30 protein-coding genes are annotated in these 45,774 nt (G+C 49.5%); 18 read left to right on the top strand and 12 right to left on the bottom strand.

Going from position 1 to position 45,774, the window contains the following annotated elements; all coding sequences use genetic code 11:
• Positions 1 to 537 precede the first annotated feature (537 nt).
• A complete protein-coding gene (locus FP815_11265; GenBank protein MBA3015512.1) occupies positions 538 to 1,998 on the top strand; it encodes a hypothetical protein in 1,461 nt (486 codons plus the stop codon).
• Positions 1,995 to 2,792, top strand: a complete 798-nt coding sequence (locus FP815_11260; GenBank protein MBA3015511.1) for a septal ring lytic transglycosylase RlpA family protein — start codon at positions 1,995 to 1,997, stop codon at positions 2,790 to 2,792. Before FP815_11265 ends, FP815_11260 begins: the two co-directional genes overlap by 4 nt.
• A 39-nt stretch (positions 2,793 to 2,831) precedes the next feature.
• On the opposite strand, the gene FP815_11255 is transcribed toward FP815_11260, so the two are convergent.
• Together FP815_11255 and nifJ are read right to left on the bottom strand one after the other, a co-directional pair.
• Entirely contained in the window at positions 2,832 to 4,238 is a 1,407-nt protein-coding gene (locus FP815_11255) for a diguanylate cyclase (GenBank protein MBA3015510.1), read from the bottom strand.
• A 432-nt stretch (positions 4,239 to 4,670) separates the two neighbouring features.
• Positions 4,671 to 8,213 carry a pyruvate:ferredoxin (flavodoxin) oxidoreductase gene (gene nifJ, locus FP815_11250; protein MBA3015509.1) on the bottom strand — a complete coding sequence of 1,181 codons (3,543 nt, stop codon included), beginning with the start codon at positions 8,211 to 8,213 and terminating at the stop codon, positions 4,671 to 4,673.
• Positions 8,214 to 9,229: 1,016 nt separating this feature from the next.
• Here nifJ and FP815_11245 point away from each other — a divergent pair.
• Together FP815_11245 and pyk are read left to right on the top strand one after the other, a co-directional pair.
• Positions 9,230 to 10,648, top strand: coding sequence for a hypothetical protein (locus tag FP815_11245; GenBank protein MBA3015508.1), 1,419 nt, complete (start codon positions 9,230 to 9,232; stop codon positions 10,646 to 10,648).
• A gap of 109 nt (positions 10,649 to 10,757) precedes the next feature.
• Entirely contained in the window at positions 10,758 to 12,173 is a 1,416-nt protein-coding gene (gene pyk / locus FP815_11240) for a pyruvate kinase (GenBank protein ID MBA3015507.1), read from the top strand.
• A 30-nt stretch (positions 12,174 to 12,203) separates the two neighbouring features.
• On the opposite strand, the gene FP815_11235 is transcribed toward pyk, so the two are convergent.
• Entirely contained in the window at positions 12,204 to 14,426 is a 2,223-nt protein-coding gene (locus tag FP815_11235; GenBank protein ID MBA3015506.1) for an LTA synthase family protein, read from the bottom strand.
• Here FP815_11235 and FP815_11230 point away from each other — a divergent pair.
• Positions 14,400 to 14,672 carry a hypothetical protein gene (locus FP815_11230; GenBank protein ID MBA3015505.1) on the top strand — a complete coding sequence of 91 codons (273 nt, stop codon included), beginning with the start codon at positions 14,400 to 14,402 and terminating at the stop codon, positions 14,670 to 14,672. The genes FP815_11235 and FP815_11230 overlap by 27 nt on opposite strands.
• A gap of 293 nt (positions 14,673 to 14,965) precedes the next feature.
• Here FP815_11230 and FP815_11225 read toward each other — a convergent pair whose 3' ends face one another.
• Positions 14,966 to 15,880 (bottom strand): manganese-dependent inorganic pyrophosphatase, encoded by a 915-nt coding sequence (locus FP815_11225; GenBank protein ID MBA3015504.1) that lies wholly within the window; start codon positions 15,878 to 15,880, stop codon positions 14,966 to 14,968.
• Between the two features lie 387 nt (positions 15,881 to 16,267).
• Here FP815_11225 and FP815_11220 point away from each other — a divergent pair, with 387 nt between their 5' ends.
• Positions 16,268 to 16,981: an HAD family hydrolase gene (locus FP815_11220; protein ID MBA3015503.1), complete on the top strand. Its 714-nt coding sequence runs from the start codon at positions 16,268 to 16,270 to the stop codon at positions 16,979 to 16,981.
• A 227-nt stretch (positions 16,982 to 17,208) separates the two neighbouring features.
• On the opposite strand, the gene FP815_11215 is transcribed toward FP815_11220, so the two are convergent.
• Positions 17,209 to 19,845 (bottom strand): response regulator, encoded by a 2,637-nt coding sequence (locus FP815_11215; GenBank protein ID MBA3015502.1) that lies wholly within the window; start codon positions 19,843 to 19,845, stop codon positions 17,209 to 17,211.
• A gap of 631 nt (positions 19,846 to 20,476) precedes the next feature.
• Between FP815_11215 and mazG the strand changes: the two genes are divergently transcribed.
• The 12 genes from mazG to FP815_11155 all read left to right on the top strand — a co-directional run bounded on the left by mazG (position 20,477) and on the right by FP815_11155 (position 35,277).
• Positions 20,477 to 21,268, top strand: coding sequence for a nucleoside triphosphate pyrophosphohydrolase (gene mazG, locus FP815_11210; GenBank protein ID MBA3015501.1), 792 nt, complete (start codon positions 20,477 to 20,479; stop codon positions 21,266 to 21,268).
• A 126-nt stretch (positions 21,269 to 21,394) separates the two neighbouring features.
• Positions 21,395 to 21,760 carry a 30S ribosomal protein S6 gene (rpsF, locus tag FP815_11205; GenBank protein MBA3015500.1) on the top strand — a complete coding sequence of 122 codons (366 nt, stop codon included), beginning with the start codon at positions 21,395 to 21,397 and terminating at the stop codon, positions 21,758 to 21,760.
• 130 nt (positions 21,761 to 21,890) lie between these two features.
• Positions 21,891 to 22,238, top strand: a complete 348-nt coding sequence (gene rpsR, locus FP815_11200) for a 30S ribosomal protein S18 (protein MBA3015499.1) — start codon at positions 21,891 to 21,893, stop codon at positions 22,236 to 22,238.
• Positions 22,239 to 22,248: 10 nt separating this feature from the next.
• Positions 22,249 to 23,178, top strand: a complete 930-nt coding sequence (locus tag FP815_11195) for a DUF2232 domain-containing protein (GenBank protein MBA3015498.1) — start codon at positions 22,249 to 22,251, stop codon at positions 23,176 to 23,178.
• A 19-nt stretch (positions 23,179 to 23,197) separates the two neighbouring features.
• Positions 23,198 to 23,647: a 50S ribosomal protein L9 gene (locus FP815_11190; protein MBA3015497.1), complete on the top strand. Its 450-nt coding sequence runs from the start codon at positions 23,198 to 23,200 to the stop codon at positions 23,645 to 23,647.
• A 127-nt stretch (positions 23,648 to 23,774) separates the two neighbouring features.
• On the top strand, positions 23,775 to 25,148 hold the full coding sequence (gene dnaB / locus FP815_11185; GenBank protein MBA3015496.1) for a replicative DNA helicase: 1,374 nt from the start codon (positions 23,775 to 23,777) through the stop codon (positions 25,146 to 25,148).
• A gap of 85 nt (positions 25,149 to 25,233) precedes the next feature.
• Positions 25,234 to 27,711, top strand: a complete 2,478-nt coding sequence (locus FP815_11180) for a leucine--tRNA ligase (protein ID MBA3015495.1) — start codon at positions 25,234 to 25,236, stop codon at positions 27,709 to 27,711.
• A 45-nt stretch (positions 27,712 to 27,756) separates the two neighbouring features.
• A complete protein-coding gene (locus FP815_11175) occupies positions 27,757 to 28,335 on the top strand; it encodes a hypothetical protein (GenBank protein MBA3015494.1) in 579 nt (192 codons plus the stop codon).
• 263 nt (positions 28,336 to 28,598) lie between these two features.
• A complete protein-coding gene (gene tkt / locus FP815_11170) occupies positions 28,599 to 30,590 on the top strand; it encodes a transketolase (GenBank protein ID MBA3015493.1) in 1,992 nt (663 codons plus the stop codon).
• A 103-nt stretch (positions 30,591 to 30,693) separates the two neighbouring features.
• A complete protein-coding gene (gene dusB, locus FP815_11165; protein MBA3015492.1) occupies positions 30,694 to 31,647 on the top strand; it encodes a tRNA dihydrouridine synthase DusB in 954 nt (317 codons plus the stop codon).
• The gene (locus FP815_11160) at positions 31,647 to 33,455 is read left to right on the top strand and encodes an ABC transporter ATP-binding protein (GenBank protein MBA3015491.1); all 1,809 of its coding nucleotides are present in this window, start codon (positions 31,647 to 31,649) and stop codon (positions 33,453 to 33,455) included. The genes dusB and FP815_11160 overlap by 1 nt, the downstream gene beginning before the upstream one ends.
• The gene (locus tag FP815_11155; protein MBA3015490.1) at positions 33,445 to 35,277 is read left to right on the top strand and encodes an ABC transporter ATP-binding protein; all 1,833 of its coding nucleotides are present in this window, start codon (positions 33,445 to 33,447) and stop codon (positions 35,275 to 35,277) included. The genes FP815_11160 and FP815_11155 overlap by 11 nt, the downstream gene beginning before the upstream one ends.
• Here the strand turns inward: FP815_11155 and FP815_11150 are convergent.
• From FP815_11150 to hflB, 7 genes are all read right to left on the bottom strand, one after another.
• Positions 35,274 to 36,902, bottom strand: coding sequence for a response regulator (locus FP815_11150; GenBank protein MBA3015489.1), 1,629 nt, complete (start codon positions 36,900 to 36,902; stop codon positions 35,274 to 35,276). The two genes, FP815_11155 and FP815_11150, sit on opposite strands and share 4 nt — an antisense overlap.
• A gap of 850 nt (positions 36,903 to 37,752) precedes the next feature.
• Positions 37,753 to 40,020, bottom strand: coding sequence for a carbamoyltransferase HypF (gene hypF / locus FP815_11145; protein MBA3015488.1), 2,268 nt, complete (start codon positions 40,018 to 40,020; stop codon positions 37,753 to 37,755).
• Positions 40,007 to 40,771 (bottom strand): hydrogenase nickel incorporation protein HypB, encoded by a 765-nt coding sequence (gene hypB / locus FP815_11140; protein MBA3015487.1) that lies wholly within the window; start codon positions 40,769 to 40,771, stop codon positions 40,007 to 40,009. The genes hypF and hypB overlap by 14 nt, the downstream gene beginning before the upstream one ends.
• Positions 40,764 to 41,132, bottom strand: a complete 369-nt coding sequence (hypA, locus tag FP815_11135) for a hydrogenase maturation nickel metallochaperone HypA (GenBank protein MBA3015486.1) — start codon at positions 41,130 to 41,132, stop codon at positions 40,764 to 40,766. The genes hypB and hypA overlap by 8 nt, the downstream gene beginning before the upstream one ends.
• 254 nt (positions 41,133 to 41,386) lie before the next feature.
• Positions 41,387 to 43,345 carry an adenylate cyclase gene (locus tag FP815_11130; GenBank protein ID MBA3015485.1) on the bottom strand — a complete coding sequence of 653 codons (1,959 nt, stop codon included), beginning with the start codon at positions 43,343 to 43,345 and terminating at the stop codon, positions 41,387 to 41,389.
• A gap of 27 nt (positions 43,346 to 43,372) precedes the next feature.
• Complete coding sequence (folP, locus tag FP815_11125; GenBank protein MBA3015484.1) at positions 43,373 to 44,152, bottom strand: dihydropteroate synthase; 780 nt, start codon at positions 44,150 to 44,152, stop codon at positions 43,373 to 43,375.
• Positions 44,153 to 44,237: 85 nt separating this feature from the next.
• Positions 44,238 to 45,774: ATP-dependent zinc metalloprotease FtsH (gene hflB / locus FP815_11120; protein MBA3015483.1), on the bottom strand; the 1,537-nt coding region annotated here is incomplete at its 5' end.

The following is a 45,774-nucleotide window of genomic DNA, read 5'->3' as shown; positions in this document are numbered from 1 at the left end:
GATTTATGACTAATCATGATTCTTTTAACCGTAAATCGATAACTGATTACCGTTACCCTGTGTAGTTACAGGATAAGTTGACTATAATAAACCGCTCAACGTTGGCCATATAAGCTCTCATTTGCATAAAGTGGCGGTCAAAATCGCCACTAAAAGGGACCAGGACTTCCTCGAAGCTTTTCAACTCACGGATTTAGAATTATGTATCTGGAAAAGTCTTGCCAGATCACTATGAAAAAATTAAATTTTATCTCGATTCCGTCAGTAACTAAATCCTTTGATTTTGGCACCACAGGAATTACCCGAAGAGGGGCGGATGAGGAATAAAAAAATATCTGAATTACTTCTCTGCCCCCTCTTTGTTGCTTATTAAATGTGTAGGCCTGCGTTGATAATAACGCAAGGGAATGTTTTTTATTTCACCACTGTGCGCATTATCGTGGTTGCCTCTTCTTCTATTCCTCTGGCTTTAGGCTGTAAAATGAACAATTATAAGCTGTTCTGGTGGGAAGACTGTTGTTCTCGGAAGGACTCTTTGTGCGTAAAGTAATAATGGGTATGGGCGTAATTCTCATGATGTGGGGGTGCACTGGGAATGAACCAGCATCATCCGGTAGTGCAGGTGATCCGGTTGCTCTGGATGCAACCGGGAAACCTCAGCCATCAGAGAAGGGATGTCGTGGCTGCCATCCGGTATCTCTGGGAGAGAATCATGATTTTTTTTGTGAGGACTGTCATCTTGGTGATGCTCATGGATCCGACAAAAATGCCGCACATCAGGGATTGATCGAACAACCAGCCCATCCGGTCAGCATGACTCGTTTTTGCGGAAGGTGCCATGGGGAAATTGTCGAACAGGTGGCGGGAACGGTGCACTTCACTGTTGCTAATGAAATCAATATGGTCCGTCAGGCCTTTGGTAGCACAGAAACTCTTGTTTCACTCGTCGATATCCCGCGTGGAGACTCTTCTCCGGCAACTCCTTTGCAGCTCGTTGATGACCTCTTGCGTCGGCGTTGCCTGCGCTGTCACGTCTATTCAGCCGGGGAGGCATATCCGGCGACTGTCCACGGTACTGGCTGTGCCGCCTGCCATCTTGCCTTTGCCAGCGGTTCACTGGTTAAGCATGATTTTCTGGCAAAACCAAGTGATCAGCAGTGTTTGAGCTGTCATTATGGGAATCGGGTTGGAGCTGATTACTACGGCCGCTTCGATCATGATGTCAATTGGGATTATCGCACCCCTTTCGCTGCAGGTGAAGAACAGCGTGAGCCCTTTGGTCTTGGTTATCATCAGTTAGTCCCTGATGTTCACCAGAAGGCTGGGATGCAGTGCATCGACTGTCATGGTGCGAGCGAATTGATGGCCGGAAAGGAGTCGCTTTCCTGTGTGTCCTGCCATGGAGATTCGCTTGATCAACGGGTGATATCGGTGACTGACCGTGGTGGTCGCAGGGATTTGGTTCTGGCAAATGGGAAAACGGTGATTATCCCAGTGATGGTTGATTCCGCCCATGACCGTTATGGCAAGAAGGTGGGATGTCAGGTTTGTCATAGTCAATGGACTTTTGGCGATTACGGCAATCATCTCATTCGGATGGACGACCCGGATTACGAAATGTGGGAGGGAGTGACCCGGCAGGGGAGCGCCGAGCTTGAATCCAGACTCGAAACGGCGCTTTATCTTGACGGAGGGGAAGACGAGGTGACTATGGCCGATGGCATTACCGGCAAAGCATTGCCTGGTTTGTGGTTACAGGCCTATGAACTCAGGCGGTGGGAGGATGTTAACACCTGCTTTGATCTTCAAGGAATGCTTCAGGTTTGTCGTCCACTACTTGACCTTTATCTCTCTTTCACTAATAATGAAGGTGAGACAGTATTTGACCGAATTGTTCCACAGAAAGGGACAGTGGTTATGACCCCATATACGCCGCACACCACGGGGAAAGCAGGACAATTTTATCAACAACGGCTTATGCCCTTACATTTACCATGAGAAAATATACTGTAATCATTACGTTGTTTGTTGTTGCTGTCATGCTTCATGGCTGCGCGAGCAAGGTGCCTTACAGTTATACGCCTCAGCCGAAGTCGTTGCCAGTTCCTTCGCGAAAGGAGTCTGCTGTCCGTTATGTTCCTCCTACTCAGCGGCCTTATACAATTGACGGCAAGACCTATTATCCGATTCCTTCTGCCTATGGATATGAGGAGATTGGGGTGGCCTCCTGGTACGGACCGCAATTTCATGGAAGAAAGACCTCTAATGGCGAAACATATGATATGAGGGGCCTTACCGCCGCTCATAAGATTTTACCGATGAACACCAGGGTCCTGGTTAAAAATTTGACCAATGGCAAGGAGATCGTGCTGCGGGTTAACGACAGGGGACCTTTTGCTAAGGAACGTGTTATTGACTTGAGCCTGGGTGGAGCGAGAGCGCTTGGAGTTGATGGTCCGGGTACTGCCAAGGTCAGAGTGACTGCCTTGGGCGAGGCGGAACGAACTTTGGTGAGAGGTCAGGTCAGGAATCGTTTTGTGTCGTCGCGGGATTTCAACGAGGGAGAATTTTACGTTCAGATCGGCGCCTTCACCAGCAGGGATAATGCGAATCGTTTGAAGGAGGTCATGGTAAGCCAAGGGAGTAAGGCCATTGCCCAGGTATATGATCAAGCAGACGGTACCCGCTACTACAGGGTGCAGGTGTGGGTTGGGTGCAGTCTTGATGTTGCGAAGTCTGAAGAGCTAGATTGGCAGCGACGCTATCCCGGGTCATTTGTTATTGCGAGATAGTTCAGGGAAGAGATGTGGGCTTGACGCCTCATCCTCAGGTTATGTCAGCACGTAGCAATTTTTGCCGGACTCCTTGGCTTGATAAAGATTTCTATCGGCGCGTTTGATGAGACTGTTTGGTGTGTCCTCGGTTAGAAATTGGGTGATGCCGAGACTAACGGTCTTGTTAACCTTTTCGCCCTGCTGGGGAAAAAAATCCGTCGCTGCAAAGGTTTGTCTGATCCGTTCCGCCACAAAAATCGCCTCTTCTGCTGTTGTGTCTGGCAGGATGACGGTAAATTCTTCCCCGCCATAGCGATTACCTCGGTCAATGGTTCTGATGCTTTGGGTGATAATCTTCCCCATGACGGACAAAACTTTGTCTCCCTCAGCATGACCGAAGGTGTCATTAAAGTGTTTGAAGTTGTCGATGTCCATAATGATCATGGATAGAGGGCGGTTATACCGTCTTGATCGGTCGGTTTCATTCCGCAGGGTCTCGTTGAAATGGCGTTTATTGAAGAGACCTGTCAATTCATCGACAATGCTGAGTTCTTTGTAACGGCTCTCACTCTCCTTAAGCAGTATTTCTGCCTTGACCTTGGTTGTGATGTCGGTGATGTGCTCGACCATTCCCAGCAGTTCTCCCACCAAGCCACGAAATGGGGTGGAGACGATGCTGTAATAGATCGTCTCACCGTTTATATCTTGCTTTTCGATTTGGCTTTCAACCCGTTTTTCGCCATTATTTATTCTCGTCAGAGGACACTCTGGTGTGTTGCAGAGGGTGGAGTGGAACGCCTCGTAACACTTGCGGCTTTTGACCTGATCAGCGGTGGTATTGGCCATTTTTAGAAAGGTTTCGTTGTTGCGGATGATTTCGAAGTCATTGTTGACTAAAGCGATCCCGCCAGCCACGGTCTTGAAGATCTGATTGACTTCGATATACGCCCTTTCCGCATCCATGGCTAATTGATTTGCGTGTTCTATGGACCCTTCAAGTTGTGAGTTTACGTCTTCCAGTTCAAGTTTGTACCGATCAATGGATTTTACTGTTTGTTCAATGGCTAGGCGTTCCGACATACTACGTTTGGCAATGGCGAGCCAGTCAGCAATTTGTGATGTCATGACCGGTTGGTCCATGCAGTAGCAGGCCCCAGCCATGAGAGCAGTGGTCTGGTCGATAGAATTGACTTGATTTGCGATCATGAGGATGGTGCAATAACCGCCAACAGGAGATGATTTGATCTGTCGGCAAAGAGTACGGCTTGTATCGGCAGGTAAGTTCCATTCGATGATAACTAGGCGATAACAGTCATTGTTAAATAAGGCCCAGGCAGCCTCTCCAGAAGAACAAATCTCTGCGTCGAAACCAATGGCTGTGGCATTGTCGCGCAACCATGCTTGGGCATCAACTTGATCTTCGACGATGAGGATTTTTTGTTGTTGCTGTTCTGTATTAACCATAAGCTTAGAGAGTGTTCTTGTGGAGGTTTGAGGTCAAGGACCTTAGTACCTGTCAGTATAGCATAGCATTAAAAAAAAATTCTATAAAAATTCCTTAAGCAGATAACTTGGTGACAAGTTATCCCTGTAACTATTGTCTATTGGAAGGTAAGCTGAGATTATTCCTGATCGAGAACTTAATGAATATCTTAGCCGGCCTGTCTGACAACAAAAAAAGGCGGCTGTTCCAAGAGGAACCGCCGCCTTTTTTTGTTACTAATAGAGTAACTATCCACCTTCTGACCCAGAAAGGTGCCGAAGCCCAGAACCGTAACTGTTCAGCAGTGCCGCAGATGCTAGGCATCGGCCTGCGATGTGTGCTTTTCGCACATGAGCAAGCCGATAACAACGCAGATGTGGCACTACTGGACAGTTACCTAATAGAATTAATATTTAGTTGGTTGGCTCAAGGGCCTTGGCACGACCCTCAAGGAATTTCCAGCTTTTCTCAACGTCCTTCTGTGACAGTGCCATCAACTCATCGGCCATGCTCGGGTTAGTAAGTTTCAACGCTCGGTAACGGTTTTCATTCAAGGCGTATTCCGCGAACGGAATAGATGGGGCCTTGGAGTCGATGTGAAGCGGGTTTTTGCCTTCGTTCTCAAGTTCCGGGTTGAAACGGTACAGCGGCCAATGTCCGCATTCAACGGCTTTCTTCTGCTGATCAAGGCCCTTGGTCATGTTGATGCCGTGGTTGATGCAGTGTGAGTAGGCGATGATCAGAGATGGACCATTATAAGCCTCGGCTTCGGCGATAGCCTTGGCGGCTTGACCTGGATTGGCGCCAAAGGCGATTTTTGCGACATAGACGTTGCCGTAAGTGGAGAAGATCATGCCGATATCCTTCTTAGGCATTTTCTTTCCACCGGCAGCGAACTGAGCAGTGGCAGCGCGAGGAGTGGACTTGGACATCTGACCACCGGTGTTTGAGTAAACTTCAGTGTCCATGATCAGGACATTAACGTTTTCACCTGAAGCTAAGACGTGATCAAGACCACCGTAGCCGATATCGTATGCCCAACCATCGCCACCAAAGATCCAGACTGATTTTTTAACCAGGAAATCGGCAATGGGGAGAAGCCGTTTAACGATAATTGAATTAGATCCTGCCAGAGTATCTTTGAGTTTTGCAACCCGCTCACGTTGGGTATCAATTTCGGTCTGTGATTTTTGCGAGGCGTCGATAATGTCGCTCGCAATTTTCTTGGTGATGAGTTTTTCGTTGACAGCCTTGCCCAGTAATTCAATCGCTTGAGATGCCATTTTGCTGACAGTGTTGCGCATGCCAAGACCAAATTCGGCGTTATCCTCGAACAGGGAGTTTGCCCAGGACGGTCCGCGACCTTTGGCGTCCTTGCAGTAAGGGGTAGTCGGCAGGTTGCCCCCGTAGATCGACGAACAACCGGTGGCATTGGCGATCATCATCCGGTCCCCAAACATCTGAGTGACCAGTTTAATGTAAGGAGTCTCGCCGCAGCCGGCGCAAGCGCCTGAGAACTCGAACAAGGGTCGCATGAGCTGACTGCCTTTGACCGTGGACGGATCAATCTCTGCCGGGCTGATTTCGGGCAGGCTGAGGAAGTATTTGACGTTGGCTGCTTCGGTGACGCGCAGAGGTTCGGTGTTGGGGATCATCTGCAGAGCCTTGGTTTTGGCCGGGCAGGCCTCAAAACACAGGGTGCAGCCGCAGCAGTCTTCAGTGAAGACCTGGATAGTGGCTTTACGACCTTCGAACTGCTTGCCGACGGCGTCAACGGTTTTAAAGGTCTTGGGCGCTTTCTTGAGGTCAGCGGTTTTGACGATCTTCAGCCGAATAGCTGCGTGTGGACATACCAGTGAACAGCGTCCGCACTGAATGCAGTTTTCTGGAAGCCATTCCGGTACTGAAACGGCGATATTGCGTTTCTCATACTGGGTGGTGGCGGTTGGCCAGGTGCCGTCGTTCGGAATCTGAGAGACCTTCAAGCTGTCGCCCTTGCCCTGGATCATGGTGGCGGTAACTTCCTGTACAAACGTGGGAGCATCGGCCGGTACGGTAAGGGGCAATTCGTGGCCACTGATCGTTTTCGGGATCTTGACCTCGGTGATATTGCTCACTGCAACGTCAACTGCATCGTAGTTCATCTTGACGATCTTTTCGCCCTTGTTGCCATAGGTTTTCTTGATTGCGCCCTTGATGGCCTTGATCGCTTCTTCCTTGGTAAGGATTCCGGAGATCAGGAAGAAGGCGGTCTGCATGATCATGTTGATGCGGGCGCCAAGACCGATGGCATGACCCAATTTGATCGCATCGATCACATAAAATTTGGTCTTCTTGTCGATCATCTGCTGTTGAACTTTGGCAGGTAATTGCTTCCAGATAGACTTGGCGTCAAAGTTTGTGGTCAGCAGGAAAGTGCCGCCGACTTCCAGATTGGACAGCATGTCGTATTTGTCAAGGAAGGTGAAGTTGTGGCAGGCGATGAAGTTTGCTTTATTGATCAGGTAGGGGGCAACTACTGGATTCTTGCCGAAGCGCAGGTGGCTGGTGGTGATCGAACCTGATTTTTTTGAGTCGTAAACAAAGTAACCTTGGGCTGAGTTGTCAGTCTCGGTGCCAATGATCTTGATGGTGTTCTTGTTTGCTCCGACAGTGCCGTCTGAACCTAAGCCGTAGAACATAGCACGGTAGACATCAGCTCCTTCGATGTTAAACGAGGGGTCATAGTTTAAACTGGTAAAGGCAACGTCATCGTTTGGCCCGACGCAGAAGTGGTTCTTGGGGGCCCATGAGGACATGTTGTCAAAAACTGCCTTGACCATGGCTGGGGTGAATTCAGCGGAACCTAAGCCGTAACGGCCGCCAAGGATCAATGGCTGACAGTTGGTCCGGCATGATTCAACAGCCTCGCCTATAGCAGCGCGGATATCAAGGTAAAGGGGCTCACCAACGGATCCGGCCTCTTTGGTGCGATCAAGAACGGTAATCTTCTTGACAGTGCTTGGAATTGAGTTGACCATTGCTTTGCAGTCGAACGGCCGGAATAGACGGACGATCATTAATCCGACCTTTTTGCCAGTGGAAATGAGGTGGTCGATGGTGGCGGCAACAGTCTCGGCACCAGAACCCATCATGATGACAATTTCTTCAGCGTCAGGCGCTCCGTGATAGTCAAACAGGTGGTACTGGCGGCCAGTGATCGCTGCAAACTTGTCCATGGTGTCTTGAACGATGGCAGGGCAAGCGCTGTAGAAATTGTTGGCGGTCTCGCGGCCAGTGAAATTGACATCAGGATTCTGGGCGGTGCCGCGAATCATTGGATGATCTGGGGTCAAGCCACGAAGGCGGTGGGCAATCAACAGATCTTCGTCGATGATAGCGTTCATGTCGTCATAGGTGAGTTGCTCGACCTTCTGAATTTCATGTGAGGTTCGGAAACCGTCAAAGAAGTGCATGAAGGGGATGCGGCTCTTGAGAGTGGCTTGGGTTGAGATCAAGGCCATATCCTGGCACTCTTGAACGTTTTGTGAGCAGAGCATTGCCCAGCCAGTTTGGCGGGCGGCCATGACGTCGCTATGGTCACCGAAAATCGATAGTCCTTGGCCGGCCAAAGCCCGGGCGGAGATATGGAAGACAGTCGAAGTCAATTCCCCGGCGATCTTGAACATATTGGGGAGCATGAGCAGCAGGCCCTGTGAGGCGGTAAAGGTGGTGCACATGGCGCCTGTAGTCAGAGAGCCGTGCAGAGCGCCGGCCACGCCGCCTTCTGATTGCATTTGGGTAACAGCCGGCACGGAACCCCAGATATTCTCCTGAAGGGCTGTTGCCTTGGAGTCGGCTTCGGCAGCCATCGATGACGAAGGGGTAATAGGGTAGATGGTGATGATTTCACTGGTTGCGTAAGCTACATGGGTACAGGCCTGGTTTCCATCAATGGTGACCATTTTTCGGGACATAGATTTCTCCTTTGCTTATTTTTTAAGTAAGAGTGAAAGTTATGAGGAATAATTAATTAAATGGTGTGGTTTCTTGAGGCGAGGAGTCGAAGTGGGAAGACCGTCGAGTACTCAACACTCTCGTACGCTGAAAGTATAGGGGTATGTTTGATGATGCCTAAGGTGTTGAAAATATTCAAAACAACAAAAAACAACCTTTTTAAACTAATAAATGTAAACGAAGTTTAGAATAATATCTAGTTTTTTGTAAATACGATAAAATTTATATGAATTAATTGAACCATTCATCAGGGGGGCCAGAATTTTCTAGAACCTCGGGATTGAAAGTGCCAAGTGGTGTTGAAGATGCTGAATGGTTACGAAATCATAGTCAAATCGAGGTTGTGAAATTGTTTGTTCGATGTGGGGTGTTAAGGGTAAAGGAGTAAAAGGACGTCTCTATTCGGTTGAATTTTTTAATTGGCGCATGCTATCATGGAGGATCATTTTCATGTGCAGTGACACCTATGTTGTTATTCTTAAGGAAAAAAGATACTGATAAAATTGCAGCCGCCAGGTGGTTGGTTTGAAGGTCAGGCAAAGAAGATCTTTCGGTATGAACATACTACTAACTGCAGGTTTTTTTCTATCTTCTTCAGTCTGATATTGTAATGAAAATTTGATGGCGTCGCAAAAAGCCCGATCTACTGCGTTGCAGCGCACTTTTGCTCATTCGGCACACCATATGTGTGGCCTCATTCGCAAAAGCACACTGCGCCTCGGAGTCTCTCTTCGCTCGCTTACCTGTATATCGGCCCTTTTGCTTAGACATCGACTACCTTTTTGCGAAATTGTCAAAATTTAACTGAATAAAAATGATGAAGATCTTTGTATATGCCATAGAACGTATCATTCTTGTTATGTTGCTTGTTTGTGTCTGTCCGGTAGTGTCAGTTGGGCAAGATCTTGATTTGATGATATTTTATTCCAACGATGTCCATGGCGAGACGGAGCCCTGCGGCTGACATAGCCATCAGTTGGGCGGTCTGTCCAAGAAAGCCTTTCAGTTGAATGCCATTGCCACTAAGGATGAGGCCAGGTCTCATCTCACTCTGGATGCGGGAGACCTGTTGTTTAAGGGTGGCGCTGTCACTCTTCCTGGCCAGGAGACGCTTGGTACGTTGAGGGCCGCAGCCATTGTTGAGGCTTATGACGTTATGGGCTACGATGCGGTTGCGGTTGGAGGAAAAGATCTTGCTGCGGGTATTCCTTTTCTGCAATCGTTGCGTAAGAAATCGAAGTTTGTGTGGGTCAGCGCTAATCTCGTGACCAGATCGACGAAGAAATTAATTGTTCGGCCTGGTGTGACCTTGAAGGCGGGTGATGTTAAGGTTGGAGTGATAGGTCTGACCGGACCGGCGATACTCCCCGCCACTGAAGATGCCATGATCCTGCCTTGGGATCAGGTTCTGCCCGAATTGCTCGTTAAAGTCAGTAAGAAACACGATCTGGTTGTTATTTTGTCCAACCTCCCTGTTGCAGATAATCAACGTATAGCTGAAAGGTACAAGACCGTTCATTTGATCATTCAGTCCGGGGTTTCAGCAAACTCTATCACCCCTGAACCGATCAATAATACGGTAGTTGTGAGTGTCGGGTCGCAAGGCAAGCAGCTTGGAGTCATGGAGATCGATTGGCAACCGAGCAAATGGTGGGACAACCAGAAGGGAGAAGCTTTGATCCGTAAAAAAGAGGCTCTGGAGCAGGTTCGTTTTCATCTTCTACAATTTCGGCAGGAGAAAGATCCTGAAATCGCCCTGCGCAATCGCCCTGATCAATTAAATACATACCATCTCCTGCAGGGGAGAGAGCGTGAATTTGTGAGTGACATAGATAAGTTGACTATAGAGATAAAGAAGGATGTGGCAACCAATGGGCAGCCTGCGACGTACCGCAACCGATTTGTGCCCATGGAAGTCAGCCTGCCTGACCAGCCTGAGGTGCTTGAGATAGTCACTCGTCTTAAAGAGGCGGTTAATTCCTTGGGTCAACAACAGAGCAAGATGGAACCATCTGCTCCTGTCAGTCAGCTCTATCTCGGGAGTACGGGGTGCGGACAGTGTCACAGCGCTCAGCGCGCAGCCTGGTTGAAAACACCTCATGCTATGGCTTTTAAGACCTTGGAGAAGGCTCGACAGCAATTCAACCCGGAGTGTTTGCCGTGTCATGTTACTGGTATGTCCATGGCTCAAGGTAAGGAGGCATTGTCTCTGCCTGAATATCTAAGAGGGGTGGGGTGTGAATCATGCCATGGTGCAGGGCGAGGTCACGCCGTAGCGCCAAAGGGCAATGCCATGGTCAGCACACCGAGTCCTTCGGTATGTTTGCACTGTCACATTCCACCTCATGATCCGGATTTTGACTATGCCAAACAGATCAAGAAGGTGGGACATTGACGAGATTTAAACTGGTGAAGGGGCTCCTCATGAGCCGCTTACTCACATCACAGTAAAATAAATATTTCAGGGGATCATCTATTCTGATTTTTGGAGAGTTCTAGTAACTATGCGTAAAACAAAAATAATTTGTACTATTGGCCCAAAGACAGCGCCCTATGCCATGCTGCAACAGCTTGCCGAAAAAGGGATGAATGTCGCACGCTTGAATATGTCTCATGGCTCTCTGGAGTGGCATTGGGACGCTATTCGAAATATTAAAAGGATCAACAAGAAGATTGGTACGACTATCGCTATTATGCTGGACACCAAGGGCCCAGAGGTGCGGACCGGTGATGTTAAGCAGGACTTACCTCTTCAGAAGGGAGAGATCCTTATCCTGACAGTTCGACGTCAGGCAGAGCTTGAGCCATATTGCGTCGAGGTCAGCTATGACGGGTTTGTCAATGATGTTGAGGTGGGTGATATTGTCCTTGTCGATGGCGGGATGATCAGTCTGTTGGTGAGGGCCATTCACGATTCCGATGTGGTTTGTGAGTCATTGGATGATGGGATTCTCAGTTCAAGGAGGCATATCAATATCCGCGGCAAGAGCGCTGACCTGCCTTCAATTACCGACAAGGATTGGCAAGATATTAATTTTGGCATTGATAACAATGTTGATTTTATTGCTCTTTCCTTTGTGCGTGGCGCTTCGTCAATAAGCGAATTGCAGAGCTATCTGGCGGAGAGGAAGGCCCCGATTGATCTTATTGCTAAGATTGAAAGCGCCGAGTCCATTCCCCATCTGGATGAAATTATTGCGGTGGCAGACGGGATTATGATTGCCCGTGGTGATTTAGGCGCTGAGTTGCCCTATGAAGAAGTGCCGTTGTTGCAGGACGAGATAATCAAAAAATGCAGGTTGGTTGGAAAACCAGTTATTGTTGCCACCCATATGTTGGAGTCCATGATCGTTAATCCAACGCCCACCAGGGCTGAGGTTACTGATATTACCTATGCTGTACAACAGGGGGCCGACGCCATCATGCTCTCCGGTGAGACCGCTACTGGCAAGTATCCGTTCAAGGCGTTTGAAGTCATGGATGCCGTAGCGCGGAGAATTGAGCGGCAGATGGAGTTATCGAAAGTTGTTGAGGTGCTTGCTTCCATAAATCCTAAGGATGAGATAGCACGGAGCGCGGCAATTTTGAGTAATAACTTGCAGGCGGCTGGAACTCTGGTGATTACCAGGCGGGGACTGATGGCTGTATTGTTGTCCAAATGTCGACCTATCGCTCCAATCCTTGCCATTACCAATACGTCTCATGTGCGCCGCAGGTTAGGTATTCATTGGGGAATTCATGCCTTTCGCATTAAATTTTCAAATGATCCTGAGGTGACTATTCAGCGTGCGATAGAGCACCTGCGGCGGAAGATGACCTTGTTGCCTGGAGATCGGGTTATTGTCCTTTCCGATATTCTGGCTGGGGGGAAATTTGTCGAGACCGTTCAGATCCGAGTCATTGAAGGGGCGTCTGCGTAACTGTTTCGGCAATGAATTGTCTGCTGGGAGTCAGGTTCTTTTCTTGGCGTGGGAACTGGTGGCGTCGGGGGCGTTGGTCGCAGCCGGCGGAGCAGTGATTGGTCTGGTGTTGACGCGAAATTCATCGATTTGAATCTCACCATACCCTTCTCCCAGTAAGTGAAATGAAAACCCTCTTCGTCCTGTCGGGTTGTCAATATCAAAGTTGATCGACATCTCTTCGCCGGTGTGAAGTAGAGGTAGCTCGGGTGGCTGTGCAGAGCTGTCTTTGTCGAATTCCTTTAAGGAGAGCTTGAGCGCAGCCCCTTGGTTATCAGTCTGCACGGCAGTGATGCGCAGGCTGACGGAGGTTCGCGTCCCTTTGCCAAAATCGAGGTATTGGGCACCGATGAGATTATCTGTCCAGTCATTCATCACTGTCGGTTTGAGTTGGCGGATGTCGCCATTGGCAAACAGGAAGTTTTGTTCATCATCAGGCTGCAAGACCGAGCGATTTAATGCCTCGACCAAGGCGAATTGCTTTTTTGCTTTAGTATCAGAGAAACGTCGTAACTCTGGGGCTTGCGGGATGTTAAACCGGTATCCCTGGTCATATTCTCGGCAGACTCTCTGAAAATTACACTCTTCAAGGTTCCCAGCGCTGTTTAGGTGACGGTTGAATCCGTTGGTGTAAGAGAGGATCTCTCGGCCTTGGTCGTAATTACGGAACATACTTCTGCCAGAGATGCCCGGAGTCATGGGCAAACTAAAGTAGTCCAACACTGACGCGGCAAGATCGATGTGACCGTATACTCCCTCCTTGAACGCGGGTAACTCTTCGTGCTCCGGGGCAATAATCATGCTTATTCCCCAAGCACTCCCCATTCGTAGTTCATTCCCTCGGGCCTCGTCCGAGGTGATAATAACAAGTGTGTTTTCAAAAACTCCCATCTCTTTCAATTGAGTCAGGAAGTGGCTTGCTGACTCATCCAGAAAGGCTATGGCAGCTAGTATTGGTGACGGATAGCGCTCAAGGTATGATTGAGGCGCGCCATAAGGCTGGTGGGTACCTACGGTCAGGAGTGTCAGAAACCATGGTCTCTCTTGCTCTTGCAATTGCTGGATAGCTTGGATGGAGCCGGAGAAAAAGGCCTTGTCATCCCATCCCCAAGTAATTTCATCACCCTCTCCAGGTAAGGGAGTGATGCTCTCTCGTCCACGTGTCGTCTCAAATCCTATGTGGGGCATGACCTTGTCTTTTGACATGAATGCGAGTTCTGCCGCTTGCAGAAAGTGGGTGGAAAATCCGTAATTGGCGAGTTGGGCAGGAAGGCATGATGTTCGTATTTCTTTAAATGTTAGCAATTCCGTAGCCTTAGGTGTGCTGAAGTCGAGCTTGGGATAGTCTCCGCAGAGTAATGAGTACAGTCCGCGTATGGTTTGATGGTTATGGACTACGAAGTCCGGGATGTGCATGGCGTCGTACTCTTGGGCCAGGGCACTGAGTTGGGGCATGGGCTTTTGATCGGACGGATAGCCTTGGTGTTCTCTGATTTGATCGATATCGGCCCCCGAAATTCCTTCAAGTACAATAAGGAGGACATTTCGTGCCTTGCCTTGGTTGATCAGTCGAGTTCCTTGCAGGTCCAGGCTGGTGAGTTTTCTTGCTTGGACACTGGCCCAGGCGATGTCTGTCGTTTGGTTGTTGAAGATGTATTTGGAGGTTGTTTCCACGACAAGTTTGTGCAGAATATCATACTGCTTCCAGGGCGGTGCGGCCAAATCCCATTGTCGAGTTATCATATGCAGGGGAGAGAGCAGAATTACTGCCAAACAGATATTGCGAAACCCTAATGAACGGGGTGTAGGTCTTGAAAGAAGGCGTATGCCTGTTAAACCGAGACTGCCGGTGAGCATCGCCAGCAGAAAGGCTGGGTGAGTCAGGCCGTTGCCTTGTAAGGACTGCTGAACCATAGTGCGGTCCACAAGGTAAATGGCATCGGTGACGCTGGGCATTCGTCCTACGGCAAGAACAAGTTCCACGGTGACGCTTTGGATGATGCTCCAGAAAACGAGGGTGAGAGCGATAATGAGGGGGGGGCTGCGGTAGGTAAGTAGGGCGATAAGAGCGGCGCTGCCTAAAGATGAGATTACTCCTGCGGCAGACCAGCCCCAGAGTAATCCGTGAATGATGAGCGGTAGCAGGAGCACGAAAAGCAGTAATGAAATAATCAGTTGTGTGGAGTGATGTCTGATGAAGGGGGTTGGGTTCACAGACTAGGCCTCTATGATGGAGGAGATGACCAAGATGACTTGTGTTTGAACTTTTGGTGGGGAACAAGCATCATCAAGGAAGAGATTTTTTGTTGCTTTCGGTTTGGTTTAAGTGGGGAAGGATATGGCGACGAAAAACAGAAAAAATATAAGGGCATTATGCCAATAAGTCAAGGTGACCAACATAAGGGTATTGTTAAGCGAAAAGCCAAAAATATAAAATTATTTTATGACGTTACACAGTAACAGGAGCGATAATGCGAAAGGAGACCTATTAGTTGTACTTTTGTCTACGAAGAGGGGGATGACGAATCAAGAGCGGGATTATAGATAGTTATAAGAAAAGAGGTCATGCGCCTTGATAGCGGCATGACCTCTTTTGGGGTGACACAAACTTTCTTATTGGAATGACTCGTTACATCTGCTCAACAAAAAAGGCTGACAGATAGGTCTGTCGGGTCATGGATGTGTCAGTTGGTTTTGGTATGGCTAAAAAAGGATTGATTCCGTTTATTAAGGAATAGATCCCTCTGATCTTATTAGCAACCAAAAGCCTTTTGCAGCGGCGGAACGGTTTGTTTCTTGCGGCTCATCATGCCTGGAACCCACATGGACCCGTTGTCCAGTTTGCCGTTGAATGCCTTCTCGATGAGTGCGTTGTCTTCGGATACAATCAGCAGGTCGGTGCCTTCCTTGACGACATCGGTGAGCATGAAGAGGACGGAGTGACGTCCTTCAGCCTTCAGGGTTTCCATTGCTTTGACCAGGTCGGCGCGTACGGCGGCTGCTTGATCAAGGGTGGCAAGTTCGAGCTGGCCGATGCCAACTTTTTTGCCATTCATGTCGAAATCCTTGTAGTCACGATTGAGGAGATCCTTGATCGGGATGCCGTCGATAGCGGATTTTGATTTGAGCATGTCCATGAACAGTGAATCGGTATCGGTGATTCCTGCGGTAGCAGCTAATTCTTTAACAGCAACTTTGTCTTCCGGGGTGCAGGTAGGAGACTTAAAGTTAACGGTATCGCTTAAGATCGCAGCGGTCATGATTCCGGCAATATTCTTGTCAATAGCAATGCCATTGGTCTTGAAAATTTCGTTGATAACGGTGCAGGTACAGCCAACTGGTTTAGCGTAGAAGAAAATCGGGCTGTTGGTAGTCACATCGCCGATCTTGTGATGGTCAACCACTTCGACAACGTCAGACATATTGGCAGGACCCTGGGCGATGTCGCTGAAGTCTACCAGAATGAGTTGTTTGCCGGCGGCGTCAGTCATGATCTCCGGGGCAGCAAAACCGAACCTGTCCAGAACCAGCTTGCTCTCGGGGTTCAGCTCGCCTTGCATAGCCGGGGTAGCGTCAACGCCCTGGGCTTTTTTAAAAGCAGCATAGGCAATCGCTGAGGCTACTGAATCGGTATCCGGGCTCTTGTGCCCTACAACGTAAATTGACATACTTACTCCTCCATCCTTGTGAAATGAATAATAATGAACCTGTGTATAGCCTGACTATCCTCCCTGTGGATAGCAGCCGACAAAACATAGTGCTAATCAAAAATCCAGTCAAGCACAAAAAATGATTCAGGACTTCTTTGGTAAGATAGGTGTCAATGTCGCCACTCTGGAGATGTCAAGAAAATGCTCGATGACGTTTTGTCAGCAGGCAGCTTGGGTCTTCTTTCGTTGTCAATGCCAATGAAGGATGGTATAAATTATCGATTGCTGGAGAAAAAATAATGTCAGCCGGTGATCGGACTATTCATTATTAAAGGCCATGATAGTTCACTGGGGGCAGTCCCTTTATTCAATTGAAGCTGGGTGAGTGTTGAGAGGCATGTGCTAATGAAGCAGGTTAAGGCTGTTGTCTTCGATCTTGACGGAACCCTTCTTGATACTCTGGATGATCTTGCCGACTCGATGAATGATGTCTTGGCGCGTCTTGATTTTCCTGTTCACTTGCGAGACCAGTATCGATATTTTGTCGGTGATGGGATGGAAAACTTAGCCCGCCGTGTTTTGCCTGAGGTTGATCGGACGGATGAGATGGTTCGGCGGGTAAGTGATGAGATGCGGGTTGAGTATCAAGGTCGGTGGGCAGACCGGACTAAGCCTTACGACGGCATTGTTGAGTTGCTCGAACTATTGTCACGTCGTGGTTATATCCTTAATATTCTGTCGAATAAACCTGACGAGTTTACTTGTCTGATGGCAGATCATTTTTTTGCCGGCTTCCCGTGGGCTCAGGTTCGCGGCGCTCGGATAGGGGTGCCGCGGAAGCCAGATCCTGCCGGAGCCTTTGCCATTGCCAGGGAGCTTGATCTTGACCCTTGTCAGTTCCTCTATCTCGGGGATACTAATACTGACATGATCACGGCGAGTTCCGCGGGTATGTATCCGATTGGGGTGCTCTGGGGGTTTCGGACCCGGAGTGAACTTGAACAGTTCGGCGCCAAGACGCTCTTAGCTCATCCTCTCGAGTTCCTTACTGCAATTGATGTAAACGTTCACCGGGCACCCCATTTGCTTCGCAGTCTCGCAAACTCGCTTAGCTGTTAGCGGCCTGCTCATGTGCAACTAGCACACTTCGCAGACCGCTTTCGCGCATCTGGGGCACCCGGTAAACGTTTACAGTCCGGTGAAATCCGCACGTTCAACGCTTCTGGTGAACGATTACCAATTGATAGCTGACGTGGTGTGGGCGGCGTGTTGGTCCCTTAAACGAGTTTCATTCTACTGCTGTTTTTCCCTATGTTGGATGGATTGATGTCTGCTGAGGGGGAGGGCTATCTCAGATCTAATCTTCTATGGGGGGGGCCGAACAGCACACTAGTAAGTTTATTCGCTGTAATGGGCTTTTCAATGAGGATGATGCCCTGATCCAGGACACCGTGATGGGCGATGGCGTTATCCGTGTAGCCGGACATGTAGAGGATTTTGGTTTCTGGTCTTTTGGTCGTGATGGCCTCAGCGAGTTCCCGTCCGTTGAGGCCGGGCATGATGACATCGGTCAGCAGGATGTCGATCTGTCCGTCAAAGGAGTCGCTGAGTTCTAAGGCCTCAGCTCCATTGCCCGCTTCCAGTATTGTGTAGCCAAGAGGTCGCAGGATATCTGTGACCAGAGTTCTGATCGAGGACTCGTCATCTACCACCAAGATGGTTTCGTGGCCATGGGGGAGTGTTATTGTGGGGGATGGTTCAATAGTTTTTTCGACTGAACGGTCGACAACCGGCAGGAAAATTTTCAGGGTAGTGCCCCTGCCCAGTTCGCTGTACACAAAAATGTGGCCGCCGAGTTGTTTAATGATGCCATAGACCATGGACAGTCCCAGACCGGTGCCTTTCCCCCGTTCCTTAGTGGTGAAGAATGGATCAAAGATTTTTTCCTGGGTTTTCCGGTCCATGCCCTCCCCGGTATCACTCACTGAAAGCACTACGTGTTGGCCTGGCAGTACCCCGTCGTGGGTACTGACATAGGCATCGTCAAGTTCCCGATTTTCCGTTTCAAGGATCAGGCTGCCGCCTGTGGGCATTGCGTCTCTGGCGTTGACCGCCATGTTCAGCAGGACTTGTTCCATCTGCCCGGAATCAAGGAGTACGGTGTCATTTTTTGCTGCGGTACGGACCTCCAGGGAGATATCTTCCCCGATCATCCTGCCCAGCATTTTGGTTAGATTCTGGACGAGCTGATTCAGGCTGCAGGGCGCCATCTGTATCGTTTGTTTTCGGCTGAAGGCCAGGAGTTGTCTGGTGAGTTCGGCGGCCCTGTGCCCGGCCTCCATGATGCACTGGATCTTTCCTCTAGTCGGGGCATTTTGGTCCAGATCCATTAGTAACAACTCGCTGTAGCCGATAATGATAGAGAGGATGTTGTTGAAGTCGTGGGCAACCCCGCCGGCCAGGATGCCGATGGATTCCATCTTTTGGGATTGGGTAAGCTGGCTCTTTAGTTTTTCCTGTTCATCTGCCGCGTGTTTTAGCGCCATGATGTCGGTAAGGCTCCCTCGTAAGCCAAGGAATTTACCCGAGTTGTCATGTATTTCTGTGCAGACATGGCTGACCCAGCGGACTTGGCCTGTTTTGGTGACGATCCGGAATTCCAAGGCGATTTCCTTGTTGTTTTCGTCGGTGGGATGCGTATGGTTGGCCCATCGCTCCCGGTCTTCCGGGTGGAAGATCATATCCAAGAGGCCAGGATCAGAGAGGAACTCTTCTTCTGAATATCCGGTGAGTTCTGCACAATTGTGGGAGACGAAGAGCATCTCCTTACTTGGTGCCCGCCAGAAGATGAAGTCGGTAGCGAATACGGTGACGGTGCGGTAGATCTCTTCGCTTTTTTGTAATTCTGCCTGCTGCCGATCAAGTTTTTCGAGCATGGAATTGAAGGTTCTGGCCAGGGTACCGGTTTCGTCTTCTGCCGTGGTGTGGAACAGTCGGGCCTCTCCTTTTTTGTTATCCAGCTCTGCCACATGCTGGGTGAGCGCTAATAGGGGGGTGGTTAGATATTGGCTGAAATAGCGAATGATAACGATAGCCGTCAGGGTGATGATCATTATTCCGGCCAGAAGGATCTTGACGGCACGAGTGATCAGGACATAGGCCTCAGCCTGAGGGTAATTTGCGGATAGGATCCAGTTTCGCACTTTCAGGCGTTTGACTGAGGTAAGCATTGCTATGCCGGACGCAGTAATGTTCTCCTTCGTGCCTTCAAAGCCATCAATGGCCTGATCAAACAGGATGTTTTTCCCGTTGGGCATCTCTTTGAAGATCATGGCCTTGTCCGGGTGCATGATCACGATTCTGTCCGCCGTGATCAGGGAGAGATAGCCGGTTTTGCCAATCCTTTTTTCCGAGATCTTGCCTAGCATATTGCTTCTCATCAGATCAATACTGCCAGCGAGGATGGCAATGATCTTGCCTTCACGGTCAAAAACCGGAGCGGTCATCATAATCACCGGGTGCTTGTGGGCCTGGGAGGTGATATAGGGATCGGAGATTACAGGCGCTGAGGTGGCAAGGGTGTCTTTAAGATAGGGTCGGAAAGAAAAATCTTTTCCTCGCCGATTGGGACTGAATGGGGATTCGGCAATGATTTTCCCTTCTGGTGAAAAGAGAAAGATGTGATTGTCAAAGGCCTTGTGCAACCCTGGGTGATGATCCAGAAAATCCTGGGCTGTATCGCCTGAGGCAATGGTTTCAGCTGAGATCAAGGAGGTTGTGTTGGTGAGTTGGGATTGGGCAAGGAAGAGCTTGTCCTCAAGTGAGTCTGCAATTTCGGAGAGCAAGGAGAACTGTTCGGTCGAAATAATTTCTGTGAGCTGCTGCTTGAACATCGATAGAACCAGGAAGGATGTGGCGCACATCAGGCACAGGAACAGTAGCGAGATGGCGGAGGTCATCCTGGTTTTTAAGGTGAACTTCATTCAAGGACTCCGTGATTCTTGGGGTAACCGGGTATGATTGGAAACTGCGGCAAGGTCCATGATAGTGTAACATAATCTTTAGCTTACCAGATTATCGATTACTGATGAAGGTAAAAGAAGAGGCGTAGGGGGATTGATAATGTATTGCGATATTCATGCCTCAAATTTTAAATAAAAGTAACTTCCAGCAACACCACATCTGCTTCGCAGTCTCTCTGCGGTCGCTTAGCTGTCATAAGCCTGCTCACATAGACGGGCTATAGTTCGCAGGCTTATTTCGCGCACCTGTAGCGCTGCTGAATAGTTACAGTTCCCGACATCTGCTTATTTTGCGGATCGAGCTTCCAAGTAACTACAGATAAGTGATTGAAATTGTGTGTTTTTATTTTTACGATTTTGACCAACGCCCGTGGCAGAATCGGTAGAAAGTTACTTTATGATAAACCGCCGCGTGCGGCGTGGGGCGCTTCTAAGTTACAAATAAAATTGTATTGCTGTGGTTGAAAGATGAATGATAAGCGCAGGTTTATTGAAGAGCGCAATCGGCTCTGTCTGCTGTTGTCTCTGCGTTGTTGGAGCTGAGTAGCCAAGGGCTGTTGGATTAAGAATTTATTAATATTAGGGGTTACCCATGCCTACTTCAGGGAAAAGATTTGAGGAATTGCGAAATATTATTGTGATACTTCGTCAGCCAGACGGATGCCCGTGGGACCTCAGGCAGACGCCGGAAAGTATTAAGTCCTATCTTATTGAAGAGACACACGAACTGCTCGAGGCTATTGAGCGTAATGACCCCGTCATGGTGAAGGAAGAACTCGGGGATCTTTTTTTTCAGCTGCTTTTTGTTAATCAGCTTTTTGAGGAACAGGGTCATTTTACTCTATCGCAGGTTCTGGTCGGGATCACTGATAAGATGATTCAACGCCACCCTCATGTTTTTGGTGACGAAATTGTCGCCTCGGAGGAGGATCAACGTCGGCGATGGAATGAAATCAAGGCTAAGGAGAAAAAAGAGGGCTCATCGGTAGCCGATCTTCTTCGCAACGTTCCCGGCAGCCTGCCGGGCTTGCGGCGTGCGCAACGGGTATCTGAGCGTGCTGCGCATAATGGGTTTGAATGGCGGGACATTCAGCAAGCCTTGGGAAAGTTGGATGAGGAGCTTGGTGAGTTGCATGAGGCGGTTGCTAACAGCGATCCTGGTCATATTGAAGAAGAGCTTGGTGATGTTCTTTTTATGCTGGTAAATCTGGGTCGGTTGACTAAAACAAATTGCGAAGAGGCCTTGCAGAGGACGACAAGTAAATTTATTAAACGCTTCGACCTTATTGAGCGCAAGGCCAAAGACACAGGACGTTCAATCGGAGAACTGACCATGGATGAACAGCTCGCACTCTGGAATGAAGCTAAAAAAGATTTGACATAAAATCCCCGATTATGGTATCAGAGCTGTTTAACTTTACAGCCACTATTCATTAACCCTTCTTGCTCTCCGCAGGAAACAGAGGGCCTTGCGGTAATTATTACCGCTAATGTCCAAAAGGAGGAACTCATGCGCAGGTATGAAACCATCTATATCATCAGGCCAGGTGCCAATGAAGATGATATAACCGCCATTATTGAACGGACCAATGGCGTCATTGAAAAATTCGGTGGAAAAATTGATTTGCTTGATCGTTGGGGGATCAAGAAACTGGCGTATGCTATCACCAAAGAGACTCAGGGCTATTATGTATTCACCGAATACGCTGGGGCGCCTGAGGCGGTTAGTGAGATCGAACGTCTTTTCCGGATTGATGATAAAGTCCTTAAGTACCTGACTGTCAAGACTCAGGATGTTTATGGGCCTAAAGCTGAAAAGGTCGTCAAGGTTATTGATCCTGAAGCCGCTTCGTCTGACGATGATAATGAGGATTAATCGACCCGAGTGACGATTTCCTGTAGTTCACATTGTTTATTTTAGTGTGATTAAAGAAATACACGAACGAGCGCCTGTTAGGTTGCTCGTCGAAAGGGCTTATCCAGTGTGACTGGATTAGGAGATATCAATGAAGAGACCAAAAACCAAACAGACCAAGAGACCACGTAAGACCTTTGATCGCAAGCGAGTTTGTCGTTTCTGCGCTGAAAAGGCCACTGAGATTGATTATAAGGATATCAAGACGCTGTCGAATTTTCTGACTGAGCGCGGTAAAATCATCCCTATGCGGATCTATGGGAATTGTGCTAAGCATCAGCGTCAGATGACTGAGGCAATCAAACGGGCCAGACAGATTGCTCTATTGCCGTATACCGGGATCATTGCCCGGACGCCGTCTGCCCGGATGGGTTCAGGGGAAGGACGAGGTGAAGGCCGGGGGGATAGTCGAGGAGAAAATCGGGGAGATAATCGATAATTAACGCGGGATGGGATATGATCGTGATTATTTGAGAGGGGTTGCTTTGACCACTGCTGTGCTGACCTTGCCTGCTTTATCGGCCGGTATGGCATGGCTTATATTTTTTTCCTCTCTCCCTATTATTTATTTTCCCATCGCTTTAGGCGTTGATAAAGGTTTTAGGATTATTTTTCATGCAATGCTGATCTCTTGCGGGATTTCTTTGCTGGCAGGGACATCCGCACTCTTGCTGTTGTCTTTCTGTATGATGCCGACTGGTTTTGTTGTTGCTAGAAGTCTGAATCGGCGTCAGCCGGTTCTTGATGCATTCAGTCGAGGATCGGTGATATTAGGTATGACGTGGTTGTTGGCCGCCATTTTGATAAGTGGCCTTAATAATGTTAACCTTTATCATGAAGTGTTGAAAGAGATCGATGCCGGACTTGTTATGGCATCTGTTGTATATGACCAGGCGCCGGACATCCCCTTAGAGGTCAAGGCTGAGCTTCAGCCTGCATTTGCTCGGATTCGGGATGTGACTCCAAAGATATTCCCGGCCGTACTTGCAGTCATGACTATCGGTACGGTTTGGCTTAATATCTTGCTGGGCAATTGGTTGTTGAAGAAAAAGGGGCTGACTGGGTGGGTAGACCTAACCCTGTGGCGATTACCTGAACCTTTGGTCTGGTTGTTTATTTCCGCGGGGGTATTGTTATTTGTCCCTGGAACCATGAATGTGATCGGCTTGAATTTGATGATCATCATGGTGACTCTATATTTCATGCAAGGGTTTGAGATTTTAAATCACTTATGCCTGAAATGGTCGGTTCCTAATCTGATCCGGCTGCTGATTATATTTTTTTTGGTTATCCAAGCCTATGGTTTTATCCTGCTGGCCCTACTTGGCATAGCAGATACATGGGCGGATTTCCGTAAACCGAAAACAAGTGAAACTTAACATAAGATGAGGCACAGTCATGCAATTGATTCTGAAACAAACCGTTGAAAACTTGGGCGAGGAAGGCGATGTCGTCAAAGTAAGACCCGGATACGGCCGGAATTATCTGATGCCCCAGGGAATGGCAATAACTGCCAGCAAGGGGAATCTTGCTCAGCTTGAGATAGAGAAGGTCGCTATTGAAGCCCGCAAGAAGCAGCAGCGTGAAGACGCGGAAAGTGTCGCCAGAAAACTTGAAGCGTGTACAATCACTATCGAAAAGCGGGTTGGCGACGAGAACAAGCTCTACGGTTCTGTTACTTCTAGTGATTTGGCAGACAAGCTCGCTGAACAGGGTATTGTGATTGATCGCCGTAAGATCGTCCTTGATGAACCGATCAAAACTTTGTGCGAGACTTCAGTTACGGTTAAGGTTGGCTATCAGGTCACCGCCCAAATTAAAGTCAATATTATTCCGCAGGCAGAGTAGCTCTTCCCTGTGTATCCCTGGTCTACTTTCCCCCACCTCACAGTCTGAGGGAAGTAGACCAGTTTCTCATTACACCCTCTGTTCATCATTCTTCTTTTTTTGGAGAATGCCTCACTAGGATTGCGCCATGGGACCCGCTGTGCCTGTATCAGCTTCAATGCATCGGTTGCCGCCGCACAACATCGAAGCGGAGCAATGCGTAATCGGATCCATCCTGCTTCGTCAAGGCGCCATCGAAAAGGTCGCCGACCTTCTCTCTCCCGAAGATTTCTATAGACCGACTCATGGCTCCATCTTTGGGGTTATGCTGAGCCTGTTCCAGAAGTCTGAACCAATCGATATCATTACTGTTACCAGTTGTTTGCGGGATGCCCACAAACTCGATGAGGTCGGCGGTCCCGCCTATCTCGCCGGTCTGACCGATATTGTCCCTGTTTCTGCCAATATTGTTTTTTATGGTCGTATTGTTCGAGATAAGAGTATCCTCCGCCGTTTGATTCAAACATCAGCAGATATTGCTGGTCGTTGTTATGAGGAGCAGGACGACATTGAGGTCTTGCTCGATAGCGTTGAACAGACGGTGTTTGATATCTCCAGCGCCAAGAGCGCGCAGGCCTTTGCGCCGATGAGCGAGATCATCAAAAAGACCTTTGAAAATGTCGAGAAACTGTCTGAACGGAGGGAGTTGATCACAGGCGTACCCAGCGGGTATGACGAGTTTGACAGGATGACTGCAGGGTTGCAGTCTTCCGATCTGATTATTGTTGCTGGCCGTCCCAGTATGGGCAAAACCGCATTTGCCATGAATATGGTTCAGAATGCAGCTATACTTGCCAAGGTGCCGGCTGCGGTCTTCAGCCTGGAAATGGCCAAGGAACAGCTGGCTATGAGAATGCTCTGTTCGATTAGCCGGGTAGACTCAAGTCGACTGCGCACCGGACACCTTAATGACCACGATTGGCCCAAGCTGGTGCGGGCCACCGGAATCTTGGCCAAGTCACCGATCTTTATTGATGATACTCCGGCGATCTCAGTCCTTGAGATGCGGGCCAAGACCCGTCGCTTGAAAGCCGAGCACAATGTCGGCCTGGTGGTGGTTGATTACCTTCAGCTGATGAGGGGGCATCGCAATACCGATAGCCGGGAGCAGGAGATCAGTGAAATCTCTCGCTCACTTAAGGCGATGGCTAAGGAGTTACATCTTCCGGTAATCGCTTTGTCCCAGCTTAACCGCAGTCTTGAAAATCGGACCGACAAACGTCCTCAACTCTCTGATTTACGAGAATCAGGAGCTATCGAGCAGGATGCCGATGTCATTTGCTTCATTTATCGTGATGAAGTATATAACAAGTCACCAGACAATCCCCGCCGCGGTGTTGCCGAGATCATTATCGGTAAACAGCGGAATGGTCCTGTCGGCACTATTGATCTAGCCTTTCTTAACACCATTACCACCTTTGAAAATCTGGCCCGCCAGGAATATTCGTCGAATGAACACTGATCTTAGACGAAGTTGTGAGGCGGCAGCAGCATAGCGGTGACCGTGTTGCTGATTCATTAATTCTTCTATTCATTGTGCAGTGAACATGAACAACGACGAGACGTTGACTTACGATTTTTCGGTCATTGAGGATAAGTGGCAGGGGTATTGGCGTGACCAGGCCAGTTTTAAGGTTGGCGAGGAGTCATCCCTCCCTAAGTACTACCTTCTTGAGATGTTTCCTTACCCCTCGGGGAGGATCCACATGGGTCATGTCCGCAATTACACCATCGGTGATGTGATTGCCCGATATAAGCGGATGAAAGGATTCAACGTCCTTCACCCCATGGGTTGGGATGCCTTTGGCCTGCCTGCTGAGAATGCTGCGATTAAACATGGCACCCATCCTGCCAAGTGGACGTATGAAAATATTGAGTACATGAAGTGTCAGTTGCAACGGATGGGTTTTAGTTACGACTGGGATCGTGAGATCGCCACCTGCAATAGCGATTATTATCGGTGGGAACAGCAATTTTTTATTGACCTTTATCGCAAGGGATTGGTCTATCGCAAGATGACCACGGTCAACTGGTGTGAACCATGCCAGACGGTATTGGCCAATGAGCAGGTAGTCGAAGGAGCCTGCTGGCGTTGCGATCACAAGGTGGTTCCCCGGGAGATGAATGGTTGGTTCTTCAAGATCACGGAGTATGCCGAGGAACTTTTAGCTGAGCTTGACACCATGAAAGGGTGGCCGGATAAAGTTCTGATCATGCAGCGTAATTGGATCGGCAAGAGTCAGGGCGCCAAAATTGATTTCCCGGTTGAAAATTCCGACATCTCTCTTACCATCTTCACCACTCGCCCTGACACCGTCTTTGGGGCCACTTTTATGTCCATAGCTCCCGAACACCCGTTGGTGGCGGAACTTTCCCGCGGCACCGTTCAGCAAGAGCAGGTTCGCAGTTTTGTGGAGGAGACTAAAACAGCCAAACAGCGTGCCAGTTACGAAGACGTGCTGGATAAGGATGGAGTCTTTACCGGCGGCTACTGCCTCAACCCCTTTACTGGCGAACGGTTGCCGATATATGCCGCTAACTTTGTCTTGATGGAGTATGGCTCTGGAGCAGTCATGGCGGTTCCGGCCCACGATCAGCGGGATTATGAATTTGCCTGTCAACATAGTCTGGCGATCAAGCAGGTTGTTCAGCCACCAGTTGGCGAGTCGATCCCCGATGATGCAGCTTATGAAGGACCTGGGATTTTGGTCGATTCCGGAGAATTTACCGGCATGGACAGTGTCGAGGCCAAGAGCGCGATTACCACCCAAGCCGAGGCTCGTGGCTTTGGCAAGAGCGAGACTACATTTCGGCTCCGTGACTGGGGGATTTCCCGCCAGCGTTATTGGGGGGCGCCTATCCCGATGGTGATCTGTGAGGGGTGCGGAATTCAACCGGTGGCTTCGGCAGATTTGCCCGTGGTTCTTCCTACTGAGGTTCAAATTGAACAGTCTGGGAAGTCACCGCTCCATACCTTGGAGAGTTATTATATCACGACCTGTCCGAGTTGCGGCGGGGCTGCCCGTCGTGAGACCGACACCATGGACACCTTCGTGGAGTCGTCTTGGTATTATGCCCGCTACACCTCGCCTCGATTTACCGAAGGTATGGTGGATAAAGAGGCAGCTTCCTACTGGCTGCCGGTGGATCAGTATATTGGCGGGGTAGAGCACGCCATTCTTCACCTGTTGTATTCTCGGTTTTTTACCAAGGCCATGCGTGATGTTGGTTACCTTACCATTGACGAGCCGTTTACCAACCTTCTTACCCAGGGAATGGTCATCAAAGACGGTACTAAGATGAGTAAGTCGAAAGGGAATGTTGTTGATCCTGATACTCTTGTTAAGCAGTATGGAGCCGATACCGTAAGGTTGTTCAGTCTGTTTGCGGCCCCACCGGAACGAGATCTTGAGTGGAACGACCAGGGAGTGGAAGGCGCTTCAAGGTTTCTGCTCAAACTGTATCGCTTTGTCGCAGCTAACGGTAGGGGCACGGTTGGAGACATTCCCGAGAGCATGGATGCTGCAAGCCGTACCCTGCATCGTAAAATTCATCAAACGATCCATAAGTTCTCGACTGATATCGAAAATGATTTTCATTTTAACACCTGTATCAGTTCAGTTATGGAGTTGATGAATACCCTCTCTGCCCATGGTGGGGAGGCGGCCCGTGAGAAGGCCCATCCTGCAGTCGTGCGATGTGCCATTGAGACTATCATTACACTCCTCTATCCGATGGTGCCCCATATCTGTGCCGAACTGTGGCAGATGATCGGTCACAGAGAAGCCCTTGATACTCAGTCTTGGCCAGTGTCAGACCCGGAGGCGGCTAAGGAGGATGAGTTGACCATAGTAGTTCAGATCTGCGGTAAGGTGCGCAGTCGTCTGCAGGTTCCGGTTGGAACAGGAGAAGAGCAGTTGAAGTCCTTGGCCATGGCCGATGACCGGGTGCTGAAATTTGTGGACGGAAAACCGATTCGTAAGGTTATCGTGGTTAAGGATAAACTCGTTAATATTGTGGTATAGAATCCGGCATTCCACCTCGAAAGTCTCTTTGCCGATGGAGGTTTAGTGAAAGTGCGCTTACTGCTCAGGGCTACCATGGCGGTGGTTGTCGCCCTTATTCTTGCTGCTTGCGGGTACTATAATCCTTATGCTGCGGCCAAGGACGGGAATCCTTCCCAGTTGTACCGTACCATGTGGACTAACAAAACCGGGGAGCTTGGTCTGGAGAACATCTTGTATCAGGCTCAGTCGGACTGGTTGCGAAAGAGTCGACTTATTAACTCAGTCGATTCTGCGGCAGAGGCCGACTATCAACTGAGTGGCGTCATCGAGAGAGTCAATTACCCTGAAGTTGCTTTTGGCCGTTATCAATTGGCCACCCAGGGCAAGGTCGAGCTTACTGTCAATTTTACGCTTGTGGACCGGAAGAGTGGTAAGCCAGCATGGAAACGCGAAGCCACCAGAACGCAGACTTTTTTAATGAGCCAGGATCCCATGGTGATCCAGGCCAACAGAAGGGCAGCGTTTGAGAAGATAGCAGACAGCTTTGGTCAAGAGATCTATCTCTACATGATCAACACCATTCTCCGTCCGGGGGTACCACCGCCGGTCGAAGATGTAACAGAAGACGTAATTCAAGACTGATAGGGAATGGACAGGAAGGGACACGCACTGCCGAGCGTTTTTTCGTTCTATGGATTGATTACCTACAGTTCATTTTAACTACCTAGGTTAACGGTAATCAGTTATCGGTTTACAGTTAAAAGAATCATGGCCAGTCATGAATGCATCGTAGATGCATGAAGTCAGGATGTGCTCAGCCATTGACAGGATCGCTTACCGTCAACTGCCAACCGTAAACCGTTAACCTAAGCAGTTACCACTATTACCTTATTGGAGAATAGCTCATGACATCCCGTCGCCATCTTGCCAACGCCATCCGTGCCTTGAGCATGGATGCCATTCAGAAAGCTAAATCAGGTCATCCTGGCGCTCCCATGGGCATGGCTGATATTGCCGAAGTCTTGTGGAACGATTTTTTGCATCATAATCCTGCCAACCCGCAATGGCCGAATCGAGATCGTTTTGTCCTCTCTAACGGTCATGGCTCAATGCTTCTTTACTCTTTGCTGCATTTAAGCGGGTACGATCTTGATATCAATGAAATCAAGAATTTTCGTCAACTGCACTCCAAGACCCCTGGCCATCCAGAATATGGCTATGCCCCCGGTGTTGAGACGACTACCGGTCCTTTAGGGCAAGGGATTGCCAATGCCGTGGGCATGGCGATTGCCGAGCGGACTCTTGCCGGACAATTCAATCGTCCGGGGCATCCGATCATCGATCATCACACTTATGTATTCTTAGGCGATGGCTGCATGATGGAGGGTATCTCGCACGAGGTGTGCTCTCTTGCCGGAACCCTTGGCCTAGGAAAACTGATCGCCTTTTATGATGATAACGGGATCAGTATTGATGGCGAGGTTGAGGGTTGGTTTGCCGACAACACCCCACAGCGTTTTGAGGCCTATGGCTGGCATGTTATTTCGGCGGTTGATGGGCATGACCCGGAGAAGGTGAAGCAAGCGATTATTGATGCCAAGGCAGTCACTGATAAACCGACCCTGATTTGTTGCAAGACCATTATCGGGTGGGGCTCTCCCAATAAGCAGGGGAAAGAGGAGTGTCATGGTGCGCCCTTGGGGGTAGATGAGATTGCCTTGGTCCGCCAGACTATCGGTTGGCCCCACGCCCCGTTTGAGATCCCGGCCGATGTCTATCAGGGGTGGGATGCTAAAAACAAGGGACAGAGCTTGGAGTTGGAATGGCAGGGCCGATTTGATGCCTATCGTAAGGGTCATCCGGAACTGGCCAAGGAACTGGCTCGCCGATTGAAGGGGGAACTGCCTGCCGACTGGCAAGACCAGGCCGGCGCTTTTGTGGCCTCTGTCAATGCCAAGGCCGAAAAGGTGGCAACCCGTAAGGCCTCACAGAATGCCATTAACGGTTTTGCTCCTTTTCTGCCCGAGTTGATCGGGGGATCTGCAGATCTTGCCGGCTCGAACCTGACGATCTGGAAAGGAAGTCGCAATATCAAGGAAGAGGATGGCGGCAATTATATCTACTTTGGAGTACGCGAATTCGGGATGGCGGCTATTATGAACGGAATCGTTCTTCATGGCGGATTCATCCCCTATGGCGCTACCTTCTTGATGTTTTCCGAATATGCCCGTAACGCTTTGAGAATGGCGGCGCTGATGAAGATTCAAGGGATCTTTGTCTTCACCCATGATTCAATTGGTTTGGGCGAAGATGGCCCCACTCATCAGGCCGTGGAGCAGGCTGCAACCCTGCGGATGATTCCTAATATGCAGGTGTGGCGGCCATGTGATGGTGTCGAGTCGGCGGTGGCATGGAAGGTGGCGGTTGAAAATAGGACCGGACCCAGTTCGCTGCTCTTCTCTCGTCAGGGCTTGCCTCACCAGCCCCGGACTCCTGAGCAGATTTCGGCGATTGAGCGGGGTGGTTATGTCCTGAATGATTGCACGGGTGTGCCGCAGGTGGTGATTATCTCATGTGGTTCCGAGATTGAAATCGCCATGGCCGTTGCCGCCGATCTTGGTGCTTCCGGACATCGGGTCAGGGTGGTCTCCATGCCATGCCCCAATATCTTTGATGACCAAGACAAGGCGTATCAGGTTTCGGTGCTACCGTCAGGAGTGCCGCGTCTTGCCATTGAAGCGGGAGTAACTGGCTATTGGCGGAAATATGTTGGACTTGAGGGGGCGGTTATCGGTATAGATCGTTTTGGAGAGTCCGCTCCTGCCGAAGTTCTTTTCGAGTATTTTGGCGTGACCAAGGATCATGCGATTAAGGCCGCTATGGCCTTGATTGGTTGATCTGGGGCCGCACTTATTTTCATCCATAGGGGCACGACTTGTCGTGCCCCTCTTTTTTTTCCGGAGTGACATTCGTCACTCCTTTGCTTTTAGCTTCTTATTCATGCGTATCGGTTCAGTCTTACTTGATAATCCATTCATACTTGCTCCTCTGGCAGGATATACCGACCTGCCATTTCGTTTGCTCTGCCGTGAGTATGGGGCAGGGTGCTGCTTTTCCGAGATGATCAGCTGTCATGGCCTTACCTATCAGCAGGAAAAGACCCACGCCATGTTGTTTAGTCTCCCGGAAGAGCGACCGGTGGCCATCCAGCTTTTTGGGGGAGAACCCGAGGTTATGGGGCAGGCTGCCGCTCTTGTGAATAGTCATCCCATTGACATAATTGATATCAATATGGGGTGTCCGGTCAAGAAGGTGGTCAAGAAATTGTCTGGGTCGGCCCTGATGAAGTACCCACTCCTAGCGGAACAGATTATTCGGCAGGTTGTAGCGAATACCGACAAGCCGGTGACGGTAAAGTTCCGCTCCGGCTGGACCCATGACCGGATCAATGCCCCGGAGTTTGCCCGGATGGCCGAAGGTGCCGGGGCGGCTGCGGTTACGGTTCATGCCCGGACCTGGTCTGACGGTTTTGGCGGCACGGTGGACTGGTCGGTGATTGCAGCAGTCAAACGAGCTGTCTCCATCCCGGTCATCGGCAACGGCGATTTGGCCTCCATTGAGGAGGGTAGGGAGATGATGTCAGTCACTGGCTGCGACGGAGTAATGATCGGTCGCGCTGCCCTGGGCGCTCCATGGATATTCTCTCCCGAGCAATTGCCTGTCACCATGGTCGTGCGGACCAAAGCCCTGATCCGACATTTATCGCTTATCGAGCAATTTCTTCCTGCTGATCGGATGCTTGGCCGAATCAAAAGTACAGCTATCCGCTATTTCAAAGGCGCGCATAATGGCGCCACCATCCGCAATCAGATTTTTGCCGTCCAGTCTTTTGCCGAGTTGTGTCAACTTATTCAGAGTGTTGATTCTGATACAGGCTGTAATCACTCTCTATAATGAAGGAGAATCACTCCATCAAACCATCCACCAACCCTGAACTTTCAGGGCAGATAGCGCACTCCTTTGCTCTGCTTCGACCTCATTTTGTGAAGTATCGCCTATGGGTTGCCGGAGGCATCTTGGCCTTGATCGGTGTTGATTTGTGCCAACTTCTGATTCCCAGGGTCATTAAGTCCAGTATCGACGGCATTGAGCGCGGTGCAGGTGGGCAATCTGCCCTTTTTCAGTGGGGAGTCGTGATCGTCGTGCTCGCCTTTGGCGTAGCTGTTTTTCGTTATTTCTGGCGAAATTTGATCTTAGGATTCTCCCGTTTCATGGAGCGGGATCTTCGTGATCAACTCTTTTCCCACCTGATGACCCTTGATCGGCCTTTTTTTCAGCGTCGTAGTACCGGCGAACTGATGGCCTTGGCCACCAACGACTTGGCCTCGGTGCAACTGGCGCTGGGCATGGGTTTGATCTCGCTGGTTGATGCTGTGATCATGACTGCGGCGGTTTTGTCGTTCATGGCTTATATTAACCCCGAACTTACTCTGATTGCCCTTAGCCCGTTGCCTTTTTTGGCAGCTCTGACCAAGATACTCTCTACTCGTCTCCATAAGCGTTTCAGCACGGTCCAGGAGACGTTTTCCGGGATTACCGAGATGGCCCGCAGCACAATTAATGCCATGCGACTGGTCAAAATTTATACTCGGGAAAAAGATCAAACCGAGCGCTTTGATCGTCTGGGACGAACTTACATCAAGCATGCCATGATGGTTGCCACCATTCAAGGCCTTCTCTTTCCCATATCCGGGTTGGTTGCCAATATCAGTCTGCTGCTGGTGGTTATTGTTGGGGGCAGGATGGCCATCAACGGCACAATTACTATTGGTGATTTTGTCGCTTTTATTAGCTACCTGTTCATGTTGGTCTGGCCGATGATGGCAATTGGCTGGGTGGCGAATCTCTTTCAGCGAGGAGTGACCTCTCTGGCCCGTATTCAGGAAATCTTAGATGAACGTCCTTCTTTTGAGGTCGGAGGGCCTGGCCTTGTTCCGACGGTGTCTGTTTCATTGATAGAGCTTCGCTCACTTGATTTTGTCTATCCTGGACAGGCCTCAGCTGTGTTACAGGGCATTAATCTAGATTTTTCTTCTGGGCTCTTTGGTCTTTTGGGACCAACCGGATCGGGAAAAAGCACGTTGTGTCATCTATTAGCCAGGCTCTATCCTGTTCCGGCAGGTTCCGTTTTCGTCAATGGACAGGATGTGAACCAGCTTGATCTGGCCTGGTATCGCCAGTCTGTCGCTTACGCACCTCAGGAACCGTTTCTCTTCTCTGATACCATTGCCGCCAATATCAGTTTTGGTCGACCAGAGGCTACGGCTGATGACATTCAGAGCGTTGCTCGTGCTGTTGGGATTGATGATGAGATTCGTCAATTCACTCAAGGGTATGCGAGTCGGATTGGAGAAAAAGGCGTCAAATTGTCTGGAGGACAGCGGCAAAGGATATCTCTGGCTCGAGCCCTGCTCACCAAGGCGCCTGTTCTGATTATTGATGATGGTCTGTCCGCGATTGATGCAGGGACCGAACAGCAGGTCCTCGCGGCTATTATGGAGTATGCACGTTCGGCCATTGTGATCATGGCCTCGCATCGATTGGCTCAACTTGCCGGGGCGAAAGAGGTGGCAGTGCTTGAAGGTGGTATGATTACCGGGGTGGGTAGTCATCATCACCTGTTGGCTCAAAACGTTTATTACCAGACGATATACCATAAACAGGCAGGGTGTAGTGCCAAGGGGAAAAGCCATGGAGCATAATTTTGGCTTCTTCGAGGAGGATACCCTTGGCGAATTGCATGATCGTCATCTTTGGCGGCGGATGTTTTCCTACATCCGACCCCAGGCTAAAGGAATGATTATCGCTATCCTCCTGGCCTTGATCGTAATTGCCACCGGTCTGGTACTCCCTCATTTGGTTCGAATTGCCATTGATCGATTTATCATGGATGACTCTATTACGCGCACGGCCCGCCTTGTCGGTCTGCAGCAGATGACTGCTATCTTTATCGTAATGGTGATTATGGGGTTTATCGCCAGTTTCTTTCAAACCACGATTCTTGAGTGGACCAGCCAAAACATTATGCACCGGGTGCGTCAGCATCTCTTTTCCCACTTATTAAAGCAGGATCTTGCCTTTTTCAATAAGACGCCTACTGGGAAGCTGGTTACGCGCTTAAGTAACGATATCCAGAATATGAACGAAATGTTCACCTCGGTTATCGTTACCCTGTTCAATGATGGTGTTCAGTTCGTGGCTATTCTGGTCATCTTGATGACAGTCAATTGGCGACTTGCCTTGATGATGCTTGCCTTGGTGCCATTGATCATCCTCAATTTGGTGGTGTTCAGTCGAATGGCGCGAAAGGTGTTTCGGGCGATTCGTACTCAGTTGGCAATCATTAACTCATTCCTGCAGGAGTCTTTAGCTGGGGTTGCCTTGATCAGGCATTTTCTGCGGGAAGATGACGCTGTGGCTAGGTTCAGGCAGGAGAATCAGGATTATACTCAAAAGAATCTGCAACAGATTAAGATATTTGCCATCTTTGTCCCCTTTATTGAGGTTCTGAGTGCAGTCGCCATAGCCCTGATTATTTGGTATGGAGGTGGTCAGGTCCTTAAACTTCATATGACCTTCGGTGATCTCACAGCGTTCATTTTTTATATGCGGCTTTTTTTCAAGCCGGTTCGGGAAATTTCGGAAAAATATTCTATTATTCAATCAGCCATGGCCTCTGCCGAGCGTATCTTCGAACTCCTTGATCGTGCTCCAGCGATCACCGATGGGAACGAGAGAGGAGTCTCTCTCCAGGGCGAGATATGTTTTTCCGAAGTTCATTTTGCGTATCAGGAACCGGAGTGGATACTGGCCGGTTTCAACCTGAACATCCAGGCGGGAGAGACCATTGCTATTGTTGGCGCTACTGGCTCTGGCAAGACGACTATTATTAACTTATTGGAGCGGCTGTATTCCCCTCAGCACGGAACGATCAGTATTGATGGCAATATGCTCCATGATTTTGACCTGCGCTGGCTCAGGCAACAGATTGGGATGGTGATCCAGGATGTGTTGCTGATCCCTGGCTCATTGCGAGAAAATATCTGCCTGGGTGAGGCGATTAGTGATGAGGCGCTGGGGACCATTCTGGCAAAGGCGCAATTAACCGAGGTGGCAAGCCGCCTGCCGGCGGGGATTGACACCGTGATCGGAGAGGGCGGGTGGGAGTTTTCTACCGGGCAGAAGCAACTCTTGGCTCTGGCCAGGGTGCTGGTTCGAGATCCCAGGATTTTAATTCTGGACGAGGCCACCGCTAATATCGATTCCATGACCGAGATGCTGGTTGAAAGGGCGGTGCGGGCGACTATCCGCAGTCGGACCAGCATCTTGATCGCCCACCGGCTGTCGACAATCCGAGATGCAGATCGGATTGTTGTCCTTGATCAGGGCCGTATTGCCGAGCAGGGGAGCTACCAAGAGTTGATGAGGCAGGGGGGGATTTTTCGGGACCTGGTGGCGCAGCAGCAACTCAAGGCTCCTGTGCCGGGAAAGGGATTTGCGGTCAACTCTTTGCCTGTGTGTTAACCGGTGTGGTCGAGCATTTGATAGATGGCGTCTTGAATTGATTGGTGTTCATTGAAATGCTGCGTGGTGAGTTGGGTTGTGCCATGCCACTCATCGGAGAATCGTTGCAGGCAGGTGTTGATGTCGAGGTCAAGCCGTTTGATCGTGTCGTCCTGGCAATTGGTGTAGAGGAGATAGGTGGTCCCTTTTCTCAGCAAAATAGTAATGCACTCCAGGTGTTCATTCAATTTGTCGATTGCTTCGTAGAGGTTCATGCCCACTTCGTCAATGACCTGGTCGGTGATAAGGTAGCCGTGCTGTTTGTTGATCTGGTCGAGGCTGGTAAATGAGATTTTGGTTATAGTGTAGCCGCTGTGGCTCTCAAGCAGGCCGACTTCTTCGAGATAGAAGAGATAACGGTAGTTGTAGAAGTCGCTTAGCGGTTCTTTGAAGTAGGTTTTTTTGCGAAATAATTCCAGGTCTCGTGTGCTGTCATCATGAAAATCATGATTGATGGCAAGAGGATCCCATGATTCGGTTACCTTGACCAGTCTGGCAACAATATCTCCATCAAGGCGGCCCTTCTCTACTTCTTGCTGCAGACGGGCCAGAGCATTGGTTCGTGTCATTGCCTTTTTGTATGGGCGACGGGCGATCATGGCTTCATAGCTGTCAGCCACCATGGTGATTTTGGTGAGGTGGTTAATTTGATCCCCCCGAAGTTGATCGGGGTAGCCGCTGCCATCCAGGCGTTCGTGGTGGTGATGGATAATGTCAATGATATCTGGGTCGCAGGCCTGGCGAGAAAATATTTTTGCGCCCAAGGCCGGGTGCATCATCATGATTTTACGGTCTTGGGTGTTAAAAAGGCCGGGCTTGAGTAGTACGTCATCGGGGATCGCAACCTTACTGATATCGTGGAGCATGCAACCGAGTTCCAGCGCTTCGATATCATGAGCTGATAATTTCATGTCTTCACCGATGAGTCTGGCTATGGATGCAACGCGCAGGCCGTGTTCAAAGGTGTACATGTCCCGGGATGAGAGCATTTCGCACATGGCATGAAACAGATCCTTGATTACCCCTTCGCGGACGCGGCTGAATTGGGCGAGGTCATTTCGAGCTTTGCTCAGGGCTTCCTCTGTAGCCAAGTGATCCTCAATCTCCTGCTCCAGCAGGCGGTTGCTGAGTTCGAGCCTTGCGGACTTGTTGGCGAGGATGTCACGATCCCTTTTTAGTTGGAGGTGAGCATGCACTCTAGCCTGGATAACTTTGGGATTAAAAGGTTTGGTTATAAAATCGACAGCTCCGGCGTCAAGGCCTTTGGTTTCGTCCTGGGCGCTGCTGAGCGCCGTGACCATGATCACCGGGATCGATGCAGTTGCTTCATCTTGTGACAACGCCTTGCAGACGTCGTATCCGTCAAGACCAGGCATCATGATGTCGAGAAGGATAAGGTCTGGACGGTCGGCGAGGGCTCGATTAAGGCCATCCTGGCCATTCACCGCTTCAATGATTTGATAACTCTCCAGCTCGAAGAGACAACGGAGGACCTGGCGATTAATAGGATCGTCATCGACGATCAGAAGAGTACCGGGAGTGGAATCGATAGATTCATGTCCCGAAAATTTACGTTTGTTAAGCATGATGGTCTTGTTGTATGAACGGGATTATGACCGTGTAGGACGGCAGTAAGCGGCAGCTATTCTCAACGCGCAAGCCGAAAAAAACTTGTGTTGCACAAGGGACAATCAAAATCCTTTCAGCCATGAAACCGGCTTCCATAAATTTTTCTAATTTGAGTCATTTATTAATATTTCAGCCCGGAGGGGATTTCCTTCTTGGGCTTTGTGGTGATAGTACTGATGTTGTTCTGAGTCATTTTTCTGCCGGAAAACAAGCCTGTTGTTAACAGTAACAAAAAGAATAATCTATTTGTCTGGTGTTTACAATCATTAAAGATGGGTAATTATTCAGGCGGTAGGCTGTGGTTGTTTGCCTATTGACAACCGAAAAATGGTAACTGCTCAGGTTGTAGGTTTACGGTTGACAGTTGGCAGTTGACGGTGATTGGACCCTGCCAATGGCTAAGGACACACTGACATTGAGTGTCATGCGATGATTTATGACTAACCATGATTCTTTTAACCGTAAACCAATAACTGACAATCTCGCAAAAAGTCCGGGGATGGCTAAGCAAAAGGTGCGATATACAGGTAAGCGATCGAAGAGAGACTCCGAGGCGCGGGGTGTGTTTTGTGAGTGAGGCCATACATCTGGTATGCCGAACGAGCAAAACCGCCACGCAACGCAGTAGATCGGACTTTTTGCGACGCCATCAATAACTGATTGCCGTTAACCTGTGTAGTTACGAAAAATGAATGATTCTGATTTGATTGGATGGTGCGATCTTTTTCGGGTGGACATTGAACTGAAGAGTAAACAGGTCTGAGGTGAGAGATTTCTTTATCGTGCCAGAGGTACTTCTTAAGAGTTTCATGAGTCTGAATGATGTCGTCCGATGATAGCCTGCCCCAGGGCAATGCAGCCGTCGCCGGGTGGGGTCAGGGAGTGGCTGAGGACGGTAAGTCCTCTCGCTGTTAGCCGATCTCGCAATCCGTCATGGAGGAGACGATTGGTAAAGACTCCTCCAGAGAGTGCTACTGTTTTTATGTTGGTTTGCTCTGATGCGAGCAGCACGGTTTGAGTGAGAAGGTTAATCAAGGTTTGATGGAATGAGGCGCTGATGCTTGCCAGACTGGCGCCGTGTTGAATATCGGAGACGATCTGGTGGAGTAAGGGTGTGATCATCATCATGTATCCTTCCTTGATTTTCTGTAGGTTGATTTCATAACTGTGATTCGTGGTTCGATCGGCGATATTCATCAGTTCGATTGCTGCTTGCGCCTCATAGGTTATTGCCTGTCGTCCACCCGCCATGGCGCTAACTGCATCAAAAAGGCGTCCGCAACTGCTGGTTAACGGTGAGTATTGGCGGTTTTGAGCTATTTCAGCTATAGGCTGCCAATTATGGTTATCCAAAAAGGCAAGGTTGGGGAGGTCGGCGCCGAATAGTGTGGTCAGGTAGCCCACTGCAGTTCGCCACGGTTCTCGAATGGACACATCTCCGCCAGGGAGAGGCATGGGTTCAAGAAATGCGTACCGTGTGAATTCGGAAAAGTCACCGACCAAAACCTCTCCGCCCCAGATGGTGCCATCTGGACCATAGCCGGTGCCATCAAGGATGACTCCAATGGCTGGATCTGGATAGTGATTTTCTGCCAGGCAGGCTGCGAGATGGGCGTGGTGGTGCTGGACTGCCAGGCTCGGCAGGGTGTTTTCCTCACGAGCCCAGCGGCTGGAAAGATAGCCCGGGTGAAGATCGTGGGCCACTAATTTCGGATGGCCGGCAAAGAGAGTGAGGTGTCGAGAGAGTGTTTCTCTAAAAAAAGAAGCAGCGGAGAGATTTTTGAGATCGCCCAGGTGCTGGCTCAGGAATGCATAGTTGTTCTTGAGCAGACAGATGGTGTTTTTCAGTTCAGCGCCGACGGCGAGAATTTGAGGTCCATCACTTTTGATCTGGATGGGGGCCGGGATATACCCTCGACTGCGACGCAGGATCAGGTGATTGTTCCGAGAAGTCATGACAACAGAGTCGTCAGCGCGGCAGACAATGTCCCGATTATGGATCACGAAAGCATCGCTGATATCTTTGAGGTGAGAGAAGGCCTCGTTATTGTCGATGCAGAGTGGTTCTTCGCTCCGATTGCCACTAGTCAAAACCAGTGGTTTGCGAAAAGAGTTGAATATCAAATGGTGAAGAGGTGTGTATGGGAGCATCAGACCAAGTTCCGGCATTGACGGCGCCACTCCTGTGCACACTGACGCTGAACTGTGGCGATGGGCCAGAAGGATTGGACGTTGGCATGACGTAAGGATCACCTCATCCTCGGGGGTAAGGTGGCAGAGGGTATGGGCCATGGCCAGGTCTGCTACCATCAGGGCAAAGGGTTTATCCTGGCGGCCTTTGCGGTTTCTGAGACGGGTGACGGCCTCCTGATTTTCGGCGTCAACTGCAAGATGGAATCCTCCTAACCCTTTGATTGCCAGGATCGCACCTTGGGCCAGAAGGGTGGCGGCGGTTGGGAAGATCTCGTTCTTATCGGCAATCAAGTGTCCTTCTTTGTTGCAGAGGTGAGCCTGCGGTCCGCATACTGGGCAGGCATTGGGTTGAGCATGGAATCGCCGGTCGTGTGGATCGTCATATTCATTTTGGCAGGCCGGGCACATGGTAAACGAGGCCATGGATGTTGCCGGGCGATCATAGGGGATGCTGGTGATGATCGTGAATCGAGGTCCGCAATGGGTGCAGTTAATGAAGGGATAACGGTACCTGCGGTTATGTGGGTCGAACAGTTCTCGCAGGCATTCGCTGCAGAGAGAGAGGTCAGGGCAGACTAGGGTTGATGCTGACCCGCTTGGGTCAGAGGGCATGATGGTAAAACCTGTGTCGTTGTTTGGGGCAAGTGTGGTGATGACGATATCATACAGGACGGCAGGGGAAGGAGTTTGCTCGCGGATATCGAGAATAAAGTGTTCGATGGAATCGTTTTCGCCCTGGATCTCGACCAGCACACCATGATTGGTGTTGGTCACAAAGCCGCCAAGGCTGTAACGGTGTGCTAATCTGGAGACAAAGGGTCTGAATCCGACCCCTTGAACAATCCCGTTGATAGTAATTCGACGTCGTTTAGCTGTTTTCAACGGTGTTTATCAGTAAAAATTCCTGCCGTAACCAGTGATACCAGTTGTCAAAGCCGTCTCCATTCTTGGCTGATACTTCAAAAAAAATCAACTCAGGGTTGACTTGCCGTGCCAGTTCTTTGCAGAGGGCAAGGTCAAAATCAAGATAGGGAAGAAGGTCAATCTTATTGATCACGCAGATTGAGGCGGCCCTGAACATGTGCGGATACTTGAGGGGTTTATCTTCACCCTCGGTAACGCTGATAATCACTACCTTGGCAGCCTCGCCCAGGTCAAAGAGAGCAGGGCATACTAGATTGCCGACATTTTCAATAAACAGCAATGAATGGGGAGTTGGCTTTAATTGTGGCAAGGCGCTTTGGATCATGTGTGCGTCAAGGTGGCAGCCGGTACCGGTATTGACTTGAATGGCTTCAGCGCCAGTCGCTTGGATGCGCTCTGCGTCGCGTACGGTTTGTTGGTCGCCCTCGATGACGGAAATAGTCAGTTCTCTGCCAACATCACGGATTGTTCTTTCAAGGATGGAGGTTTTCCCAGAACCAGGGGAACTGACCAGGTTGAGGGCTAGAATCTGCTGTCGGGCAAAGAAGGCTCGATTGGCTGCCCCCAAGGTATTGTTTTTGTCCAGGACATCACGTTCGACCCTGATGGTTTTCTCGGTCTGGCTATGATTATGACTATGGCTGGACCGATGGTGGATAGTCACATTCTGGTGGTCATGATTGCCGTTGCAGTGGCAGGAATCACACATTGTCCTGTCTCCCTTCGTTGTCGTCAATGCTGATGGATCGAATCTTGAGTTCGGTCCCGTTATTAATAGTTACTCCAAACCCATGACAGTCGGGGCATTGGGCTGGGAACTCATCTACCGAAATGTCGCGCTTGCAGTCCAGGCAGTGACCGCTTCCTGCTGTTGTGATGAAGACGATTTTTGCACTTTCAGCCATGGTGCCACGGGAGGCGGCATCAAGACAGAAGGTGAGTGCTTCGGCCATGACTCCGGCCAGCCGGCCAACCTCAACCTCAATCGACGAGATCCTTGTGGCAGCTGCTTTTTTTGCTTCGCTCTCGGCTACTTCGATAATGCGAAGTGCCAATGACATTTCATGCATGGTTTTACGTCTCCTGGGGCCTGCTTCTTTTCTGCACAAGAGGTCGGTCATGGGGTAGATAACGGCCGGAATTGTGCTCAATAATCCCTAACTGCTTAGGTTGTCGGATTACAGTTTACAGTTGACGGTAAGTAAGCCGAAAATGGCTGAACATTCATGTGTCAATCATGCTTCATCCAATGAATCATGATTGACACATGAATGTGTTAACCGTAAACCGGTAACTGATTACCGTCAACCTAATGTGGTTTCAGTTATTGATTAAGTAGCGCTTGCAAGGCGTGCTGCTCTGGTTGAGAAGGGATGAAGACTGTTAGATTGTGGTGCCAGCGGCTGACTTCATGTTTGGTAAGTAGAATACGAAGAGCGCTTTTATATTGATCTAACGTATCATATTCGTGAAAGAAATACTCACCATAGCTGTTGGTGGTAATAATTGAGGTCTTGATGATTTTGGCGCCACGAACTGGCGATTGGTCGAAGTTGATTACTGCTAGAGCTCGGAGAATGACTTCCTGGGCGAGGAGTTGGCTGGTAGAGATATGAGAAAATTGTACCAGGGGAAAGGAATCAAGCATAGTTGTGACCAGAAGTTGGATGTTTTGTAAGTTGAGTTCCGGGGCATTTACAGCCATGATGAGACCGGTTTTATTAGTTAAGATACCGTTTGCCATCAGCCAGGTAAGCAAGCGGATGAGGTTTGTTTCGCGCTTGATCAGGAATTGCTTGGGGTTTTTAATGACGGTGTCATTATCACCTTGGAAGGCGAAAAAGTTGTTTTGGCCTTCTATTTTGGCAAGATGGAGTACGATGGTGGGCTGGAACATCATCTCGCGGGAAAGACTTTGAATATAGTCAATCTTATTAGGTTTCTTTTCGTAAAAGGAGGATAACTTACGGCCAAGAATGGCAATATCTTCCTCTGTGATAGTGACAGCTCGGTCTGGATCTTTAGAGAAGGAGCTCAGGTACCAATTGAGACGTTTATAGGTATCTCCAAGATAACTGTGGACCATTGCCCCTGCTTGGACACGATCCTGATGGCTCCAGGAGGGGTAATTCAGGTAGTGATCAACATCTGATGGCAGGAGATCCCAGTGCTGCATCAGGGCGGTGATTTTTTTCAGACGAGAGGAGGAGTCGCTCGTTTTTTTTAGCGAGTTGATGTCCTCCAGAGTTTTCATGAACAGGCAGCCTCTGATGAACTCATCCCGTCTTTTGTCAGTGTCTTCTTTCTGATAGAAGGCTACAAGCTCTTTGGCTAGTAGCAGGTATGGATCGATATCATCAATGGGTAATCGGTTCTCCGGGCTTAACTCCTCGGGGAAAGTGACCAGTTGCTTGATCCTATCGGAAAAAAGGTTCAATGTCTGTTGATCGTTCATCAGCAGTTCCAGATAAGCGAACTTGATTACCGACTTAAAAGGGCTGTCCAGGGCTTTATTCATCTGCCAGAGACAAGCGCCAAAAATTTCGGCTTTTGGTAGATTAGAGATGTAACCAAGGTCAATAAAGCTATCCATATTGATTTTTTCTTTGGCGGGCAGTTCTGCAACGAAGTTGCGATACTCCGATTCGGACATGCCTGGTGGTGTCAGCCACCAGAGAGGCATTTTACCAGCTACAAGAATATGCGATCTGAAAAGTTCGTCTTTTAACAAAAGCTTGATTGCGGAACCTGCTGATTCGTCATCGGCTCGTGATTCGAAACTGTTGTCACGGGTTTGGTCAATATCCATGAGGAAAAAATGGAGTTCATGGCCAACACCCATGGCCCACTCTTCGATAATTTTGCACTTTTGGGAAAGGAGTTTAAGTCCATTTTCCGGGAAGTCGGCAAAGCGAACGCTGAGCCAGTAGTCGCAGTCTGACTTTTCGGTTTGGGCAATGGTGCCGATACTGCCGATGGTCTTGAGGGAGTGAATGTAACATGGCGACGGAGAACTCAGGTCTGCATCGATTGCCAGGGCAAGAGGGAAAGAAAAATAACTGCGGAACTGTTCCAGGGATAGAGGTTGAAAGGGGTTGTAGCGCATTATGCCGCATGGGCAGGGTGCGTCAATAAAACCTGGCAGGCCGGGGAGATTAATATGCAGGAGGAATGGTACCACCTTGAAAAGGAGGGTGGCTTTTTCCTCTTTGAATTTAACGGCCTTAATGATTCTACTTCGGTTATAGGCCAGAAAGCGGTCGATTCTGATTTTTGTCGGCATTATTCGCTTCCGCGTCACATATTTGATTCAAGCGCGGGCAATGCCCTCGGCAAGTTGAAGCGCCTGTTTTGTCCCAGTGACATCGTGGACACGAACAATTGATACCTGCCGCTGGGCCAACAGCGCGGCAATGACAGCAGTTGGCTGATCACGGTCTTTCAAGTCTTGGCCAAGAAGCGAGCAAAGGAATGATTTGCGAGAGTGGCCGATTAATACAGGACAGTTGAGGACTTGATATGCTGCTGCATTGTTGAGGATGGTAAGGTTGTGGGCCAGCGATTTGCCAAAGCCAATGCCGGGATCAATGATGATTTGACTCAAGTCTACACCTTGATTGCCGAGAGAGGCAAGACGTTCACGGAAAAAAGCGATTGTTTCGGCGATAACATCGGTGTAGCTGGGTTTGATTTGCATATCCTTGGGGGTTCCTTGCATATGCATGATCACTGCCGGGCAGCAATGATTGCGCACAAGGATGGCCATCTTGGGGTCAAAGCGCATGGCGCTGATATCGTTAACAATATCAGCGCCACTGTCAAGGGCCTGTTCTGCGACGGATGATTTTGTGGTGTCGATGGATAGTGGAATGTTTGATATCCGACGAATAGCTTTGATTGCTGGGATAACCCGCTTAAGTTCCTCTTCTACTGAAACGGGGGCAGCAAAGGGGCGGGTTGATTCACCCCCGATATCGATAATGTCTGCCCCCTCTTCGATTAACTGTTCACCTCTTCTCTCAATAGTTCGTTCTGAGAAAAAAAGGCCGCCATCTGAAAATGAGTCCGGGGTCACATTGAGAATTCCCATGATGTGAACACGGCTGCTGAGATCTATCTGTTGGTCTCTGATAGTTAAATTCACCTGGCAGCAATAAGAGGAAGTGAGTTATCAGCTAGGCTGTGGCAGGAGCTGAGGCTGTGTTGTTTGGTTGGGAGCTTGCAATCAATGCCTCAATATCTTCAAGGACCAACGTCTCCCGATCAAGCAAGGCATGGGAGATAGCTTTGAGGCTATCCAGGTTCTCGGTGAGCAGAGTCTTTACTTTATTGTTGGCATTGAGGATGATCGTTCTGACTTCGTTATCGATTGTAATTGCGGTTCCTTCGCTGTAGTCGCGATGTTGGGAGATCTCGCGACCAAGGAATATCTGTTCCTCTTTCTTGCCGAAGGTCAAGGGGCCAAGATTGTCACTCATTCCCCATTCACATACCATTTTTCGGGCTAGATCCGAGGCGCGTTCGATGTCGTTGCCGGAACCGGTAGTAATTTCATCAAAAATCAATTCTTCGGCTACCCGTCCTCCGAGAAGGATACAGATATTGTTTAAGAGAAACGACTTGGCATGGGTGTATTTGTCATGGGTCGGTAACTGTTGGGTTAAGCCTAAAGCACGGCCACGCGGTATGATCGTGACTTTATGCAACGGGTCGGTTCCGGGGAGAAGCTTGGCAACCAGGGCGTGCCCGGCCTCATGGTAGGCTGTGATCTCTTTTTCTTTTTCAGTGATGATCATGCTACGGCGTTCTGCCCCCATCATGACTTTATCCTTGGCCTTGTCCAAATCAGTCATGGTAACTGTTTTTTGGTTGTTTCTGGCGGCCAATAGTGCAGCCTCGTTGACCATATTTTCGAGGTCGGCGCCGGTAAATCCTGGAGTGCCTCGGGCGATAATTTTCCAGTCAATTTCTTCGGCCAGCGGGACTTTTTTGGCGTGAACTTGAAGGATGGCTTCGCGTCCTTTGACGTCAGGCGCAGGGACGATAACTTGCCGATCGAAACGTCCAGGACGTAATAGTGCAGGATCGAGCACATCCGGTCGGTTGGTAGCAGAGACGATGATGACGCCTTCGTTAGCCTCAAAACCATCCATTTCGACCAATAACTGGTTCAGGGTTTGTTCCCGTTCGTCATGCCCGCCACCGAGGCCAGCGCCGCGATGGCGACCAACAGCATCAATCTCGTCAATAAAGATAATGCATGGAGCATTCTTTTTACCTTGTTCAAAGAGGTCACGGACTCGTGAAGCGCCGACGCCAACAAACATTTCAACAAAGTCAGAACCTGAAATTGAGAAAAATGGTACTCCAGCCTCACCTGCAATAGCCTTGGCCAGTAAGGTTTTACCTGTGCCAGGAGAACCGGCAAGGAGAACTCCTTTTGGAATTCTTGCGCCTAAGTCAGTGAATTTTTTAGGGTCTTTAAGGAAATCAATAATTTCTGTAAGTTCTTCTTTAGCTTCTTCAACACCAGCCACATCCTTGAAGGTGATTTTGGTGGCGCTTTCACTATCTTGAAGACGGGCGCGACTCTTGCCGAAACTCATGGCTTTACCACCACCCATCTGCATCTGGCGCATGAAAAATATCCATACCCCGATCAGGAGCAGCATGGGAAACCATGATACCATGATGGTGATATACCATGGGGTT

Source organism: Desulfobulbaceae bacterium (assembly GCA_013792005.1).
Taxonomy (GTDB): Bacteria; Desulfobacterota; Desulfobulbia; order Desulfobulbales; family VMSU01; genus VMSU01.
Note: the sequence above shows the minus strand (reverse complement) of the source record. Positions and strands in the feature narration are given on the sequence as shown.

Coding starts and splice junctions, on each gene's coding strand:
- FP815_11260 (MBA3015511.1), top strand. CDS start 1,995: ATGAGAAAATATACTGTAATCATTACGTTGTTTGTTGTTGCTGTCATG.
- FP815_11255 (MBA3015510.1), bottom strand. CDS start 4,238: ATGGTTAATACAGAACAGCAACAACAAAAAATCCTCATCGTCGAAGAT.
- nifJ (MBA3015509.1), bottom strand. CDS start 8,213: ATGTCCCGAAAAATGGTCACCATTGATGGAAACCAGGCCTGTACCCAT.
- pyk (MBA3015507.1), top strand. CDS start 10,758: ATGCGTAAAACAAAAATAATTTGTACTATTGGCCCAAAGACAGCGCCC.
- FP815_11230 (MBA3015505.1), top strand. CDS start 14,400: ATGTCTGATGAAGGGGGTTGGGTTCACAGACTAGGCCTCTATGATGGA.
- FP815_11225 (MBA3015504.1), bottom strand. CDS start 15,880: ATGTCAATTTACGTTGTAGGGCACAAGAGCCCGGATACCGATTCAGTA.
- FP815_11220 (MBA3015503.1), top strand. CDS start 16,268: ATGAAGCAGGTTAAGGCTGTTGTCTTCGATCTTGACGGAACCCTTCTT.
- FP815_11215 (MBA3015502.1), bottom strand. CDS start 19,845: ATGAAGTTCACCTTAAAAACCAGGATGACCTCCGCCATCTCGCTACTG.
- mazG (MBA3015501.1), top strand. CDS start 20,477: ATGCCTACTTCAGGGAAAAGATTTGAGGAATTGCGAAATATTATTGTG.
- rpsF (MBA3015500.1), top strand. CDS start 21,395: ATGCGCAGGTATGAAACCATCTATATCATCAGGCCAGGTGCCAATGAA.
- rpsR (MBA3015499.1), top strand. CDS start 21,891: ATGAAGAGACCAAAAACCAAACAGACCAAGAGACCACGTAAGACCTTT.
- FP815_11195 (MBA3015498.1), top strand. CDS start 22,249: ATGGGATATGATCGTGATTATTTGAGAGGGGTTGCTTTGACCACTGCT.
- FP815_11190 (MBA3015497.1), top strand. CDS start 23,198: ATGCAATTGATTCTGAAACAAACCGTTGAAAACTTGGGCGAGGAAGGC.
- dnaB (MBA3015496.1), top strand. CDS start 23,775: ATGGGACCCGCTGTGCCTGTATCAGCTTCAATGCATCGGTTGCCGCCG.
- FP815_11180 (MBA3015495.1), top strand. CDS start 25,234: ATGAACAACGACGAGACGTTGACTTACGATTTTTCGGTCATTGAGGAT.
- tkt (MBA3015493.1), top strand. CDS start 28,599: ATGACATCCCGTCGCCATCTTGCCAACGCCATCCGTGCCTTGAGCATG.
- dusB (MBA3015492.1), top strand. CDS start 30,694: ATGCGTATCGGTTCAGTCTTACTTGATAATCCATTCATACTTGCTCCT.
- FP815_11160 (MBA3015491.1), top strand. CDS start 31,647: ATGAAGGAGAATCACTCCATCAAACCATCCACCAACCCTGAACTTTCA.
- FP815_11155 (MBA3015490.1), top strand. CDS start 33,445: ATGGAGCATAATTTTGGCTTCTTCGAGGAGGATACCCTTGGCGAATTG.
- FP815_11150 (MBA3015489.1), bottom strand. CDS start 36,902: ATGCTTAACAAACGTAAATTTTCGGGACATGAATCTATCGATTCCACT.
- hypB (MBA3015487.1), bottom strand. CDS start 40,771: ATGTGTGATTCCTGCCACTGCAACGGCAATCATGACCACCAGAATGTG.
- hypA (MBA3015486.1), bottom strand. CDS start 41,132: ATGCATGAAATGTCATTGGCACTTCGCATTATCGAAGTAGCCGAGAGC.
- FP815_11130 (MBA3015485.1), bottom strand. CDS start 43,345: ATGCCGACAAAAATCAGAATCGACCGCTTTCTGGCCTATAACCGAAGT.
- folP (MBA3015484.1), bottom strand. CDS start 44,152: ATGGGAATTCTCAATGTGACCCCGGACTCATTTTCAGATGGCGGCCTT.